36 protein-coding genes are annotated in these 42,855 nt (G+C 53.5%); 12 read left to right on the top strand and 24 right to left on the bottom strand.

The genetic code is table 11. The features are described from left to right. Window positions 1-382: 382 nt before the first annotated feature. The 5 genes from RC85_RS13235 to RC85_RS13215 form a co-directional block, all read right to left on the bottom strand. The gene (locus RC85_RS13235) at window positions 383-2,053 is read right to left on the bottom strand and encodes a COG1470 family protein (protein ID WP_157593926.1); all 1,671 of its coding nucleotides are present in this window, start codon (window positions 2,051-2,053) and stop codon (window positions 383-385) included. Between the two features lie 87 nt (window positions 2,054-2,140). Further along, window positions 2,141-3,556 (bottom strand): type II secretion system protein GspD, encoded by a 1,416-nt coding sequence (locus tag RC85_RS13230; protein ID WP_235033378.1) that lies wholly within the window; start codon window positions 3,554-3,556, stop codon window positions 2,141-2,143. Between the two features lie 160 nt (window positions 3,557-3,716). Beyond that, window positions 3,717-4,157: a hypothetical protein gene (locus tag RC85_RS13225; protein ID WP_157593925.1), complete on the bottom strand. Its 441-nt coding sequence runs from the start codon at window positions 4,155-4,157 to the stop codon at window positions 3,717-3,719. 240 nt (window positions 4,158-4,397) lie between these two features. Then, entirely contained in the window at window positions 4,398-4,913 is a 516-nt protein-coding gene (locus tag RC85_RS13220; protein WP_200836783.1) for a hypothetical protein, read from the bottom strand. A 672-nt stretch (window positions 4,914-5,585) separates the two neighbouring features. Next, complete coding sequence (locus RC85_RS13215) at window positions 5,586-6,269, bottom strand: LuxR C-terminal-related transcriptional regulator (RefSeq protein ID WP_162273208.1); 684 nt, start codon at window positions 6,267-6,269, stop codon at window positions 5,586-5,588. Window positions 6,270-6,592: 323 nt separating this feature from the next. Between RC85_RS13215 and RC85_RS13205 the strand changes: the two genes are divergently transcribed. Beyond that, complete coding sequence (locus RC85_RS13205) at window positions 6,593-7,411, top strand: TrmH family RNA methyltransferase (RefSeq protein ID WP_068263451.1); 819 nt, start codon at window positions 6,593-6,595, stop codon at window positions 7,409-7,411. A 103-nt stretch (window positions 7,412-7,514) separates the two neighbouring features. Here the strand turns inward: RC85_RS13205 and RC85_RS13200 are convergent, their stop codons facing one another. Further along, window positions 7,515-9,188 carry a sigma-70 family RNA polymerase sigma factor gene (locus RC85_RS13200; RefSeq protein ID WP_068263491.1) on the bottom strand — a complete coding sequence of 558 codons (1,674 nt, stop codon included), beginning with the start codon at window positions 9,186-9,188 and terminating at the stop codon, window positions 7,515-7,517. Between the two features lie 350 nt (window positions 9,189-9,538). Between RC85_RS13200 and RC85_RS13195 the strand changes: the two genes are divergently transcribed. Next, window positions 9,539-12,262, top strand: a complete 2,724-nt coding sequence (locus RC85_RS13195; protein ID WP_068263444.1) for a [protein-PII] uridylyltransferase family protein — start codon at window positions 9,539-9,541, stop codon at window positions 12,260-12,262. A 214-nt stretch (window positions 12,263-12,476) separates the two neighbouring features. On the opposite strand, the gene RC85_RS13190 is transcribed toward RC85_RS13195, so the two are convergent. From RC85_RS13190 to RC85_RS13130, 13 genes are all read right to left on the bottom strand, one after another. Next, on the bottom strand, window positions 12,477-13,490 hold the full coding sequence (locus RC85_RS13190) for a PIN/TRAM domain-containing protein (protein WP_068263442.1): 1,014 nt from the start codon (window positions 13,488-13,490) through the stop codon (window positions 12,477-12,479). Between the two features lie 166 nt (window positions 13,491-13,656). Beyond that, window positions 13,657-14,037: a cytochrome C oxidase subunit IV family protein gene (locus tag RC85_RS13185; protein WP_068263440.1), complete on the bottom strand. Its 381-nt coding sequence runs from the start codon at window positions 14,035-14,037 to the stop codon at window positions 13,657-13,659. After that, window positions 14,037-15,278 carry a cytochrome c oxidase subunit 3 gene (locus RC85_RS13180; protein WP_068263436.1) on the bottom strand — a complete coding sequence of 414 codons (1,242 nt, stop codon included), beginning with the start codon at window positions 15,276-15,278 and terminating at the stop codon, window positions 14,037-14,039. The genes RC85_RS13185 and RC85_RS13180 overlap by 1 nt, the downstream gene beginning before the upstream one ends. A gap of 99 nt (window positions 15,279-15,377) precedes the next feature. Continuing rightward, window positions 15,378-17,111, bottom strand: a complete 1,734-nt coding sequence (locus RC85_RS13175) for a cytochrome c oxidase subunit I (protein ID WP_068263435.1) — start codon at window positions 17,109-17,111, stop codon at window positions 15,378-15,380. Between the two features lie 62 nt (window positions 17,112-17,173). Continuing rightward, window positions 17,174-18,295 carry a cytochrome c oxidase subunit II gene (locus tag RC85_RS13170; protein WP_068263433.1) on the bottom strand — a complete coding sequence of 374 codons (1,122 nt, stop codon included), beginning with the start codon at window positions 18,293-18,295 and terminating at the stop codon, window positions 17,174-17,176. Between the two features lie 42 nt (window positions 18,296-18,337). Beyond that, entirely contained in the window at window positions 18,338-19,285 is a 948-nt protein-coding gene (locus RC85_RS13165) for an SCO family protein (RefSeq protein ID WP_068263423.1), read from the bottom strand. Next, on the bottom strand, window positions 19,272-19,601 hold the full coding sequence (locus RC85_RS13160) for a hypothetical protein (protein WP_068263420.1): 330 nt from the start codon (window positions 19,599-19,601) through the stop codon (window positions 19,272-19,274). The genes RC85_RS13165 and RC85_RS13160 overlap by 14 nt, the downstream gene beginning before the upstream one ends. A 115-nt stretch (window positions 19,602-19,716) precedes the next feature. Further along, window positions 19,717-20,988 carry a hypothetical protein gene (locus RC85_RS13155; RefSeq protein ID WP_068263417.1) on the bottom strand — a complete coding sequence of 424 codons (1,272 nt, stop codon included), beginning with the start codon at window positions 20,986-20,988 and terminating at the stop codon, window positions 19,717-19,719. Window positions 20,989-21,049: 61 nt separating this feature from the next. Then, the gene (locus RC85_RS13150) at window positions 21,050-22,555 is read right to left on the bottom strand and encodes a quinol:electron acceptor oxidoreductase subunit ActD (protein WP_235033377.1); all 1,506 of its coding nucleotides are present in this window, start codon (window positions 22,553-22,555) and stop codon (window positions 21,050-21,052) included. Then, window positions 22,555-23,967 carry an NrfD/PsrC family molybdoenzyme membrane anchor subunit gene (nrfD, locus tag RC85_RS13145; RefSeq protein WP_068263414.1) on the bottom strand — a complete coding sequence of 471 codons (1,413 nt, stop codon included), beginning with the start codon at window positions 23,965-23,967 and terminating at the stop codon, window positions 22,555-22,557. The genes RC85_RS13150 and nrfD overlap by 1 nt, the downstream gene beginning before the upstream one ends. A gap of 69 nt (window positions 23,968-24,036) precedes the next feature. After that, window positions 24,037-27,393 carry a TAT-variant-translocated molybdopterin oxidoreductase gene (locus RC85_RS13140; RefSeq protein ID WP_084422628.1) on the bottom strand — a complete coding sequence of 1,119 codons (3,357 nt, stop codon included), beginning with the start codon at window positions 27,391-27,393 and terminating at the stop codon, window positions 24,037-24,039. 80 nt (window positions 27,394-27,473) lie between these two features. After that, a complete protein-coding gene (locus RC85_RS13135) occupies window positions 27,474-28,163 on the bottom strand; it encodes a cytochrome c3 family protein (RefSeq protein WP_068263413.1) in 690 nt (229 codons plus the stop codon). Window positions 28,164-28,483: 320 nt separating this feature from the next. Further along, a complete protein-coding gene (locus tag RC85_RS13130) occupies window positions 28,484-28,948 on the bottom strand; it encodes a RidA family protein (RefSeq protein WP_068263412.1) in 465 nt (154 codons plus the stop codon). A 67-nt stretch (window positions 28,949-29,015) separates the two neighbouring features. Here RC85_RS13130 and RC85_RS13125 point away from each other — a divergent pair, with 67 nt between their 5' ends. Beyond that, on the top strand, window positions 29,016-29,468 hold the full coding sequence (locus RC85_RS13125) for a hypothetical protein (RefSeq protein WP_068263411.1): 453 nt from the start codon (window positions 29,016-29,018) through the stop codon (window positions 29,466-29,468). A 58-nt stretch (window positions 29,469-29,526) separates the two neighbouring features. On the opposite strand, the gene RC85_RS13120 is transcribed toward RC85_RS13125, so the two are convergent. The 5 genes from RC85_RS13120 to RC85_RS13095 all read right to left on the bottom strand — a co-directional run bounded on the left by RC85_RS13120 (window position 29,527) and on the right by RC85_RS13095 (window position 35,270). Further along, window positions 29,527-29,847: a DUF1559 family PulG-like putative transporter gene (locus RC85_RS13120; RefSeq protein WP_068263410.1), complete on the bottom strand. Its 321-nt coding sequence runs from the start codon at window positions 29,845-29,847 to the stop codon at window positions 29,527-29,529. 360 nt (window positions 29,848-30,207) lie between these two features. After that, complete coding sequence (locus RC85_RS13110) at window positions 30,208-32,178, bottom strand: hypothetical protein (RefSeq protein WP_068263408.1); 1,971 nt, start codon at window positions 32,176-32,178, stop codon at window positions 30,208-30,210. Between the two features lie 5 nt (window positions 32,179-32,183). Further along, window positions 32,184-32,696, bottom strand: coding sequence for an RNA polymerase sigma factor (locus RC85_RS13105; protein ID WP_068263406.1), 513 nt, complete (start codon window positions 32,694-32,696; stop codon window positions 32,184-32,186). 209 nt (window positions 32,697-32,905) lie between these two features. Next, entirely contained in the window at window positions 32,906-33,853 is a 948-nt protein-coding gene (locus RC85_RS13100) for a calcium-binding protein (protein ID WP_149752902.1), read from the bottom strand. Between the two features lie 202 nt (window positions 33,854-34,055). Beyond that, window positions 34,056-35,270 carry a DUF1559 domain-containing protein gene (locus tag RC85_RS13095; protein WP_068263483.1) on the bottom strand — a complete coding sequence of 405 codons (1,215 nt, stop codon included), beginning with the start codon at window positions 35,268-35,270 and terminating at the stop codon, window positions 34,056-34,058. Between the two features lie 70 nt (window positions 35,271-35,340). Between RC85_RS13095 and RC85_RS13090 the strand changes: the two genes are divergently transcribed. The 9 genes from RC85_RS13090 (at window position 35,341) to RC85_RS13050 (ending at window position 42,521) form a co-directional block, all read left to right on the top strand. Next, window positions 35,341-36,372, top strand: a complete 1,032-nt coding sequence (locus RC85_RS13090) for a type II secretion system F family protein (protein ID WP_084422625.1) — start codon at window positions 35,341-35,343, stop codon at window positions 36,370-36,372. Then, complete coding sequence (locus RC85_RS27475) at window positions 36,369-37,160, top strand: hypothetical protein (RefSeq protein WP_068263399.1); 792 nt, start codon at window positions 36,369-36,371, stop codon at window positions 37,158-37,160. The genes RC85_RS13090 and RC85_RS27475 overlap by 4 nt, the downstream gene beginning before the upstream one ends. A 2-nt stretch (window positions 37,161-37,162) precedes the next feature. After that, the gene (locus tag RC85_RS13080; protein ID WP_160148179.1) at window positions 37,163-38,452 is read left to right on the top strand and encodes a type II secretion system F family protein; all 1,290 of its coding nucleotides are present in this window, start codon (window positions 37,163-37,165) and stop codon (window positions 38,450-38,452) included. Beyond that, window positions 38,449-38,844 (top strand): type II secretion system protein, encoded by a 396-nt coding sequence (locus RC85_RS13075; protein ID WP_084422623.1) that lies wholly within the window; start codon window positions 38,449-38,451, stop codon window positions 38,842-38,844. The genes RC85_RS13080 and RC85_RS13075 overlap by 4 nt, the downstream gene beginning before the upstream one ends. After that, window positions 38,841-39,335, top strand: a complete 495-nt coding sequence (locus RC85_RS13070; protein WP_068263398.1) for a prepilin-type N-terminal cleavage/methylation domain-containing protein — start codon at window positions 38,841-38,843, stop codon at window positions 39,333-39,335. Before RC85_RS13075 ends, RC85_RS13070 begins: the two co-directional genes overlap by 4 nt. Then, a complete protein-coding gene (locus RC85_RS13065) occupies window positions 39,332-39,784 on the top strand; it encodes a hypothetical protein (RefSeq protein WP_084422622.1) in 453 nt (150 codons plus the stop codon). Before RC85_RS13070 ends, RC85_RS13065 begins: the two co-directional genes overlap by 4 nt. Before the next feature lie 17 nt (window positions 39,785-39,801). Beyond that, a complete protein-coding gene (locus RC85_RS13060; RefSeq protein ID WP_084422621.1) occupies window positions 39,802-40,647 on the top strand; it encodes a DUF1559 family PulG-like putative transporter in 846 nt (281 codons plus the stop codon). Then, window positions 40,647-41,432: a hypothetical protein gene (locus RC85_RS13055; RefSeq protein WP_068263397.1), complete on the top strand. Its 786-nt coding sequence runs from the start codon at window positions 40,647-40,649 to the stop codon at window positions 41,430-41,432. The genes RC85_RS13060 and RC85_RS13055 overlap by 1 nt, the downstream gene beginning before the upstream one ends. Window positions 41,433-41,558: 126 nt before the next feature. Beyond that, window positions 41,559-42,521, top strand: a complete 963-nt coding sequence (locus RC85_RS13050) for a carboxylesterase family protein (protein ID WP_160148177.1) — start codon at window positions 41,559-41,561, stop codon at window positions 42,519-42,521. The last annotated feature ends 334 nt before the right edge of the window (window positions 42,522-42,855 follow it).

Here is a 42,855-nt window from a genome sequence, read left to right as displayed (position 1 = left end):
AAATTGACCAGCAAATACCGCTTCCCAAGAATTTTCAATTTGCAATGTTCATTTTGCAATTTGCAATGTTCGACTGGTTCGCGAATAACATCACCCACCGCATTTTCATCAGCCCAGGCATCGCCCCGCGCGTCTGGGTCAGCACGACGCGCGGGGCGATGCCCACGCGGCTAAACGAACTAACGCGTGTTTCCGGGACCAGAACTCTTCGCGGCGCTCGGGTGAAATGGTTTCCCTTCATGCCTGGCAAAGAAACTGAATTGGCGTCGCCTCAATGCAAGTTTCTTCAACGCGTTCGTGTTGGCCGACACAAATGCAGTGCCAAATGCATCGCCGTCAAACAGACGCTCAAAACGACTCACCAACACTCGCGATCGCTGATTCAGTTCAAAAGGAGCTGTTGGCCAAGATCGACGACCAAGGTTTGATCAAACGGTTCGGCACCTTCGGTCGTTTCGACGTGAAGTTTCAACTGATACTTGCCAGCGGGTAGCGGTTTGCGTGGCTGGAATGCCAATTCACGAGTCTCGCCGGGACGCAGCCATCGTCCGTAGCCATCCGCCAATTCGATCGCTTGTTCCTTGCCGCTGGCAACTTGCAGTTGACCGTGAATCGGTACATAGCCGTGCCCGTTGTTGGTGACCGACAATCGGAACGATGTCATATCGCCTTCGACCAACGATTGCAGTTCGCCCATTTCGATGCTCTCTGCTGGTCGCCCGCCAACCACCAAAGCTAACGGCAACTCTTTGATCAATGTTGCCCCTTGTTCGGAATCCGAAATCGATAGCCGGACGGTGCCGAACTTGGTGGTTTCGCTTTTACTGCGAGTAGAAACCGAAGCTCGAATCGTCTTCGTTCGACCTGGCTTGACTTCAAATTCAGACGAAGACAAACGAATGCCTTCGATTGGCTGTCCGTCCAAATCGATCAATTCAGCTTTGACCATTTTTTGCTTTTCAGAATTGTTACTGAATCGCAGGTTACAAGATCGCTTCGCCGAATCGGAATCGCCGACTTCGATCTGTGCTGGCCCGACTGACAATTCTTGGTCCAGGTAAGCATGGCTGACTTCGAGCGCCGGAAAATCACCGCCGGCAACGGAAACGGGATACGTTTGCTCGGCCATCGCGCGACGTCCGTTGGTGACTTCCACCTTGAACGTTTGATTGCCGGGGAACAGTGTTTCTTCGACCGGTGCAGAGACTCGCACTTTGCTGTGCGGCATAATTCGGACGATGTATTTCTTTTCGTCGTTAAGGCTTGAACGCGAAGACATGCTCAACCGAAAAGGCCTTGGCCTGGATGAGCTTGCCGATTCAACACTGCCGCGAACATTGCACTCAAACGCAAACTCGGTTGGATTAACCAAGACAGCTTCGGCAACAGGCATCCCGGCTTGGCTGTCGATCAATCCGCTCTCGAATGCCAGTTGGTTCATTTGCGATAGATCTTTCACACCAGTTTCGATGTCGATTCGCAGAACATATTGAGTCACAAAACGCACTGCCGCGCCGATGCGTTGCCCGTTGTTGTCGGTGTTGTCATCGGCGGATCGCTGGCCGTTGTCACGCACCAGAACGCCGAACGATAAGTAGTTCGACTTGGCCAGCGGTACGGTGACTTCGCCTTCGATGAACGTCGTTTCACCGGGAGCCAATTTGAATTCGGTGGGTGATGTGAATTTGATTTCGTCAGGTGCTTCGCCAGTGGCGTCATGCAGGATGATGCCCGACATTTCTTGCCTCAGTTTGACCGGCAAGACGGACACGTTCATCGCCTTGCCCGTCGAGCGAATTTCAAAACGGAATGGAATCGTTGTTCCCCGCCGAGCAGCAAAACGATGCACGATCGGTTCGATGTGAAAGGATGGTTCGACGGTTTGCGTCAGCGTGACTCGCTGCTGACCATCGCCAAGCTCTTCGACTTTGCCAGCAGTTTCAGCAAGCGCCGGCGATGCGCTGCTGAACGTCAGTGTGACAACAAACAAACCTAGAACGAAACCAAGAAAACTCGGTTTGCGGGTGGGGCAGATCAAGTACATAGCAATCATCAAACGCTGGCAAGCCAGTGTTTTTTAAAGAAGGTGGGGCAAAGTGGGTGGGCTGACACCGAACGGGCAACTGATGGGAACCAGTTGCTAGTGAGTCGGTGTCACTATCTTGGGGGAGATAAAGATGACAACTTCGGCATCGCGTGTTTGCCGCTGTGTCGTCTCGAAAAGATAGCCCATCAGAGGAATGTTGCTGAGTCCCGGAACACGATTGACCCGATCAATCGTTTCTCTTTGAACCAGTCCTCCGATTACGATGGTTTTTCCGTCTTTGACGTGTACCGTCGTCGAAACCGATCTGCGATTGATGATTGGGAAAGGGTTAACGGCCAATTCTGCATTGGCGTTGCGGACATCCTCACTGACTTCGGCCTTTTCAATATCGATCGTCACGATATCGCCGCGAATCCTTGGCGTGATATCCAACGTGATTCCTGATTCAACGGTTTGAATGTCTTGCTGAAAAAAGAAGGCACTGTTGTCCGCATTGTTGCCGGTGTTCTGCTGCTGAGTGCTAAAGAATGTCTCGCGATTGATTGCGATGTTCGCCTGTTGATTGTCCTGCGCCATCACGTGCGGGGTCGCTCGAATCGTTAGATACCCGTGCTCGGAAAGCAATTTCACGAATGTCGATGTGCTGGCGAAGTCATCGAAAATGGCATTCGCTCCGGCACCGCTGTAGGTTGAATTAAGCGCTAGTCCAGTCGCCCCCAGTTTCAAGGCGTTGGCTCCGTTGAGTTCGACTGCGTGTTGCCAATCCAAGCCGAACTGAAATCCAGTGTCGGGGGACACGACGCAGATAATGGCTTCCAAAATGACCTGGGGAACCGGTTGGTCGATCGCGGCAAAACGATCAACGATCTGTTGGGCGATCTGATGAGGTGCTTCGATAATGATTAGGTTCGATGTCTTAATTTCCTGAACAAATGGTTTGGTCGCATTGCTGACGGTTTCCAACAACACCGATGTGTCCAAGTGACGTGGCCGGTACTCTTGACGTTCAGAAATGTAGGCAAACAGCGGGGATTCAGGATCCGCTGGGGCAACGTAGTGCTGGTCTCCGCGTTGAGAGTAGTGATATCCAAGCGGCATCAACACTTTTTTGATCGCGCGATCCAAAGGCATGTTTTCCAGCCTTGCGTTGACGACCCCGCTCACTTTTTCGTCCACGATCAAATCGATGCCAAAGTCTTCGGCAATGATGGTCAGGACTTCGCGAATATCGGTTTCGATAAACTCTTCGCTAAACAGTCGGGCATCCGAATCGTCGGCGTCGGAGAGATGAAAGTAGGCGTCTTCCGATGGAGTCATTGCCATCGTTGGCTCAGGCGTATCTTCGTAGACCACGCTGCCATCGACAATGAACTCTTCGTTGATTCCAGCAGCCCCAAATCCAGCAGTCCCAGCATGCTGGTTCATGTGTGCCGAGTCAAAACCAAACTTAGATTCCGCATCTTCAATTTTCAAATCGCGAAGCGAACTGCCCAACGATTCTTGAATCAATTGGTCAACCGTCGGACGGTCCGGCAGCGGCCTGGAAACGCAACCGCAGATGGATACGCACACCCATACCAAGCACACGATCAATCGATGATCGTGGCGTCGGTGTTTGCCTTGAAAAAGGCTTCGTTGCGGCATCCCTGCTGCGGTCAATTCAAATCCTTTAATTCGCGGTCACCGTCATCACGACGGTGGTGCAGTGACGCCCGGCGTGGGCGTTGTTGGCATCAATACCAACTTGCAGTTGCACCTGAGCACGCCCATTGCCGCTGACCCCGACAGCAATGGTGGCTTGTTCGTCATCATTTGAAATGTTTGTTCGGTCGGCAATTGCCTGCGGTGAAACAACGATCTGTCCCAATTGCCGCGATACCGTTGCCGATAGCATCGCGTTATTTTTGATACGTGAATCATCGACGTGAACGAACGGAGTTGCAGCGAAATGCAGCATCACCTGCCGCTGGTTCACTCGAACGTTGCAAGTCGCCGATGCAATGGAATGATCGGATTTTCCATTGTGTTGATCCGGCACCATGTTGACCCGAACGCCGCGGTCACTGAGACGAATGCTATCTGCCAAAGCATCCACGGTGCAAAGAGACACGCCCGCAGTGCAGAGCAAAAAAGCAGCGCAAAGCAAAAAACTTGCACTGCTAAATGGCAGAACAAATTGGCGAGCGATCGAATGAAGACGGGAATGAATCAAGTGGAAACAGTGGGTGTCGTTGGAAGTCGTGTTAAACGCAGCTACCGCCGCGGTCCTTTTGGATCGCAGCGGCGGCTGATTTTCGTTGGCTCTGAAAGAGCCTTTTTCAGTGGGGAGTGTTCATCCGAGGATTAGCACTTAGTTGGCGGTCACGGTACCGGTCACGGTTGTTTCGTAGTCACCCGCTGGGAACGTTCCGAAGCCGTCGGTGATGAAGCTAACGGACAAGTCCATCGTGGCACGACCGAAGCCGTTGCTGCTGACTTGAACCGTTGCAACGCCATCGTTGTTGGTGTAGTCGGTTTGGTCATTCACTTGAGTCACGTTCCAGTTAGCGGCTCCAACGGATGAATTAACAGCGAGGGCAAGGCCTGCGTCGCGTTTGGCAGTCGAGTCAACGGTGTGCGTGAATGCGGTGGCGGTCGAAAACGATGCGGTAACACCGGAGAGCGAGTTGCCTTTGACGACCCAAGGTTGGACTGGGAAAATTTGGTCGTTTTCACTTTCATCGTGAGTCAAGTTCGCGTTGACAGGTGCAGTAATGGAAATTGCACTTGGAACGGTCACGGTGAACTTTTGAGTGTCAGTGGTAGCAGCGTTCACGTTGACAGTCGTAGCAACAAGCAAAGCGGCGATGGCAAATCTAATCTTCATAGTAGTGATCCTTTGTCTAAGCTCGATTGGGGACAACGCAGAGACTGCGACGAACTTAGGATGTTAGTGGGGTGTAGGTCAACGCAGTCCGACACGGAAAACGTTGGTCTGATCGGCAAATACTTCGAGCGGCTTCGCTGTGAAACAACGTGTTTCATACGGTGAGCTTCACGTCAGTCGTTTGCGTCTCAGGAACGAAAGAACACTATGTCGGGAAAGTGGCTTAGCAAACGATTCGCAAAAGAAACCATGCTTGTCCTGACAAATGAGCATTCCGGTGTAAGGCTTTTCCAAGAAGTCGATCAAACTGAAGTCAGGGAAGGCTCGTTTTGAGCATGTGAAATCCCCGACACGCGGTTGCAAGTCAAGCTGATCGGCTGGGGCCCAAAGTAGGCCGTAGCGAGTAAAGCGAGTTACGGCAGGTGTTCAAGTTCCGTAACTCGCTCCACTTGCCACGCCCTACAAAAACGTCTGCCGATTAGCGTGCCTGCACCCAACGCCGTGAAGGGTTTCTAGATTGTTTAACCGCGTGGGCATCGCCCCGCGCGTTCGGGCCAGCGCAACGCGCGGGGCGATGCCCGCGCGGTTAAACGAACTCATCCGTGTTTTCCGGGACCAAATCTCTTCACGGCGTTGGCCTGAACCCCCGACAAGCTGGTCAGACAATCATGGCTAGCAATGACTAAGCTGCTCCTCTTTCAAGGCTTCGATTGACGCAGCAAATTTGAACAAGGCGAGACGATCCTTCAGTCCGTGCTTCTTCATGATTCGCGATCGATACGTTTCCACGGTCTTCACACTTAGAAACAATTTCTCTGCCGCTTGTTTGTTGGTCATCCCCTCAGAAATCAGAGATAGCACTTCGCGTTCACGGGCTGACAAATCGATACTGCTTTCAGTGATTGTCGAAGCAAAACTAGGAATCTGATCGCACTTAATTTTCGGAGCGGGAGTCGCTGCATGCGAGTGGCTGATAAAGATCCGCCCCTTCGCGATGCAACGAATGGCGACCACGATTTCTTCCAGCGAGCTGTGGTGGGTCAGATAGCCCGACGCACCTGCTTGCGGCATTTGGATAGCGACGTCTACTTGGTTTTCTTCCGCCAAAACCAAGATCTTCGTGTTTTGCTGCGGATTGGTCGCAACCAAACGCTGAAAGACCTGCTGAACCGGCCCTTCCACGGATGACATTTCGACAATCACGACATCGGGACAATGGTGCTGAGCCAGTTCGATCGCCGATTCTTGACTGGCAGTCTCACCAACGACTTGCAAGTCGTCATGTTGGCAACAAATAGATTTGATTCCAGCGCGAATGATTTCGCGCTGATCCCAAAGGAGGATTCGGGTGGGCATGTTGGGGCGAGGTGGGGCGTGGGGCGTGATCGTCCTGCCCGACGATCGATTGTTGTGGGGATGCGTGAAACTCGATCGACCGATCATCAATTTGATCGGGCATCAGTGCCCCTGATTCGGGTTCATGCAATAGAACTGTTACCGCTGAAAGAAGTTTTGACGAGTCAATGCCGCGATGGGATGAAAGTCCGGGCGTAAAAAAGATCCTGACAGGCAAATTTGAACGGTCGTCCGGTTTGTAGGGCTGTTTCATCAGCAAAGAAAAACTGACAATGGATCATTCACCTTCAAAAGATGCACACACCCGACAAAAACGGTCTCCTATGGCGATTGAGTTTACGGAAGCTTGCGACATTCGCCTTGATCCCTACCGCGATGTTAAAGAGAAATCGATTTCGCCCGAATCGCAGCGTCAGTTCATCGTTGAGGGCAAGTACTGCGTTGATCGACTCGCAAAGAGCGGCATTTCCGTCCATTCGGTCGTTGTCCGCGAAGGACTGCAAGACGAGGTTGCAGACTGGTTTTCGCAATCGCCGCTTAACACTGAAATAGATATCTATGTGCTTTCGACAGCCGAGATCCGCAAACTGGTGGGCTTCGATTTTCACCGCGGAGTCATTGCCTGCGGTATTGGCCAGACTGAAAACACGACGGACGAATTGTTGACGTTGCCCACGAAACCGAAGATCGTCTTAGCCGCTTTAGGTATCGGCGATCGAGACAACTTGGGCAGCATCATTCGCACGGCGACGGCGATGGGGGTTCATCATTTGATCCGCGATCGCGCGTGCGTCGATCCGCTTGCTCGCCGAGTGATTCGAACCAGTATGGCGACGGTGTTTTCGCAAACAATCTACTTGGCGGATGACGCGAATCGGGATCTAAAAACCTTGGTTGATCAAGGAGGTTTTCGAACGATTGCAACAACGCTTTCAAACGAAGCAACGCCAATTGACCAGCTTCGGCCCGACCATCGGCCCATCATTCTGATGATGGGCAATGAATCGACCGGACTGAGCAAAGAACTGCAAGAAACGGCAAGCGACCGGGTCACCATTCCCATGAATGTGGCCGCTGATAGTTTGAATGTATCGGTCGCCACCGCGATATTTCTCTACGAGCTAACGCGAGTTCGATCGTAGTGTTGCACAACCGATCGATCAGAGCTTCATTCATCAAAAAGCCGCCGGCAGATTTGCATCTGCCGGCGGCTATGATCGTTTTTCAAAATTCAGCAATGGCGAATCAGATCGCTTCGCTACTTTCCAGGAACGTGATTTCCGCTCCATCCAAGAAGCTTACCAACGACGCGGCCCGGTAAGGTTGCTGAAGTTTTCGCACTGCTTTGCTCTCGATTTGGCGAACACGTTCTCGAGTCACTTGGAAGATTCGACCGACTTCTTCCAAGGTGTAGGTGTAGCCATCAGCAAGGCCATATCGCAGGCGAAGGATTTCGCGTTCGCGATAATTCAGTGTCTCCATTGCCGTGTCGATTTGAGACTTCAATGCTTCACGGTTCGTTTCTAGCAACGGATCAATCGTGCGATGATCTTCCAGGAATTCACCAAAAACGCTCTCTTCGTGATCACCGATCGGCTGATCCAACGATAGCGGTTGTCGGCTCATTTTCAGGATCACGCGAGTGTCGTCGAGGGACAATCCGCTACGTTCGCAGACTTCTTCGGGAGTGGGTTCGCGCCCTTTTTCCTGAACCAAATCGCGAGTGATCTGGCGGATTTTGTTCATCGTGTCGATCATGTGAACTGGCACACGAATGGTTCGACTTTGATCAGCAATCGCACGTGTGATCGCTTGGCGAATCCACCAAGTCGCATAGGTGCTGAACTTATAGCCGCGTGCATGCTCGAACTTATCAACCGCTCGCATCAACCCCGTGTTGCCTTCTTGGATCAGATCCAAGAATGAAAGACCACGGTTGCGATACTTTTTGGCGATCGAGACAACTAACCGCAGATTACCTGCTGAAAGAACTCGTTTCGCAGCGTCGTAGTCTTCGCGGTAAGCATCACAGCGACACACTCGGCGACCAACGGTTGATTGCGTTTCGTAAGTTAAACGCATCAGGTAACGCAGTTCGCTTCGCAGTTCAGCCTCGGTCGGCATGCCAGGAATTTCTGGTTTGTCGGTTTCGTTTAGGGATGCCTTAATCGCTTGCATGCGATCGCTTGCTTGACGCAATTTTTCAAAGAGCGGTTGCAGTTTGTTGGTCCGAAGATTCATTTCTTCGATCAACCGGACAGCCTTGTTGCGCCGAATCACCAAGTTCTTCCAAGCGGCGCGACGTTGTCGCATCGGGACTTTCTTGTTGATCGACGTCAAGTAATCTGCTTTGTTGAGCGACAGCAAGTGCTGAAGCGTTCGGACGTTGGGAACGATCCGTTTCATGATCGCTTTCTTTTCGACCGCGTTGGTGACGCTGACTTCGATGGTTCGGTCGAGTCGAAGTTTTTTGTCACGAACCTGTTCCAGCAACTTCAGTGCACCTTGCAGCATAAAGTCGGTTGCCAACATGGTTTTGCGATAGCGTTCGCGAGTTCGCTCGATTTGCTTGGCCGCGGAGACTTCTTGATCGCGGGTCAGCAGCGGGATTTGGCCCATCTGCATCAAGTACATTCGGACTGGATCCTCGGTGGGATCAGCACCGGGCTCGTCGCGTCGGCGGGGCTGTTCGTCATCGCCAGCGGCGTCGTCGATCGAATCAGCGAATTGCTGACCCATCACGCGACTCCGCCTGTTGACGGATTCCTCCGCATCGAAGGCATCATCTCGTAACGATCGTTGTTTAGACTTCTTTCCCACAAGCGGCTCCTCAAAACCAATGTCAATTCGGTCGGTTAGGTTCGGAAGAGACCAAGCAGGAGTGGTGCCACCATTCCATGTGGGCATTGCGTAAATCATGGCAAACTGTTGTGTACGAAGAGGTTGCGTGAAAAGAGACCGAGAACGAACCCCACGGTGTTTCGCGAATTTGTTGCGAAACACCCACCGTGCGTTGCGAATTCACAACCCTCCGATGATGCGATAAAGCAACACAAAGAGCCCAAAAACGCTCCGATGCTGTCCTTCCTAAACAAGTGGTTCGTTGAATCACGCTTGCCGGGGAAAGCCAGATCGGCTCAGTAACCAAGGTTAGGTTACGGTTGACGACTACACTTAGCTGCGATTGGTATTTACACTGGTTTTTACTGGTTGGCCTGATTGGTCCACACTCCTGGCCTAGTGCTTGGTTCCCTCTGCTTGATTGCTTCATGGACGCTGCGACCCCTTCTGAATTAGTCTCGGTTGATCAAGTGCTTTCTGATCTTTGGAAGGCCGATGACCTTGTCCAGGCCGCTGCAGTGATTCGCCGACACTTCGGAAACGAATCCGAGCGAATCGCCCACCGCGAGTTCAGCGATGAGCTTTCGCCAGATCAGGCCAGTCGCGAATTGAGCCATGCGGCGGACACGCTGGTTGAAGCGGCGCGGCGGTTTACGCTAGATCGGCTGGCAGAAAAACGAGGCATGCCGATGCGAGCCGATGGAACGCATCCAGAGATGACGGTCATCGGGCTGCGAACGCTAGGCGGCAAAGAGCTGAGCTACAACTCGCCGCTTCGTTTAATCTTCCTGTTCGACGCCATTGATCCTCGCAATGTTTGGCACCGTGATTTTTACGAGACGCTGGTCCGAGACATGATCGCGCTGCTCGATAGCGCGCCGAATCAATCGAACAGCATCCATATTGACCTGCGTGGGGGACCGAAGCACGAAGTGGGCGTTTCGATCTGTAGCGTCCGCGAAGCAGCAAAAATTTACGAGACAAGCGGACAAGTGTCGCAGCGGATGGAATTTATTAAAGCGCGTGTGGTCGCCGGATCTGCGTCAGTTGGCAAAGCGTTTTTAGATCGATTACAGCCATGGATTTATCGCCAATTCAACGGTGTTGCCGAACTAGCCGAAATGGCGGCGATCCAACACAAACTACATCGACGAGCCGATCAGGAACTTGCCGTCGTCAATGATTTCGTTACCGACCCAGGCGGCATGGACGATGTTCGCTGCATCATTGAGTGCTTGCAGGTTCTGTACGGAGGCCATTTGCCCAGCGTGCGGCAAGCCAATCTGTTTGATGCGATCGTAATGCTGCAACGCGAAAAATGCTTAACTGAAAACGAAGCGTCCGAATTGTCGCAGCGTTACGCGCGGCTAACGCGGCTTCGACATCAGATTGCGGTTACCTTCGGAGGTCTTGGTGGAAAGATCCCAACCGATACGCAATCGAAACAACAGTTGGCGTGGGAATTGGGCATCCGAAATGCTGATGGTGACATTGGTGATGTCGAACGATTCGAGAAAATGCTCTCGAAGACACTCGCCGATAACCGATCGTTGATCGCTCAGTTGATGCAAGAGGATCGGATTGACCCAAGCGAGCCCGATGACGAAATCGAATTATTGCTCGACCCAAATCCCGACCCAACCGCATTGCAAAACATGATGCGTCGCTATGTGATGGAAAACCCTCAGGCAGCGATCGAACAGATTCGTTCCCTCAGTATCGAAACGGTTCCGTTTCTTTCTCATCAGCGATGCCGTCACTCCTTTGCTTCCCTTGCGCCCCATTTGTTGGGTGAAATTTCTCAAACACCCAGCCCCGACGAAACGCTGCAAATGCTGGTCAAGGTTACCGATTCGTTGGGTGCAAAAGCTACGTTATGGGACTTGCTTCTATCATCCAAAGCGACTCTCAGTTTGATGGTTCGACTTTGTGCAGCCAGTCCGTACCTAGCATCGATCTTGATCGAAAACCCCGGCATGATCGACGAATTAGTCGATTCCCTTTTGATGAATCAATTGCCCTCGGCTGATCGGTTGGACGCACACAGCATCGAGCTTTGCCGCGGTGCCAGCGAAATCGACCGCGTGTTACGAGAGTTTAAAAACAGCGCTGACCTGACAATCGGCGTACGTGACATGCTTGGCAAAGAAACGATCGAATCAACCCGAGCAGCACTCAGCGATACTGCCGAAGCCTGTCTGCGGCGAGCACTGGAATACGAACAGGAATTAGTCGCCCAGCAATTTGGCGATCCCATGACGGATGCAAAGTCGCCGGGCGAAATGATGCCCGCGGAAATGGTGATGGTTGCATGTGGCAAGCTCGGTGGACGCGAACCAGATTACCGCAGCGACCTCGATGTGATGATGCTCTACAGCGGCGATGGTGAAACAAAACGACGCGTTGGCGGCCGACGCCACACCACCACCAACGACCTGTTCTTTGATCAAGTCGCAAACCAGATCATGCACCGATTTAACGATGTTGAAAAGGCAAACAGACTTTATGACCTGACTTCATTGTTGAGCGAGACCGGGGAAAGGAAGATCGCCGTCAGCACGTTCGATAGCTTCCTAACAGCTTTCCAAAATGGTGACGCGTCCTTGGAACATTGGTTGGATCTTTGCAAAATGCGAGTGATCAGCGGGTCGAGTCGCAGCCGCCGTGCCTACCAACAGGCCATCGACGACACGCTCGCATCCTTCCAATGGGATCCGTCAATGATCGATGAGATCCATCGGTTGCGAAGCCGAGTCCAGGAAGAAGCTTCGCCAAGCAATCTAAAACGAGGCGAGGGAGGCACGCTGGACACTCAATGGATTGCACACTTTTTGTTGTTAAAACACGTGGCGGAAAACCCACTTCTTATCCGCCAGAGCACGACCGAGTGTATTCAGAAGCTGGAAAAAGCTCGCCTGCTGTCACAGCAGGATGCATCAACTCTCGTACGCAATTACCGGATCCTAAGTCGCACGAATGCGAATCTTAGGCTGATGAAAGCCGATGGACGTCACGAATTGCCGGAAGATGATCGGCAAATGAAAAACCTGGCCTACTTGATGGGCCAACCTAATGCCGAATCGGTACGGCAAATGTGCGACGCCGCTAGAAAAAGTAATCGCACCTTGTTTAATCGATTGGTCACCGAGTAACGATGACATAGAGTCGCCTTTCGCTCAGCGTGTAGGCCGTAGCGAGCCATAGCGAGTTACGGCAATTCGCGCAACGCCGTAACTCGCTATGGCTCGCTACGGCCTACTTTCTGGTTCCCAGACGCACCCTGGCCTGATGAAAATCATTGCATGGCAGCGAATTGGGCAAGCTGCACCATAGCAGCGAAAGGCGACCTTAGATCACGCTCGATCCTTAGCGACTTTCAACCTTTGCAAAGATCATCTTGCCGGCGTTGGTCTGCAGCGTGCTGGTGACTCGCACGTCCAGTTCTTGTCCGATCTTGTTGCGAGCGCCTTCGATGACCACCATCGTGCCGTCATCCAAATAGCCGATGCCTTGTTCGGCACCTTCGCCAGCTTTGATGACCTTGGTTCGGAAAATTTCATCAGGCAGATAGACGGGGCGTAACGAGTTACTAATTTCGTTCAAGTTGATCACAGGAACATTGTGCAACTTGGCGACCTTGTTCAAGTTGAAGTCGCCCGTGACTACTTTCCCTTCCAGATGCTTCGCTAACAGGACCAGTTTTAGATCGACTGTCTGACCGGCCAATTCGGGTAGCTCGCGATCAAAAATCACCAAATCGACGTTGTCGTCCGCTCGCATACGATTCAGAACGTCCAGGCCACGACGGCCGCGAGTGCGACGTAACTTGTCACTGCTATCGGCAATGTTCTGCAATTCGCTAAGAGCGAACCGTGGCATGATTAGCTGGTTGTCAAAAACACCAGTTCCCACAACATCAGCGATACGGCCGTCAATCACGACGCTGGTATCCAAAATCAAAGGCTTGAAACCTTTAACTTCGCGTACAAATTCGACATACGGAATCAGAAACCTGAAATCGTCTTTTGTTTGCAAAAGCACACTGGTACAGAAATAACACAACACCAACGCGATGATCATCTGCACCGCCCGACCATTGAATGACTGGGCAATTAGCGGCGCTAATGCGATCGACAACACATAGGTCAGCAGCACGCCAATCAGCACGCCGAAGTAGACCGCTGAAATCGTGTCAATCCGCTTGCGAGGAGCGTAAATATCAGCCACGACCACAGCAAACGCTAGCGCCATGATGCCACCAAAGATGAGGTACGGCACCAACGGACTCTGAGTAGACCCTTCCGTGAACGATGCGTTGATGATCGCTGAAACGCCACCAGCGCATAACAGAAAAACGCAGCGAAGAATAATCAGTGCCATCGAATCAATAACCTCGGTCCAATGCCAAGGCCTTGATTGGGGCACCCGGCGGTAAATGCAAAGACATCTAAAAGATGCCTTGTAACCGCCCAATAGTCTAATTCAGAAATCAGAATTTCCGTAAGGGGAGCGGAAAGAAATCCCCATCAAACGGAAACGCTATGCCCTAATTGGACTCGGCAACCATCGGCACAACCTCGTCAATCTTTGGCTCGAACGAATCCGAAGTCATATCGCTATCACCGAGTGTGAAGATTACGAAAAGACCAACAAAAATGAACGATCCAACAAATACAGCAATGTTGAATGGCTTATCCCAGGCCAAGTGCATAAAGAACAAGGCGACCAAGGTTGCCTTGAGCGTCGCAATTGCCATCACAACTAACACGTCGTAACTGCCAAGATCAAAACTGGCCTGGGCAACCGTAACAACTGTCAAAATTACGAGAGCAAAGAACACCGAAAGCAGCATGGAAACTGGCATTGGGTGCGCAAAGTCGTGACCGTCGCCGCCGTGGCCGTCGGATGAATGTGCGTGGTCAGACATTATCGAATCAAGTAGAGCAGAGGGAACAAGTAAATCCAAATCAAGTCAACCAAGTGCCAATACAACCCCACATAATCAACGGGGCCAAAGTACCGGCTATTGAAATCTTGGCGAACGCTTCGAATCAACAACCAAACCAGGACTGCGATGCCCCCAAGGATGTGAATCGCGTGAACACCGGTCATGCAGTAGTAGATACTGAAGAATTTACCGGCCTGACGCTGTGTCAAAACATTTGCCGAAGCTTCCGAGATTCCACCTTCAAAGTTGGTGTCATCACCGCGAACGACTGCTCCGCTGGCGACGGAAGCCTGAGCTTGTCGTGCCGCGACATCACTCATCAAACCGGTATTGGTTGAATCCGTCGCAAGTCGCTCAAGGACGCTCGTTTCCGACGCGTCGTCATTCAGCGCCGGTGCAGCTACTTTGCCATCATCGATGACACTCGGGACCGCATCGGAATGGGCAACACCTTCGCCGTGGTGACCGGCGACATCGTGAGCCGCACCGTGGCCTTCTTCGCTGCCGCTTTCGAGGATTACCCCAAGTCCGACACCGCCAAAGAAGCTCAAGCAGACGATCGTCAACGGCATCGCACAGGCAGTTTGAAACTTGTTGCCTTTCACGATGGACAAAATCAACCAAGCAACCACACCCAGCAATACAATCAGAAACGGAGCACACAGAAAGTACAGACTGTTGTGCAAGAAGAACGCGGTACCGCTGGTGAAGCCGAGTGTCTCTAGCTGATCAGTGGTCGGATGAGGATTCGCGGGGTCGTAGAAAAAGGTTCCGGCAGGAAGCAATCCCATGCCCCATTTATGTGAATACTCAATCGCTTTCACGCCCAAGAAAACCATGGAACAGGAAAGCGTTGCCGCAAGCATTCCGGTCAACTTCTTGTGTTCGCCAGTTTGCGAACAGCGAACGGCCCAAGCCATGGTCAGCGAACTGAACAACAACACGCCGGTGTTGATCGCACCCAACTTGGTATTCAAGAATTCGCTTGAACCCACAAACACGTCAGGCCGCAAATTGCGGAAGATCGCGTACGCGACAAACATCCCGCTAAAGAACAGCACTTCCGTCACCAAAAACAACCAAATCCCAAGCTTACCGCTATCGAATTGTTGCTCCGGCGTATCAAAGTGGTGGGCCAAAAAGGCCGGATGGTCGTGATCATGACCATGTTCGCCGTGCGACGCATCGTCGGAAACTGGATCAGCTTGAGCCGTGGACATTGACGAACAAAACTTGATGGGTGTGAATTGGGAAAAGCCAGCAGTGTGCTGGCCTTAAAGGTTACAAAGTTTAACGGATTCTGCGAACCACAGTTCGGCCTAGTGAGCCGGTTGGATCGCAGGTTTTTCCTCAGGCACCGTTTCGCGTTCTGGCTCAACCGTAACGTATCGCTCGTTTTCGCTGTCCCATTCGATTTTGCTGAAGTCGTAGGGGTCGCCGACGACCGGAGCACGCTCGAAATTGTAAAACGGTGGCGGGCTGGTGCATTGCCATTCCAAGGTTGCTGCACCCCACGGATTAGCCGGTGCGTCTTTGCCACGGAATAGTGAGTGCAATAGCACGACCAAGGCAGTCAAAAGACCGATTCCCAACAACATTGCACCGTAGGTACTCATTTGGTGCAAGTACGCAAACTCGGGATCGTAGGTGGCATAACGACGCGGCATACCGCGGCTGCCAAGAACGAACTGAGGCAGGAAGGTCAGGTTGAAACCGATGAAGATAATCAACGACGACAAACGACCGCCTGCTTCGCTGTACATCTTCCCAAACATCTTGGGCCACCAGTGGAAAACACCACCAAGGAAAGCCACCAGCGTTCCACCGACCATCACATAGTGAAAGTGAGCGACCACAAAGTAGGTGTCGTGCAGGTGCATGTCGGTCGCAAGCGTACCGAGGTGCAAACCAGTCAAACCACCAATCGTAAACAGGAAGATAAACGCCAAAGCAAAGCACATCGGCGTCGTCAAGCTGATCGATCCTTTGTACATCGTCGCCAGCCAATTAAATACCTTGATCGCTGACGGCACCGAGACCGTGAACGTCAACGCACTGAAGATAATCGTCGTCATCGGGCTCATGCCCGCGGTGAACATGTGGTGTCCCCAAACCAGGAAGCCCAACAACGCAATCGCGATCGACGAGTACGCAATGAAGCGGTAACCGAAAATCCGTTTGTGCGAGTGGACCGCGATCAAATCACTGATGATCCCGAAAGCCGGCAAAATCATGATGTATACGGCTGGGTGGCTGTAGAACCAGAAAAAGTGCTGGTACGTGACCGGGTCGCCGTTGAATTCAGGATCGAAAATCCCGATGTGTAATGTTCGTTCTGCGATCAGAAGCAACAACGTGATACCCAGAACTGGCGTGGCCAAAACCTGGATTATGCTGGTTGCGTAGGTTGCCCACAAAAACAATGGCATGCGGAACCAGGTCATCCCCGGCGGACGCATCGTGTTGATCGTGACAATGAAATTCAGTCCCGTAAAAATCGAACTGAACCCAAGAATGAACGCGCCCATCGTCGCCGCGATCACCGACGTATCAGTCGTCGTACTGTAAGGCGTGTAGAAGGTCCAACCCGTATCGAGCCCGGTGCCGAACAGTGCCGCAACGAAGAAGATTGCTCCAGCACACCACAGATAGAAACTGGCCAAGTTCAGCCTTGGAAACGCAACGTCTTTGGCTCCCAACATGACTGGAACCAAAAAGTTACCCAGTGCCGCAGGAATACTCGGGATGATGAACAAGAACACCATCACCGCACCGTGCAACGTGAACAACTGGTTGTACATGTTGTTGGCGTTCGCACCCTTGAACAGCTTGCCGTCCGGCTCCATCAGGTGATAGCGAATCAACAGAGCCAGGATGCCTGCGAACAGGAACGCCAGCGAGACGCCGACCAAGTACATTACTCCGATCCGCTTGTGATCGAGCGTGAACATCCAACTGAGAATTCCCTTGGAATTCGTCAGGTAGTTTTCTTGCTTGGTGGGGAACCCAGGGTCTTTGACGACGCTGCCGGGGGGAATTGAACCTGATGACATAATTTCTACCTCTGATACGCGTAATTGCCGCGAAATTGACTTCGTTGTTGTTTCGTTTCTCTCTACTCTTCCGTCTTCGCAGCTTCTTCTGCTCCGCCTGCTGCGTTGGATGAGATTGATTTCATCCATTCGACGATCGAGTAGATATCGTCGTCACTCAATTGACCTTTGTAACTAGGCATCACAGGCTGGTAGCCAGCAACGACCTTGGCTTTGGGATACAAAATCGATTCACGAATATAGTTTTCATCCGCAAGGAACGATTCACCGGTAACCATCGCTTCTTGGCGACCGTATAGGTTTTGGAAAGACGGCCCCACCATCTTCGTGCCGTCGATGCTATGGCAGCTCTTGCAACCGCGGCGATCGTAAAGCAATGCACCGTATTCCGCAGGCGTCGTCCCGTCGGGCCGAGCACTGTACTTCTTGATCCAAGCGTTCAAATCTTCCAGCGTTTCGTGGACGACGACGACGGTTTGCATTTCAGAGTGATTGGTGCCGCAGTACTCGGTGCAATACAGGTCGTAAAAACGGTATCCATCAGGAGTAAATTGTCGTTCGTCGAAATTCCATTCCTCGCCCAAGTCCTTTGTCTCTTTGAGCGCCTTGGCGAGCTCTTCATCGGAAACCTTTTCGCTTGCAACGGTGGGCTTGAACCACATGTAGTTGTAACGGCCAGGAACAATGTCCTTCTTGGCTCGGAACGCCGGAATGTACAAACTGTGAATCACATCGCTTGACCGCATCGATAACTTGACGGGTTCATCCTTCAAAATATGCAATTCGGGATGGTACACACCACCGCCGTAATCGACCGTCCAACCCCACTTGAAAGCCTGAATCCCGATCTCGTTGGCACCATCGGGAACCGATCGCTGATCCAAGTAAGCCTTGGCACCCAAGACGAACATCCCAACCAAAACGAACGAAGGCAAAATCGACCAAGCCAATTCCAGCGGCGTGTTGTGCGAGACATCACTTTCGGCCTTGCCGCCTTTGGGCTTCCCGTACTTAAACGAAAACCAAACCAGGCAGCCCGCAATCGGAACGAAGAACAGCACGCTTGTCCACGTAATGAACATGAACAACCAGTCATTGTCCTGAGCAAACGTAGACGCTTTCTCAGGGAAGAATGCGTAGTCTTCGGTTAGGTCACCAAGCAAGTTCATGGCGTTAGCAAACATAGGTCTTTGACTTTTTAAGCAGTCGTAAAAATGGTTTCTAAATTATGTTTCGTCGTCAACCGCGACATCTCGATTGGGCATCGCTCTACGCCCAATCCAATACGGTGCCAAGCACGCCAGCATTAAACCGACAGTTACCGCTCCACCTAACCGCATCATCTTCCAGGCCTGGGCAGTGTAGCTGTTGCTATCAGGATCAAAACTAAAACACCACATAATGATCTGATCGACTGGCGAGCCTACGGTTCCATCGCCAGATTCAATCAACGCCTTGCGAAGATCCCTGGGTTCAAACGAAAGAGCAAGCGAATATCGAGTGATCACGCCTTTGGGTGAAACGAAGGCCAGCATTGCGGGGTGATAGTACTCACCAGCTTTCGCGTTGTACGTGTATCGGAATCCTAAAACGTCGGCAATCTTTGTGATGATCGGTTGCTGAGCGGTGCAAAAGGTCCACCCGTCGGCCGCACCTGGATGCGTGCTCGCCAATTGCTCGACGTAATTAGCTTTTGTCTCGCGAATCTTTTCAGTCGTTTCTTTGGGGTCGATGCTGATCGTCAGAATCTGAAAGTCTTCTCCGATCTGCAAATCCAACTCTTTCAGTGACTTGCACAACTGGTTTAGCTGCACGTTGCAAAGCATCGGACAATCGCTGTAGTTCAGCGATATGATTGTCGGCTTTTTTCCGTCGATGAAGTAGCCGGTCTTGACCTTCCTTCCAAAGGAATCGGTCAACGGCAGGTTGAACGGGACAACGTCGCCAAGCTTCTGCTCAACCGTGACGTTTTCGACTTCTTTCGGCACACCGTCGTTCAGCGTGACATCGGCCCCAGTCCGCATCGAGTCCCGAGCATCGGCGGGACAAGACAAGACGACCAAGGCGACAACACAGCACCCAAACAACCGAACAGGCATATCGATCCAAGCAGCTCTCGCGATGCGAAAGCCGGCAAGCGAAGCCTGGCGGTAATGGGAACTAAGTTTTGTCACTATCAGTATTTTTCGAGTCGTTGTTTTTTGAAGCTTCTTTATTCTCTTTCACCATCAATTCGATGGCCTGATCAATCGGAATCACAACGTTGCCCGTGTCGGGATTGACGCCGTAGTTCGAAATCTCAGCCGTCTGCTCGCTCAAGATTGCTTGTTGCCGTCGGTAATCACTTTCCGCCGCTGTTTCAGCTTGCTGAGTGGTCAGCATGGCGTAGTACAGTACCTGAACCGCTAAAGCAGTCACCGCGAGAACAAAGATTGATAAAAATCCGACGACAAAGATGCGTTTGACGTCCAGATCGTCGTAGGCTGCCATGGCACGTATTCTGTTCGATTGTAGGCAAAAAGGGGAGTAAAACTTCAAAACTGCGTCATCGCGACGCAGCGATCAGCGAAATCAATCGCGGCCGGAAAAAGCCGCTGGTTTCATACTAAACGTTCTCGAAGGCCATCGATTCGGCCAACCTTGGATCACGAACGGCAACGACTTTCGATCCGCCGGCGACTCGGAAAAGCAGTCCCAGCATCAAACCAACCATTCCAACAACACACATGACGCTGGCGGCGACCGCGATGGGCGTCGTCGCAGCGGGGGCTGAATACGGCACCGCAGCGTGGGCTTCGGGCATGATCATCCAAAACACATCAACGTAGTGCATGATCAGCAAGTATCCGGCCCAAAATGCGATGATCGCAGGGCGACGCCGGACAAACATGCTCATCAAGCCCATAAATGGCACGATCCAGTGGAACACCACCAATGCGATCGAAACGTATTCCCAACCTGCTTCCTGCCGATGATAAAACCACTCGGTTTCTTCCGGAATGTTGCCGTACCAAATCAGCAAAAACTGGCTGAACGCGATGTAGATCCAAAACAGCGTAAAGCCGAACATCAGCTTGCCTAAATCGTGGTAGTGTTCCACGGTGACCTCATCACGCATCGCGCCTTTCTTTTGCAACAAAAACGCGGACAAGCAAATCAGACAATGTGCTGACAAAATCGAACCGGCGAACAGGTAAACGCCAAACATGGTCGAAAACCACATCGGTGCCAGACTCATCACCCAATCAAACGCGGCCATGGTTGTTGTCAACGAAAACAGCATCACGGCGGGGCCCGACCAATACTGCAACCGATCCGTCACGCTGCGTTGACCGGTTTCGTCCTGCTCGGTGCTGCCGCGGTAAAAGTAAACCGCCAAGCCGATCCAAATCGCGAAGTAAATCACGGACCGGAACATGAACCAGTACTGATTCAACCAGCCGGCCTTGGCTTCCCAAACGTTGGCGTTCAGATGGTTCGCCACGGAGTATTCAGGATCATCCCATCGGTAAAGCGTCCCTGATCCGGTGAGCAGACTCATGACGATGGGAATGAACAAAATCGCGAGCGGTACAATCATCACCATCACCAGCTCGGCGATCCGGCGAACAACCGTGCTCCAGCCCGCACGAACTAAGTGCTGAATCAGGACAAAGAACAGGCAACCGATCGTCAGCGTCAAACAATAGATGAACGCAGCTAGGTAAGCCGACATGCCGACTTTTTCGGAAACCATAAAGTTGGCAATCGCCCAGCCAGCAATCATCAAGATCAAGCCGCCGCCGCACAGCGGAACGCTCAATGCGGACATCGAAGCTGGCAACTTGAATGCCGGATCGTCAGCGGGTTTGACTACGGGTGCTGGGTGATGAGACATCGGAAAATCGATTCAAATGAAATTGGTTGGGTCTGGAAAGAATCAGTTGGTCGCCGCGGCGTTAAGCTGATTCGTCTTTCGCATCTTCGCTGGTTTCAGCATCGCTGGTGTCAGCATCGGTTTCCTCTTCCGCAGATTCGGCACCCGCATTGGCCTTATCGGCTTCCGCCTTCAAAGCCGCTTCCACCTCTGCTTGCTGCTTCTTGATCTTTTCAAGCTGGTCCTTCGGCACCAAATCAATCGACGCATCTTGGCTTCGCTGCAGAGCTCGGACGTAAGCCACAATTGCCCAACGGTCTTCGGCTTTGATCTGTGCCGAGTAACCGGGCATCTTGCGAATGCCGTTGCTGATCGTGCTGAAAAGCTTGCCATCGGGATAAACATCCGCATGCAAGCTGGCATCGTGCAGTTTGGACGGCGGCACCCAAGTCGCGGCAAGAATTCGCTGAGCACGGCGATTGACCAAACCGTTTCCACCACCGTTTAGGCCGTGACAAACCGAACAGTAAATCCCGAATTGCTGCTTGCCACGCAGCAAGGTTTCTTCAGAAACATCGACCGGGTTGTCCGTCAACCAAGGCGTCGTATCCATCACACTCTTGGTCGTTTCAGGTGCCGATTCTTCTGATTCGCTGGCACTTTCGGGCTGGTCATCATCCAACATGCGTACCAAACGCTCAGCACGAACGCCATCAATGCTGGCCATCGCGTCCATGTCGATTCCGGTTCGGAAATTCACGTCATGCTGGCCACGAGCAACCGTGCCGGGAACGTCCGGACGCATCGCACGCGTGTCCGCAAACAAGGTCGTGTTTTGCTGAGCATCTTTCGACGGTGAAAAATCCATGTCAAAGAAGATGTGGAAACGAGGCTGATCACTGTTGGTGACCCGCATCTTCAAACCGATCAGCAGCGGAATGATTGAAACCGCTGCGACGGCGATCCAGACTTTGTACATGAAGCCCGGAATCTTTTTCTCTGAATCGTCTTCGACGACCGACTGGATATAGTCGCTGCCGAATTCACCGAACAGCTTCTCAACACCAGCCTGGTTGTACTTCGGATCCTTGGCGTCGATGTACAAAAAGAAACGGTCATCAGTCACACGATCGAAACGCGGATCGGTGAACACCGGGTTACTGAACTTTGGCAGCCCGTTCAAGATCCACATTCCAAAGAATGTACCGAACGATGCAAACAAAATCGTCAGCTCAAACGCCACTGGAATGAACGCCGGCAACGAAATGTAAGGCTTGCCCGAAATGATATACGGGTAATCGATCGCGTTCATCCAGATCTGCATCGTCAACGCGACTGCGGTTCCGGTCAATCCGCAAACCAAAACGATCCAAGGCAAAATCGTCGGCTTGATGCCAAGCGCCTTGTCGATCCCGTGTACGGGGAACGGCGTGAACGCGTCGGTTTTTTGGTAGCCCGCGTCACGGACCTTGCGGCATGCGTCCATCAACGAATCGACGGTCGTGAACTCCGCAACCGTTCCGTGGACTTTCTTATCGCCAGACACCGTGTTCATGCTCGTGTCGTTGCTGTCAGTGTTGTCAGACATTAGTGCTCCTCTCCGTTTGAGTGAGCGATGTGAATTTGCTTAGCCAAAGTTGCCTTGGTTTCAGCCATGTTGATGATTGGCATCAAGCGACAGAACAACAGGAACAATGTGAAGAACATCCCGAACGATCCGATCAACATCGACCAATCGACCCAGGTCGGTTCAAAGTATGCCCAAGCACTGGGCAGGTAATCGCGAGACAAACTGGTGACGGTAATCACGAATCGCTCGAACCACATTCCGATGTTCACAAAGATGCAAATCAGAACAATGATCCATGGCGTCGTGCGGAATTTCTTGATCCAGAACAACTGCGGACTAATCACGTTGCAAGTGACCATCGTCCAGTAAGCCCACCAATAAGGTCCGAACGCACGGTTGGTGAACGCGAACTTCTCTTCGCGTACTTGACCGTACCAAGCGATAAAGAACTCGGTCCCGTATGCCAGGCCGACCAGCGACCCGGTCGCAAGGATGATCTTGCACATGTTGTCCATGTGGCGAATCGTGATCAGCTTTTCCAGGCCCAACATCGAACGGGCCGGAATCATCAGCGTCAGCACCATCGCGAAACCGCTAAAGATCGCTCCTGCAACAAAGTAAGGCGGGAAGATCGTTGTGTGCCAACCAGGAACCTGCGAAACCGCGAAGTCAAACGAAACAATCGTGTGTACCGACAAAACCAGCGGTGCGGCGAAGGCGGCCAGCAACGCATAAGCCTTTTCGTATCGCATCCAGTGACGCGACGAACCCGACCAACCAAGCGACAGCAGCCCATAAGCCATTCGACGCCATTTGTTTTTCGATCGATCGCGGAAGGTTGCCAAGTCGGGCACCATTCCCATGTACCAAAACAACAACGACACGGTGCCGTACGTACTGACGGCGAAAACGTCCCATAGCAATGGACTGCGGAACTGAGGCCACATCCAAAGGTTCAAACTCGGGTACGGTGCGAGCCAAAATGCGAGCCAAGCACGACCCACGTGGATGCCGGGGAAGGTTCCCGCACAAACCACCGCAAAGATCGTCATCGCTTCGGCAGCACGGTTAATACTTGTCCGCCATTCCTGACGAAACAGAAACAAGATTGCACTAATCAGCGTTCCCGCGTGACCAATCCCGACCCAAAACACGAAGTTGACAATCGGCCAACCCCAGAAAACGGGCGAACGGTTACCCCAAACTCCAACGCCTTCATAAAGCAGATAGAGAATGCAGACAACGAACCATTGCAAAACCAAGAACGAAATCAAGAACCCGATCACCCAAGCTTTACTTGGTTTGCGTTCGGCGACCTGGCACACCGTTTCGGTGATGTCATGGTAGGTCGTATCACCGAGAACCAGCGGGGCGCGTTCGCCCGGTCGTTCGACAGTGTTATCCAATCCGTTGGGAATGGCGAGGGACATGAATGATGCAGGGGTGAGGAGGAGGTGTTAGGTATTAGGCGTTAAGTTTCAGGTCTTAGGTTTGGTTGCCTAATGATCTTCGTCGTACTTGTGGTCGTCGTGGCCATGATCGCCGTGCCCATGATCACCGTCGCCGTGCAAATCATGTGACTGGTCGTGTTCGTTATGGTGCGGCGATTCCAAGTCAGCAAGATATTCCAACTGGAACGTCGTCATCAAACGCTTGGGTGTATTGCGAACGCGAGCCAAATACTCGGTGCGTGGCTTGACGTTCAACTGTTCCAACATGCCATAACTGCGAACATCTTTGCGTTTCTTCGCAACGATTGATTCAGGATTTGAGATGTCGCCGAATTCAATCGCACGAGTCGGACAAGCCGACTGACAAGCCGTAACCACATCGCCTTCTTGGATCCGACGATCTTCCTTACGAGCGGTGATCTTGCCCTTTTCAACTCGCTGAACACAGTAAGTACACTTTTCCATGACGCCACGACCGCGAACAGTCACGTCGGGGTTCATGACCAGCGATTGCAATTTGCGGTTCGCGTTTTCGATGTTGCCAGGGAAAGCGTCAACGCCGTAACCCACGCCGATTTCTTCGTTGTAGTTGAAGTAATTGAAACGACGAACTTTGAACGGACAGTTGTTCGCACAGTACCGAGTTCCGATGCAACGGTTGTAAGCCATCGCGTTAATGCCTTCGTCGGTGTGAACCGTTGCCGCGACAGGACAAACCTGTTCGCAAGGTGCGGTTTCGCAGTGCATGCAGGCAACCGGTTCTTGCACGACATCAGCAAAATCTTCGTCGCCGCGGAAGTAGCGGTCAATGCGAATCCAGTGCATTTCGCGACTGTTCAGGATCTGCTCGCGACCAACAATCGGCACGTTGTTTTCACTTTGGCAAGCGATCACGCATGCGTTGCAACCGGTACACTTGGACAAGTCAATCGACATGCCCCACTGAGGCAGGAATTGCAGGTCTGGATCATCTTCGATTTCGTTGATCGGTTCACGCCAAGGCGATCCGGTCTTGCCAACATGCGGAACGTGCGGGCCCATCGCTTCGGCAAACTCCGGCACCTTTTTCATCAAGGCAACCGTGCCTTCGCGAACCAGCGTAAAGCTTCGACCGGCGGTTTCTTCGCGACCGCGTTCATCGATCGCCCAGTGATCCTGAGTCGTTGCAATGTCAACTTCGCGAAGTCGCGGACGACCTTCGACACCAGTTTCCAACAGCATCGCATCGGACGTTCGCATCGGCGAAACATCAATACCGACCACGGGAATATCACGCTCAGTGAATCCGCCGACCGCACCGACGCGTGTTCGACCGTAACCAAACACAAGCGACACCACGCCGGGAGCACAGCCTGGCATTTCGTAAACAGGCATTTCGACTTTGCGATCGCCACTTCGCAACGCAACCACCAATTCGTGCTTGACGCCCAAAACCTTCGCTGTCTTGGGGCTCATGATGGCGGCGTTATCCCAGCACATCTTGGTCAGCGAATGCGGCATCTCTTGAAGCCAACCATTGTTGGCAAACCGGCCATCCAAAATTCCGTCAGCAGGCACATACAGAATCTCCAACTGATCCTTATCCGCATCGCTGGCGGCAACCGGCCCTTCACTCGGAAGTTCCAGGTCAATGTCCTTCGCCGACAATTCACTATCGCTGGCAACCAGATCTTTCGCAAATCCATCGTGCAGCAACTTGCCCCATTGGCGATCACTCAGCGATCCGCCCATTAAATCAGCCGTCTTGCGAACAACTTCATCGCCCGCGGTCTCTTTCTCGCCAAGCATCAACGCCAGCACTTCGACCACTGCACGCCCACCAAGCAGCGGCAAAATTTGCGGTTGACAAACGCCATAGTTGCCATGGGAATCGATCACGTCACCCCAGGATTCCAGCGGGTGCGCCAGCGGCAACGACCACTCGCAGGCAACGCCGGTTTCGTCGTCGTATTCGCCCAAGTAAATCGAATGTTCCAGCTTGCCAATCGCACCTGACAAATCAATGTCACCAGGAGCGGTGAAAACCGGGTTGTCGCCGAGAATCAACAGAGATTCAACGTCGCCCTTGTCAATCTTGGCAACCAATTCCTGCAACGATACAGCATCAGAAAGCTCTGCATCGGCCGCGGCGCGATACTGAATCGCCTTGCCAAGCGAGCCCAATTTCTTGTTCATCGCGATGCCGGCGGCGATCGCATCTTCACCCAACGCATCGCCCACGATAACAACGGCCTTGTCACCAGCATCGGCAATGTCGTGAGCCAACTGGTCCAAGAACCGTTCCAACCGTGCATCGGGTTCCAGCAGATCAAACGAGACCGTTTCGTCACTGTGATCATGCTCTTCAGTCTTCAGCGCCTCGACCCTGCGGCCCAATTCAGCCAAGAACGCCAACATCTGGCTAGGCTGCAGCGGCAGTCGCGTGTCTGCACTGGAACCGGTGATCGTGTAGTTGCCTTCGACTGCATACAGCCGATTCATGTTACCTTCGACCGCATCACGGCGTTTCGCGAACCCGGCTGCCGTGTTGATCATGCCCGAGTCATTACCCAGAATATCCGCCTGCAACGTCACCACGACATCGGCCTGTTCCAAATCAATGACCTGATTCGCAGGCTTGCCAAACACCTTCGCAGTTGCCGCTCGCATCACGCCCGCACTGACCGCGTCGTACATCGCCAGCGTCATCTTCGGCAAACGTTTCTGCAATTCGGACAACAACCGAGCGGTCGTCGGCGAATGCGTGGGCGACATCAAAATCGCAAACTTGGATCCACCGCCATCACCTTCGCTCGCCTTAACCAAGCCCTTGGCGAAGGTTTCAAACACGTCCCATTCAACATTTTCGCGGCGATCGGTACTGCGACGCAGCAGCGAGGCATCGTCGCCGCGGGCGCGATCGGGATCGTAGAGCCCCAGCACGGAAGCCTGTGAGAAAACATCGGTACCGCCGCCGGCAGGATGTTCTGGATTGGGCTCGATCTTTAGCGGGCGGCCGTCAAAGCAAGAAACCAGCAAGTTGTAAACGCGGCCAGCGAGCTCGAAGTTCGTCGCACGACTGTACGTTTCGCCTGGCACGCGGCCTTCGGGGCGAATCACAAACGGCAAGATCTCTTCTTCGGGGTATCGGCAACCCGCAGCACCCACCATCGCCAGCGACGCACCCATCAACTGCATCCAGCGACGACGCGAAACGCCTTCGGGGAACTCCGACGCGGCAACAGGAAACTCGCGATCCAGATAAGGATCAAACCTCTCGCTACCACGCAACTCGGAAAGACTTCGCCAATACTTCGGCGGTGACTTAGGCGTCTTCGGTTCCGCCTTCTTATCTGAATCTTTCGCATCCAAACCGGGGCGGACCGACAGGGAATAAGTCGTCGGGGCTGAATCGTGAGCGGTCATATTGAAAAAGACAGGTATTGGGATGCTAAAAAAATCAAACGTCAAACATCGATGCCAGGGCCAGCGAGATTACCGAACCACTAGCGATGACAAACTGCACAATGAACTTGCGGGTTAATGTTGTGCTCTTTTCGCCATTTCGCAGCGAATTCAGCCTGAGCTTCCTCGCTCTCGAATTCCCAATCCAACTGGGTCACCTTATCCTTGGGACGAAGGTGCGGTTCGGGATTGCGGTGGCATTCGATGCACCAAGCCATCGAAAGCTCTTCGTGCTGATAAACCACTTCCATCTGATCGATCCGCCCGTGGCAACTCTTGCAACTGACGCCTGAATTGACGTGAGCGGCGTGGTTGAAATACACGTATTCGGGCAAGTTGTGGACTCGTTTCCAGCTCACGCTTCGCCCCGTTTCCCAGCTCTCGTGAATCGGCTTCAACTTGGGACTGGCAGCGTGGACCGCGGCCAGTGCAGCAACGCCCTGATCGTCCGCCGGGCTGTGGCAATTGATGCAGGTCGCCGTTGGTGGCACCGCCGCATGAGCCGCTTCAAAAACCGTGTTGTGGCAATAACGGCAATCCATTTTCAACTGACCCGCGTGAATCGCGTGGCTGAAAGGAACCGGTTGCTCGGGCTGGTAACCCACGTTCAGAGTTTGAGGGTCGGTCAACAGACCGCCCATCACTCCAGCGAACGCGCCACCTGCGGCAACTGCGACCGCAAGCATGATGAGGAAGGGATTAACCCAGCGTGGAAATAGAAACCGTTGCATGATTTTGCTTGTATTTTTGCCTAGGAAAACTCGGTACAGCCAAGCTGTTTCGAGAGTCCAACGGGCCGCGAAAAGCACGAGAGGAGGCCAGAAAAACCGAGCGAACTTGCCCGGGGCGGATAGTATGACCGTGGATGCCGTTTAAAAGCAATCCCGGCAACGTTCTGAGCGACATTCTGTCGCAGATTTCCACCCGTTGGCGCGGGGTTCGCATGGCTTTGCTCAATCCGAACACTGCGCTGACTCATCGAGCTCTATGCATCGACACTTTCAAGCGGCAACTTCACCCCTGAAAGTTACTCTGCGATTTCACTGTGCTTTTACTCTGCGATTTCAAATATCGCTTCGATCTCGACCGCCATCCCTGCGGGCAACGAGTTCGCACCCACGGCGCTGCGTGCCGCTACACCAAAGTCATCGCCAAAAACATCGCGAAACAATTCGCTGCATCCGTTGATCACCGCCGGTTGATCCACAAAGGTGTCCGTGCAGCGCACCAGCCCGAACAACTTCACCAACCGCCCAGCTTTGTCGAGGCTGCCCAGGTTCGCCTTCAACGTCGAAAGCATCGCCAGCCCCGTCAATCGAGCCGCGTCGTAGCCCGATTCAACATCCATATCCAACCCAAGACGACCAGTCACCAACGACCCATCCTCCTTCAACGGCCCATGCCCCGACAAATAAGCCATTCCCCCCGCCACCACCATCGGCCGATACAGCCCCAGCACTTTCGGAGCAGCAGGCAGGGTAATGTCGAGTTCTTTAAGTCTAGTTTCAGCGCTCATCAAAAAATTTCTCTTTCAGTGCCGGGAAAAGTAGGCCGGAACAAGCAAAGCGCAGTCCCGGCAATCAATGGATCAGGCAGTACGCAAGAAGCGCCGCCCTTTCACCCATCGTACACCGTCGCCGAATCAACCACCGCAGAGTCAAACAATCGAGTTCGCAGGCCGCGAGCAATCCTACTCGGGATCCACCATCCCTGGTGTTCTGAAAGGGAATCTTTTTGGCAAGACCATCGCGAACGGTCCGCCGCATTCACAAAACCTCATCCCCGCGCATCATGGTCTTGCCAAATTTCAGCAACCCAAACCCCACGCCAAGCAAAGCATTCTCAAGTTTGGCAAAAAATGGTGGGCAAAAATGTCCCCATCGAATTCAGTATTTTTCGCCCCTCATTTTTTGCCATCTTTACGACGCGGGACGGCGTCGCCCTTCGAGTTCAAGTGGGCCAAGTCTCGTTGTTTCGTCTCGCCGTTGGTTCACAAAGTTGAGGGATTTGTCTTTCCTTCGATCGGAACAATGTAGTCTGCCCCGCTGGTTGAACTTGGTCTGAACCTTGGCGGAACCAGTCGCGGTACGCTGCTCACCAGACGGCTTCGATCATTTCACCTTGGTTTCGCGTGCCCATCGCGCCCCACAGTCCAAAGGGACTCTCGGCACCGGGGGCGTATTCACCTTTGCCGTTTTCGACCACGGTTCCTTTCTCGAACCCGACGTCGATCGAATCGGTTATGAATTTGATCGACCCGTCGCCCATTGCGACGTGCGCGCCGCCTTGATGTCGGCTGCTGATAGTCAACGTACCGATGGTGGTTTCGTCGCCACCGAAACACCGTTCCGCGTTGGGCGGAAGGGTCGGTTTAGGAAAAGGGGAGCGGGGTAATTCATCGGTTTTGTTAGTCAATGCGGGTTGGGATTTCAGTGCTCAACACAGATTGGAAAACTGAGCTGCCCTGGTCACGACGCGTGGACGCAGGCCTACGACGATCCCGAATTGTATGCTTGGTTGCTGCAGCAAAAGTGGACCGAGATCGCGAAGTAGCCACGTGGTTGTTGCTCGATGTTTTTTTGCCAACGTGACTTGCTTGTTGGCATCGCAAATCATTTTCGCCAACCGGCACGCGCTCACGCCGTTGGCAGTTTGGCTTTGACTTCCAAGATGCCTTTGACCTTCGAAGCAACCAAAACGGTACCTGACACCTTTGACCACAGGCACCTTTGTCGACGTTGGTCTTGTTTCCGAGAATCAACGATCATCGTGAACCTATTGTTTCTGATCGCTAATGGTCCGCCATCTTGCTGCCGCTCGCGTGCGTACCGCACTATTTGCATCGATATCCAATCGAGGGCCGGCACCGTAGAACGCCACCAACAGATAATTGGCCGCTACTCGAGTCGCGGGATCTGCCGAAGTGAACAGGCCAAGCAGATTGTCTCGTTGGTTCGTTGTCGGACGATTGCCGGACCAAAGAATGACAAAGAAACTGCGAATGGTTTGCACCGCCCGAGGGTTGCGCACTTGATTGGCAATTCGCCTCCACAAACGTTCGTGTCGCGGGTCTTGTGGGGAAACCACTCGAAGGTAGTTCATCGCTGTCTCGCGAATCAGCGGATCTCGAGCCGTTATCAAACGCATGATGTTGTTTTCGTTGGACGCGACCAACCAGCCACGAAGTGTGGCCGCGGTAGGCCCGCGAACTGTGCCGGATTGCAAAGTTTGCATCATGGCAGCGGAAACGTCGTCACTCGATGCGATCTGTGCCAAAACAGTGCGACCGACTTCGATCCGGTCGATTCGTTGCCGCGTCCAACGCGGAAGTCGATCGGGAACTCCACCCGCAGTTTCGACAGCCCCTGTTGCGGCATCGATTTCCAAGCGAGTATCGGCGTACTGCTGATTCGCAATCAAAACGCCACGATCCCGGGTGTCGATTTGATAGCCGCGGTTGGTTCGGGACAAGACAAACGAATTGCCTTGACGGCTTTGAATCGGAACACTTTGTTGACCTGTTTCACTCAGTCGACCTGTTTCACTCAGTCGAATCGTTCGCTGGTTCGTCTCCATCATCGCGATCGAACCGTGCAGCAGTTTTATTGTTCCATCGCTGGCGAATTCGATTTCCGTATCAGCGGCGATCACCAGTTTGCCACCGCCATCGATCGAAGCGACGGCACGGCAAAGTGGCAGTGTTTTGATTCGGATCGGGCCAGCCAGATTCATCGATTCATCCTTCGCCACGCCACGAAAAACCGTTGACAGTTCCGATCGTGAATCGTCGGTCGAATGACTTTGACGCGTCTCCACCAACAAAAGCCCATCGATCTGATCCCAGGTCACCGCAAGGCTGGACGGTTTGACTTGCGGCTGATCCGTTTTCTTTTCCGCTGCCCCGTTGTCCTGCCTCACGCGCTTCGGCTCCGGAACCACTGCGACCTTGCCGTCGGAATCATCGTCGTCGCTTTGGGTCGAAACCGATTCCGGCGAGTCGCTTTTGCCACTTGATTCGCTGGCGATCATACCGTCATCTGGCACCGAGTTGCGTAGGGGGAAATCCGGCTGCTCCAACTGCTCCGACTGTTCCGGCTGCCCCAACTGCTCCGGCTGTATAGCGACTCGCGGCTCCATGTCTTTTTCTTCGCGAACGATTGCATCTTCATTGCTACCAAACCGGCTCCCCAGCCAAGTTCCCACGGCCAATAACGTGGTCGCGGCGACCAAGGCAACCGCGGTCGCCAGCAAACGGTTTTTGGAACGCGGCGGTTTTACGGGAACCACGGGAACAATTCGCACGCTGTCCAGCGCCAATGTATCGTTCGCCGTTGTCGCCTCTGAATCGTCCGATGGCGACCGCAGACCAAGCAAGCGTGATCTCAAATCCGCCGACAGTTGGTTTGTCTTGATTTCCTTTTGACTCTGGACTGCCGAAACGATTTCCATCACCAAACCAGGATCACGCATCGCGGCCTGTGTGATCGCTTTTGCTTTTTCTATATCGTCAAGTGTTCCATCGACATAGGCAGCCACATCAAACAAGGGAACTGGCGATGATTGTGCGGACTCGGGCACCGAATCGCTTTCGTACTGTGCCAGATCGTGGATGACTTGCCGCACCACCACGCCAAGGATTCCCTCGCCCGATGAGGTTCCCCTTTCGCGCACGGCTACCGCTTGATCCAAAGTGTTTTGGATCATTTGCAGAAGCGATTGACGATCGATGCGGTTACTAGATTTCATGGTTGTTAGGGAGATTCATCGGTGATCCATTGTCGCAGTCTTTGTTCGGCTCGACGAAGCGTGGTTCCGATCGAACCGATCGGTATTCCTGTTCGCTGGCTGATTTCCGCGTAGGTGTCGCCTTGTTGATAAAAGGCGACGACCAATTCTCGTTGCCGTGGCGGCAAACGGTCGACCAAAGTCAAAAGTCGCTGAATTTCTTCCTGGTCGATGATCCGTTGCTCCGCATCGACCGATTCATTGAAGTTCGTCAAATCGTCTATCGCGTCAGTTTGTTTCGTTTCGCGGGAGACGATCTGTGCAATCACGCGCCGCGAGACACGGGTCGCGATGACGGCCAGGTACGTTTGCAGCGTGCAACGTCCTTGAAAACTTCTCAGCACGGCCGCGTCTCTGGCCAACAGCGTCGTAAACACTTCCGCCGTCACATCATCAATCATCGACCAATCATTTTGTCGCCCAAAAAGTCTGGCGACTTCGATGATTCGGCTACGCACCAGCGGGCCGTATTGGTCCACCAAAAGCGACCAGGCCTGCGAACACCCCGAAACCAATTGCTGTACAAAAACAGCGTCGCCATTGCTACTAAAAACGACAAAATCCTCCGACGACTGATGGTCGCCGGAGGCATCGCTCTTTTGTTTAGAAACACGCGAAGGTTCGATCGTTTCGTAGTCCTTGGTTCGAGGAACTGAAAGACTGTTTGCTGCCGCTCTTTCAGTCCAGCTTAGATCAGCTCGGCGACCATTTCATCTACTTCATTGGCACTGAGGCCATCGTCCACCACGATCCGGTCCAGTCCATCGCTAATGATTTCGTCCAGCGAGTCGGCAAAAATGATGTCCATTTCGCCATCACGAGCGAGGAGGGTGTCCGCACCGCGTCCTCCATTAAGTGCGTCTTTTCCTTCGCCACCGATCAGCAGGTCATCGCCCAGGTTTCCTTGAATCCGGTCGTTGCCTTTTCCACCGAACAAGATGTCGTTGCCAGCGCCACCGCGAATGTGATCATTGCCTCGACCGCCGTGAACCACGTCGTTGCCCGCACCACCATTGATCACATCGTCGCCGCGATTGGTGTGACCGTACTGGCGAGCGTACGCCAATGGATCGGTCACGTCAGTCGGCAGCGAATTGGTACCATCGCCAAAGATCCAATCGTCCCCCGCACCGCCGTTCAATTGGTCGTTGCCCGCACCGCCAATCAAATAGTCGTTTGCCGGTCCACCAAAAATGCGATCGTGACCAGCACCGCCAAACAGAATGTTCACGCCGGCTCCACCCTGAAGTCGATCGTTACCGTCGCCACCTTGGACCCACGATGGCCCGCTGCCCGCTTGCAAAACATCATCGCCAGCTCCGCCGAAAACTTGCGCTGGCAAGTCGACATTTCGAGCAATCCGCACCACATCATCTCCGCCGCCTGCTTGCACACGAAGCAAATTGACCTCAGCGACATCAAAATCGTTGTGACGACCATCGATCGATACTCTCAATCGCTGATCACTGACTTGGGCGACCCAGACACGATTGGCATCCGCATCGCCGCTGATATCCAAGACACCATCGGAGGACAAGTTGATTGCCGCCGCCATAACACGGCGATTTTCCAGTGATTCGCCTCGCAAACGACGAGGCGATCGAGAACGGCAAGAAGAGTTTTTTCGAGAAGTCACAGCAGCGTTCCAATAAGGCGAAACCAACAAGCGACCCGAACAGTTCGGTTCGCACAAAGGGTTAGTGACAAAGGAGACACCCGCGCTTACAGATTTTTCAACAATTTTTTTAGCTCGCCGCCAGATACCGACGATTGCGTTTTCACCGCTCCCGATTCGACCTAGCGGTCGAGCCTTGGCGGAACCAGTGGCGGTACGCTGCTCACCAGACGTCTTCGATCATTTCACCTTGGTTTCGCGTGCCCATCGCTCCCCACACTCCAAAGGGACTCTCGGCACCGGGGGCGTATTCACCTTTGCCGTTTTCGACCACGGATCCTTTCTCGAACCCGACGTCGATCGAATCGGTTATGAATTTGATCGATCCGTCGCCCATTGCGACGTGCGCGCCGCCTTGATGTCGGCTGCTGATAGTCAACGTACCGATGGTGGTTTCGTCGCCACCGAAACACAGTTCAGCGTTGGGCCGAAGGGTCGTGTTGCAGCCGGTCATCAGCGGCATCGCGTCGGCCCAGCGAAAACCGCGTCCCGCCGCTGGGCTGCCCGGCAACTGAGCTGAAACACCGACACTGGAATTCAGGGACCAAAACTGCGGACGATTTGAATTGACCTGGCCGCGACACTTTTGAACATCATCCAGCACACCACCCGTCCAGCCATTTTGAAGCGACGGCTGAGTCCGAGTATCTGCGTCGCCCAAATCGGTGGCGATTTCGCCCAACATGACGGTCGTCGATGTGCCATCGGTGACATCATCCAGCGACGTCACCATGCGGGGAACAAACATTCCGCGACCGGTCGCTCGCATTTGTTCTTTACCGCTGGGCATCCATCGGCTTTTCGACACATCGTATCGCCAGAGGCCATTGTCCAATCCTTCGATTGCGTCGCCCAGGCACGCGGCGTAGTTGGTTCGCCCCATCGCTGGCATTCCAAACCCCGGATCGGAAGGGCAACGATAGGTTTCCGATTCGACCAGCCAGGGTTCGTATTCGGAAACCGACGGCGCCGGTCCCATGCTTGGATAAGGATAGGTCGCCAGGATTGGATCACCAACCTTGCCACTGCCGGGCGGATAACCTAGGTGTGGTTCGCTGATTCGGTTCCAGATGGGCGTTTTGCCGACAAACGGACTGATCGAAACCAAAAAGCTGAGGCGAAACTGATTGGTGTCGCTGGGATCATTCGCGTTACTGAACGTGCCGGTACCGTGCGGGGGCAGATGGTCGAATGCGGCATGGTATTGCAACGCACCCAGCGAGACCTGTTTCAAATTGTTGCTGCAACTCATCCGCCGCGCCGCCTCGCGAGCCGCCTGGACTGCGGGCAACAACAATCCGACCAAGACACCGATAATGCCGGTCACCACTAACATTTCTAGCAACGTAAATGCGTTACGATAACAGCGTGATTTCATAGTTGACTCAATGAACCCAGTGGGTCGCCACGCGGAAAGGCGATACAGAATTTTGTCTGCCAATTCTAACATGTCTGGTTCCAGTCTACCTGATGTCGTCGATCCGCAATCGCTGGCGATGTTGCTGGACGAAATCGCTGCGATGGCGGACGCAGGACGTTCGTTGACGACTGGCTTGGTTGACTTGGACAACAAAGCGATGGGCAAGCTTGCGAAGGCTGCCAGAGAAGTCGCCAACAAAATTGATCGTGGCGAGCCGCCGGCCCAATCCATCGCTTCGCTTTCGGCGCGATATAGCACGCCGATCTATGATGCCATGGAAACACTCGCTTGCACCGGATCGATCCAACCCATCATCGCCACGGCTTGCTTGATCCGCCGTGAACGTGAACACCGCGACCAAATGTGGTTCGCGATGATCAACCCGATGATCAACATCATCGTTGCCGCAGCCGTCGCATTCCTTGTGCTGCCGTGGATCATGATTTCGGTTTCTGAAAGCGAAACAATCAAGTCGGCGTTTTCACCGACGACGATGGAAATTTGCCAAAGGTTCGCACAGGATTTCTTCGTCGCAATGTTGGCAATCATCGCCGTGGTCGGCATCGCCGGCGGAGTGCTGTACTGGACTCTCAGCCGATCGAATCGACGCATCGATCACGTCCGCAATCATGCGACGTTCTGCGAGTGGTTGGCGATGCTGGTCAGTTCTTCGCAGAACACCATCGATGTTGGAAAAGCGATCCAGGGTGCCGCCAAAGTTGTCGGGCCAAGGTTTGCCGACGCGTGGGCACCCGCCGTGCAGCGCATCCAAAGCGGCGTGAATGACACGGCATCATTGGCGATCCCCGAATCAACACCAAAACCGGTGCAGCAATGCGTTGTCGATCTGGCATCCGGCAATCGGTTGGCAAACGAAATCACGAATGATTTGCGGCATCTCAGTGAACTGTACCAGCGGACAGCGGGGCGTCGTCGCGGTTGGTGGATCGAGTCGCTGCCGCGTTGGATTTCATCGCTGGTGATGATCGCGGTCATCTTTGTGATGATCCGCACCATGGTGATGCCGCTGCTTGATGCCGTCGGCGAGGTGGCGAATTGAACGCGATTAGCATTACCAAACAAGCCGAATTGGAAATCTGGCGAGACGTGCGCCGCGAAACTTGCCGGCGATTGACCAGCGCGATCACGATCGGGTTTGTTTATCTGTTAGCGGCACTAGCCGTCGGCGCGTTCCTGTTTCTAACGATCAGCGAAGTCGGCAACGATTTTGTCTATCTCGAAAACTGGGAAGAACGTGACCTGGGTTTGGGAACCATCGCAGGTGTCGCGAAGTGTTACCTCGGATTAGCCTTCGTTGCGATCGTCAGCTATGTCTTGGTGTTGTTGTTCATTCACCAAAAACTACCCGCTGATCTATCGCGGATCTTTCACGCGATCCCATGGGTTGGTTCCACGATTAGCATGATGGGGATGGCTGAATTTTGCGAATCGTATTATCGATCGATGCTGGCGCAGCGCACGGATGTTGATGCGCTGGCTGCGGCGTCATCCGATATCGGCGATCCCGTTTTGCGCCGATGGTCCAACCGGGCTGGCCAACGCGCCGATGCGGGACAACCGTTATCGTTGATCCTGCGATCGTCACCAATCGACGACCAACCTTTGTCAATTATCGCGGCTTTCATTAATCAAACAATATCATCCGATGAAGCGAAATCCATCTGGCATCATGCGGCAAGGGAATGTCACACATTGGTGCAATCCCGCCTGCACCGGTCGCTGCATTTTCTGCACTTTGGGTTCATGTTGACGTCCGTTGCCTTGGCGGCGCTTGCGATGATGATGTCGACCACCTTCATGGCCACCATGATCAACGGGCTGATTTGATCATGGCAAATTCGATAGAAGCCCTGATTGCTGCGATGATCCTTGCTCTGCTGGCAGGCACCTTTCGCACGATCAAACGAAACCTAAAACGACGACGACCAGCGGAATATCGCCCCCGCATGATTTTAGTCTTCGATGCAATCGAAAGCGTCCTTTGGATTTTGTGTCTGCTTGCCGTGTTGGCTGCCGCGCCACACACGGTGGGGATTCTGATCACGATTTTGTTTCTCGTTTCGCTTTCGATCGCTCAACACCTTCGGTTCCATGAAGAAAAGCAATCGCTGAACCGTTGGCTGCGAATTAGCAGCGAAATGGCTGCACCGGTTGCCCCCGTGGTCGCTGGTTTTGGCGAGGGATGTCGAAGTTCGATGATGCAACGATGCAGGCGGTTTGTCGCAAATTTTGATCTGGGGCAAACCTTCACCGATGCCGCCGGTCGATCAAAGTTGCCCGTCGATTCTGATACGATCGCAGCAATCATGATTTCAAAGTCAACGTCCGAGACGACGTCCGAGTCAACGCCCGAGTCGCCCGCGATCGATTCGCATGAAATGGAACGACGCAGGCACCAATCGACCGAATCGATGACGTTGGTCTATCAACAATTGACCTATGTGGTGGCAACAGTGCTGTTGGCTTGGCTGCTGGGACAAGTGATACGGAAAATCATGTTCGAATCGTTCGATTTTCTTCTGGCCGAGGCGAATTACCAGGGCGGGATGGATGCGAAAGTTAAGTCAGCGCTGCAGTGGACGGCGTCGATTGGCGATGTCGTTGTGGTGGTCGTGTTGGTTTGGTTTTTGGCATCGACTTTGGTCCGTTGGTTACCGTTTGGAACTGCACGATGGGTGCCATGGTTTGGGCGCAGTTCGATCGACCGATGGCGGCAAGATATTTTGGGCGCGATGCATCGAGCAATCCGGGTGCAACGGCCTGCCGATGAAATGTTGCTGTTTGCCAAACAAACGTCGGGCGTTCGCTGGGTTCGCCGCCGATGCGCCGCTGCCATCGAACGGGTGGATCGTGGCACGTCGCTTCCCACCGCTTTGCGACAGGCTGGAATGGTTTCGTCACGCCAAGAAACTTGGTTGGCAACCGCGACCAAGAACGGACACCTGGCCGATGCGATGCAGCGATTAGCCGAAGACATCGGCCGGCGACGCACCTTATCATGGCGGCTTCGCATGGCCTGGCTATTGCCGTTGGTAACCGTCGCCGTCGGACTGTATGTACTGGTTCACGCCGCCTACATTTTCTACTTCCTTAGCGTCCTCATTCGCGGTTTAGCATGAACAAGTTGATGTTCCGCAGTCATTCAGTTCAGCGACGCGACCGCGGTGGCTTTACGTTGCTGGAAATCGCGGTCGCGTTGGGCGTGCTGGCCGTTGCGACAGGTTTGGCAGTGCAGATGATTCAGGTGCAAATGAAGTTGGATCGATCATCGTTGCAGCATGTCGGTCACCAGATCGCGATCGACAACGTTGCCCAGAAATTGTCGGCAGTTTCGTTTGCCCAGCTTCCTGCAGAGGTTGATCGATTGTCTGCCGATCGGGAATCAATGTTTCAAATTCAAGCAGAGCCCTTTGACACGGATTCGCATACCGGATTGCATTTGACGATCTCCGGCAAAGTTGCCAACACGCAGGTCACGCGGCACCTTTGGCGATTGGAGCCGCAGCCATGACGGTCGTCGGCAAAGAACGATTGGGGGCCGATCGACAGGCCTACACATTGCTAGAAATGGTGGTGGTGCTTTCGCTGATGGGCATGCTGCTTGGCGGAACGGTGATGTTAATGACAGTGATTCGTCAAAGCGAACGTGACGCTGCCAAGGCATTGTTGCACCGACGCGAAATCGTTCGTTTCGCTGATGAGCTGCGCGGTGACGTCTTGGTTGCCAGCGATGTCCAGATTGCCGATGACCAAGTCACGATCGAACAATCGACGCGGGACAAGACCATCGTGTATCAAGCCGACGGCTTAACCATGATCTCACGAAGCGTTTCCAGCGGTGCGGATTCGGGCATTTCCAACGATACGTACACGGTCGGCCAACGATCTGAATTCAGTTCGACATCCTACCTTGACCGTGACGGCTTGGTCTGGACTTTGACCGCAACGGATCGACCCGATTTGGCGATCGAAATTTTGGCACTGCGAGGTGCCCGCCGATGATTGAATCTTGGACACACCGAAGTCGGACGAGGATCGCGGTCACGGAAATCGCCAGCGTTCAGACCAAGCCAACTGCCCCCTGGCGGGCCCAGTTACGATCGGGTTCGGCTGCATTGGTCTTCGTCTTGGTCCTAGCACTTCTGGTTGGCACATTTGCGACTTCGGTTGGCCGTCGGCAATGGCATTGGCGGCGTGCTGACCAAGAACGGCAAGTCATGATCAACCTGCAAGCCGCTATCGATGCAGTCATGCAAACGTCGGCTGAATCCGAAAGCGATGCGAGGTCAAGTTTCCGGCTTCCAGTGGACCCTGCATCGAATCACTGGATCGAAGTACGTCCCATTTCGCCGTCTGCCGCCCAATCCAATTTGGACCTTGGGTGGCAGGCGACGATGTTTCGCGGCGATCAGCCCGGTGCTTCGATCCGACGCCGATCCATTTCCCAATAACCCCACCGAGTCTTTCCATGCTAACCAAACGTCACGGCTTCACACTCGTCGAACTGTTGGTCGTGATCGCGATCATTGGTGTCCTGGTTGGGCTGGCAGTTCCGGGGGTGCAGGCGATGCGAGAAACGTCGCGACGTGCCCTGTGCCAATCACGGCTGGTGCCGATCAGCTTGGCAATCCAAAGTTACCACGATCGCTGGCAGCACTTTCCAGTCGGCACGATCAATGATTCGGGGCCGATCGAAAGTGCCCGATCAGGAAATCATCACAATTGGTTGGGCCGGATCATGGATCTGATGGACCAGCCCGTGATCGCAGATAAGATTGACCGAACCGTCAGCGTTTACGATTCGGTGAACGCACCGGTTTTGGAATTGAGTTTTCCGAGCGTGCATTGTCCATCGGCACCTCGCTATCCAGCCAATGCCAGCAGTTATGTCGGGCTGCATCACCCAACCGAAAAGTCGATCGACGAAAACGACCACGGTGTTTTCAGACTCAATGTTCCCGTCGCTCGCGAAGACGTGACCGATGGTTTGACTAACACAGCGTTTGTGTCCGAGAAACTGTCGAACCCCGATGACCTGGGTTGGCTCAGCGGAACGCGTGCAACCTTGCGAAATGTAGGCGGTGGTATCGCGACATCGGATGGTTCGTTTGCATCGCCGGCACCGGGGTTCGTTGGATCGATCGGCAGCTATCATCCGGCCGGTGTTCACATTCAGTTCGGTTCGGGTGAAATTCGATTTCAAACCAGCCAAACAGATCCGCGAGTGTTGCAGCAAATGGTGGATCGACGCGACGGTGGGCTGCCGCTGCAATATCAGTCGCTGGAAATGCAACGCCAACAAAGCGTTCAATAATGGATGCTGCATCGGATCGCGAAAACACCGATGTCAGCCTGCTAAGCTGGGTGGGCGTTTGGTCAGTTGTCGAGGTCTTGGCGATTGCGGCAGTGCTGGACGGAAGAATGCTAGGCACGCTGTCCAGCGAGTCGCAAACAATCATTGGCTTTCTGCTGGGAAGTCTATCTGCGGCTTGGATTGCCGTGGGCACCTGGTTGTACCTGATCGATATCACCACCTGCCAGCCGAGGCCACTGATTCGTCTGCGAATCGTCGTGGCATTGGCTTGGCTGGCTAACATCATCGTCTTTGTTTTTGTGACATGGCAGTCGCCTGTTTTGTTCGGGCGGATTGCGTTGATGGTGGTACTAGGAATCAGCGGCCCATTGATCGTTTGGCATTGGAATCGTCGCCGGATCAGCCGCCTTAGGTCGCACGCATCAAACCAACACAGCATTGGACAGTTGCTTTGGGTTACATCGATCTTCGCCATCGCGATTGCTGTTTTCAATGTTTTGGTTCGATCGTTTGAAATGACCAACGCATTCTCGGCACTCGCGGTTTCCAGCGGCGTCATGTGGTTGATGCTGCTATCGATCTTGCTCGGAAAATGGTGGTGGATGATTCTGTTTTCCACCCTGATGATGATCGCCCAGTTGATCGGGATTTCATCCATGGTCGACATGAATGGCCCTGCCCCTGACACAGAAATCTCGGTCAACATCGCCATGATTGCCGGCTTTTATCTCTCGGCAATTTTGTTTCTGTTGCTGCTGCGTTCCAGCGGTCATCGATTCCGGTGACAGTCAATCACCCAATGTCCCCCTGGGCTGACGAAGCCTCGCCAGCCAGAAAAGGTGTCAGGTACCAAAAAGTGAGAATAGGCAATGCGAGAATCTCCCAGGCAGCCAAAAAGGTACCTGACACCTTTGTCTCTATCATACCTACATGTCTCACGAACCCGCAGCGTCAGCAAGCGTTTCTTGTTGGGCGCGGGCGAAAAAAAGACGTACAAATGCACCGGATGGGATTCGCAGATCGCCGCGAATAGCATGGAGCGGCACCGCAGTTCCTTCGTCACTCAAGCAATCTCAATGAATTCACTCGCCTCCGTGTCTTACCCGGCGACGCATCGGCCGCGTCACCTTTGCCGGCTCGCCATCCATCTGATGATCGCGTCTTGCATCCTGCTGGCCAGTCTCCCGACGACGTCGGCAGCGGAAATGGTTTTGAAAACGCAGACGACCAAATGCGACCCACCGCTTCGCTATTGGATCTATTTGCCCGACGAAGTAACGGAGGTTGCACGGTCATCCAAGAAGGCGAAATCGTTTCCGCTGGTTTTGTTTTTGCACGGTGGCGGCGAGGGCGGCAGGAATCCGGAGAAAGTGAAGAAAAACGGATTGCCGAAACTGATCGCGCAAGGCAAGTCGTTTCCGTTCATCATGGTCGCGCCGCAGAACCCCAGCGAGACGCAGTTTTGGGACGACCAGCAATTGATCCGGTTGGTCAATGAAATCGAAACCAAACACCCGGTCAATCGTTTGCGTGTTTATCTGACGGGGCTCAGTCGCGGCGGCTATGGAGCTTGGCGGTTGGCGATCCAAAATCCGAATCGTTTTGCCGCCCTGGTACCTGTCTGCGGCGGCGGGCCAATGCCGTACATGAATCGCATCAAGCATCTGCCGATTTGGGTTTTTCACGGCGCGAAAGACACGGTGATCCCGATCAGCGAATCGCAGCGGTTGGTCGAAGCGCTAAAAAAGGCCGGCGGCGATGTGAAATTCACGATCTATCCGGATGCCGGTCACGACGCGTGGACGCAGGCCTACGACGATCCCGAATTGTATGCTTGGTTGCTGCAGCAAAAGCGGACCGAGATCGCGAAGTAGCCACTTGGTTATTGCTCGATGTTTTTTGCCAACGTGACTTGCTTGTTGGCATCGCAAATCATTTTCGCCAACCGGCACGCGATTACGCCGTTGGCAGTTTGGCTTTGACTTCCAAGATGCCTTTGACTTTCGAAGCAACCAAAACGGTACCTGACACCCCTGTCTTTCGCACCTTTGTCTTTCGCAAGAATTGAAGTTGATCTCTCTAGTGAATCGTCGCTGGAAACGGCAGGGCGATTGCGCCACGATAGGTAATCTGGGAGACTGAGCGAAGGTTCGTGTTTGGACGGCTGATTTGCAGTTGTCGGGCGAATCGCTTCGTACTGGTGACCTT

It is taken from the genome of Rubripirellula obstinata, assembly GCF_001642955.1.
In the GTDB taxonomy this organism is placed as follows: Bacteria; Planctomycetota; Planctomycetia; order Pirellulales; family Pirellulaceae; genus Rubripirellula; species Rubripirellula obstinata.
The sequence above is the reverse complement of the archived record's forward strand: the minus strand, read 5'-3'. Positions and strand labels throughout refer to the sequence as shown.

Bases quoted from the DNA above. Each gene is read 5' to 3' on its own strand.
- RC85_RS13235 (WP_157593926.1), bottom strand. From the start codon at position 2,053: ATGATTGCTATGTACTTGATCTGCCCCACCCGCAAACCGAGTTTTCTT.
- RC85_RS13220 (WP_200836783.1), bottom strand. From the start codon at position 4,913: ATGAAGATTAGATTTGCCATCGCCGCTTTGCTTGTTGCTACGACTGTC.
- RC85_RS13215 (WP_162273208.1), bottom strand. From the start codon at position 6,269: ATGCCCACCCGAATCCTCCTTTGGGATCAGCGCGAAATCATTCGCGCT.
- RC85_RS13205 (WP_068263451.1), top strand. From the start codon at position 6,593: ATGGCGATTGAGTTTACGGAAGCTTGCGACATTCGCCTTGATCCCTAC.
- RC85_RS13200 (WP_068263491.1), bottom strand. From the start codon at position 9,188: ATGATTTACGCAATGCCCACATGGAATGGTGGCACCACTCCTGCTTGG.
- RC85_RS13195 (WP_068263444.1), top strand. From the start codon at position 9,539: ATGGACGCTGCGACCCCTTCTGAATTAGTCTCGGTTGATCAAGTGCTT.
- RC85_RS13190 (WP_068263442.1), bottom strand. From the start codon at position 13,490: ATGGCACTGATTATTCTTCGCTGCGTTTTTCTGTTATGCGCTGGTGGC.
- RC85_RS13185 (WP_068263440.1), bottom strand. From the start codon at position 14,037: ATGTCTGACCACGCACATTCATCCGACGGCCACGGCGGCGACGGTCAC.
- RC85_RS13180 (WP_068263436.1), bottom strand. From the start codon at position 15,278: ATGTCCACGGCTCAAGCTGATCCAGTTTCCGACGATGCGTCGCACGGC.
- RC85_RS13175 (WP_068263435.1), bottom strand. From the start codon at position 17,111: ATGTCATCAGGTTCAATTCCCCCCGGCAGCGTCGTCAAAGACCCTGGG.
- RC85_RS13170 (WP_068263433.1), bottom strand. From the start codon at position 18,295: ATGTTTGCTAACGCCATGAACTTGCTTGGTGACCTAACCGAAGACTAC.
- RC85_RS13160 (WP_068263420.1), bottom strand. From the start codon at position 19,601: ATGGCAGCCTACGACGATCTGGACGTCAAACGCATCTTTGTCGTCGGA.
- RC85_RS13155 (WP_068263417.1), bottom strand. From the start codon at position 20,988: ATGTCTCATCACCCAGCACCCGTAGTCAAACCCGCTGACGATCCGGCA.
- RC85_RS13150 (WP_235033377.1), bottom strand. From the start codon at position 22,555: ATGTCTGACAACACTGACAGCAACGACACGAGCATGAACACGGTGTCT.
- nrfD (WP_068263414.1), bottom strand. From the start codon at position 23,967: ATGTCCCTCGCCATTCCCAACGGATTGGATAACACTGTCGAACGACCG.
- RC85_RS13140 (WP_084422628.1), bottom strand. From the start codon at position 27,393: ATGACCGCTCACGATTCAGCCCCGACGACTTATTCCCTGTCGGTCCGC.
- RC85_RS13135 (WP_068263413.1), bottom strand. From the start codon at position 28,163: ATGCAACGGTTTCTATTTCCACGCTGGGTTAATCCCTTCCTCATCATG.
- RC85_RS13130 (WP_068263412.1), bottom strand. From the start codon at position 28,948: ATGAGCGCTGAAACTAGACTTAAAGAACTCGACATTACCCTGCCTGCT.
- RC85_RS13125 (WP_068263411.1), top strand. From the start codon at position 29,016: ATGGATCAGGCAGTACGCAAGAAGCGCCGCCCTTTCACCCATCGTACA.
- RC85_RS13110 (WP_068263408.1), bottom strand. From the start codon at position 32,178: ATGAAATCTAGTAACCGCATCGATCGTCAATCGCTTCTGCAAATGATC.
- RC85_RS13095 (WP_068263483.1), bottom strand. From the start codon at position 35,270: ATGAAATCACGCTGTTATCGTAACGCATTTACGTTGCTAGAAATGTTA.
- RC85_RS13090 (WP_084422625.1), top strand. From the start codon at position 35,341: ATGTCTGGTTCCAGTCTACCTGATGTCGTCGATCCGCAATCGCTGGCG.
- RC85_RS13080 (WP_160148179.1), top strand. From the start codon at position 37,163: ATGGCAAATTCGATAGAAGCCCTGATTGCTGCGATGATCCTTGCTCTG.
- RC85_RS13075 (WP_084422623.1), top strand. From the start codon at position 38,449: ATGAACAAGTTGATGTTCCGCAGTCATTCAGTTCAGCGACGCGACCGC.
- RC85_RS13070 (WP_068263398.1), top strand. From the start codon at position 38,841: ATGACGGTCGTCGGCAAAGAACGATTGGGGGCCGATCGACAGGCCTAC.
- RC85_RS13065 (WP_084422622.1), top strand. From the start codon at position 39,332: ATGATTGAATCTTGGACACACCGAAGTCGGACGAGGATCGCGGTCACG.
- RC85_RS13060 (WP_084422621.1), top strand. From the start codon at position 39,802: ATGCTAACCAAACGTCACGGCTTCACACTCGTCGAACTGTTGGTCGTG.
- RC85_RS13055 (WP_068263397.1), top strand. From the start codon at position 40,647: ATGGATGCTGCATCGGATCGCGAAAACACCGATGTCAGCCTGCTAAGC.